At 71.8% G+C, this 54,248-nt stretch carries 54 protein-coding genes (1 of these 54 running past the window's edge); 25 read left to right on the top strand and 29 right to left on the bottom strand.

Annotated elements, in window-relative coordinates; genetic code table 11:
* From ACWEVS_RS18145 to ACWEVS_RS18130, 4 genes are all read right to left on the bottom strand, one after another.
* Positions 1–198, bottom strand: the 5' portion of a protein-coding gene (locus ACWEVS_RS18145; protein WP_449921876.1) for a hypothetical protein. Its footprint begins 150 nt before the window's first position; 198 of the gene's 348 nt are visible here — the first part of the coding sequence; its start codon is at positions 196–198; the stop codon falls past the left edge of the window.
* Positions 195–599: a YbaB/EbfC family nucleoid-associated protein gene (locus tag ACWEVS_RS18140; protein WP_452552428.1), complete on the bottom strand. Its 405-nt coding sequence runs from the start codon at positions 597–599 to the stop codon at positions 195–197. Before ACWEVS_RS18140 ends, ACWEVS_RS18145 begins: the two co-directional genes overlap by 4 nt.
* A gap of 115 nt (positions 600–714) precedes the next feature.
* The gene (locus tag ACWEVS_RS18135; RefSeq protein WP_449921873.1) at positions 715–1,104 is read right to left on the bottom strand and encodes a hypothetical protein; all 390 of its coding nucleotides are present in this window, start codon (positions 1,102–1,104) and stop codon (positions 715–717) included.
* Positions 1,101–1,985, bottom strand: coding sequence for an SseB family protein (locus tag ACWEVS_RS18130; RefSeq protein ID WP_452552562.1), 885 nt, complete (start codon positions 1,983–1,985; stop codon positions 1,101–1,103). Before ACWEVS_RS18130 ends, ACWEVS_RS18135 begins: the two co-directional genes overlap by 4 nt.
* A 93-nt stretch (positions 1,986–2,078) precedes the next feature.
* Between ACWEVS_RS18130 and ACWEVS_RS18125 the strand changes: the two genes are divergently transcribed.
* The gene (locus ACWEVS_RS18125) at positions 2,079–2,486 is read left to right on the top strand and encodes a DUF7144 family membrane protein (RefSeq protein WP_354915655.1); all 408 of its coding nucleotides are present in this window, start codon (positions 2,079–2,081) and stop codon (positions 2,484–2,486) included.
* Positions 2,487–2,648: 162 nt separating this feature from the next.
* Complete coding sequence (locus ACWEVS_RS18120; protein WP_354915658.1) at positions 2,649–3,149, top strand: DUF1269 domain-containing protein; 501 nt, start codon at positions 2,649–2,651, stop codon at positions 3,147–3,149.
* 288 nt (positions 3,150–3,437) lie between these two features.
* Here ACWEVS_RS18120 and ACWEVS_RS18115 read toward each other — a convergent pair whose 3' ends face one another.
* Complete coding sequence (locus ACWEVS_RS18115; protein ID WP_452552426.1) at positions 3,438–3,992, bottom strand: CGNR zinc finger domain-containing protein; 555 nt, start codon at positions 3,990–3,992, stop codon at positions 3,438–3,440.
* A gap of 87 nt (positions 3,993–4,079) precedes the next feature.
* Here ACWEVS_RS18115 and ACWEVS_RS18110 point away from each other — a divergent pair, with 87 nt between their 5' ends.
* The gene (locus tag ACWEVS_RS18110) at positions 4,080–4,553 is read left to right on the top strand and encodes a carboxymuconolactone decarboxylase family protein (protein ID WP_354915664.1); all 474 of its coding nucleotides are present in this window, start codon (positions 4,080–4,082) and stop codon (positions 4,551–4,553) included.
* On the opposite strand, the gene ACWEVS_RS18105 is transcribed toward ACWEVS_RS18110, so the two are convergent.
* Positions 4,505–4,939: a hypothetical protein gene (locus ACWEVS_RS18105; RefSeq protein WP_452552424.1), complete on the bottom strand. Its 435-nt coding sequence runs from the start codon at positions 4,937–4,939 to the stop codon at positions 4,505–4,507. The genes ACWEVS_RS18110 and ACWEVS_RS18105 overlap by 49 nt on opposite strands.
* Before the next feature lie 108 nt (positions 4,940–5,047).
* Here ACWEVS_RS18105 and ACWEVS_RS18100 point away from each other — a divergent pair, with 108 nt between their 5' ends.
* From ACWEVS_RS18100 to ACWEVS_RS18090, 3 genes are all read left to right on the top strand, one after another.
* Positions 5,048–5,467 carry an HPP family protein gene (locus tag ACWEVS_RS18100; protein ID WP_452552422.1) on the top strand — a complete coding sequence of 140 codons (420 nt, stop codon included), beginning with the start codon at positions 5,048–5,050 and terminating at the stop codon, positions 5,465–5,467.
* A gap of 274 nt (positions 5,468–5,741) precedes the next feature.
* Positions 5,742–7,052 carry an MFS transporter gene (locus ACWEVS_RS18095; RefSeq protein WP_452552420.1) on the top strand — a complete coding sequence of 437 codons (1,311 nt, stop codon included), beginning with the start codon at positions 5,742–5,744 and terminating at the stop codon, positions 7,050–7,052.
* Between the two features lie 26 nt (positions 7,053–7,078).
* Positions 7,079–7,759 carry a TetR/AcrR family transcriptional regulator gene (locus ACWEVS_RS18090; protein ID WP_452413580.1) on the top strand — a complete coding sequence of 227 codons (681 nt, stop codon included), beginning with the start codon at positions 7,079–7,081 and terminating at the stop codon, positions 7,757–7,759.
* A 216-nt stretch (positions 7,760–7,975) separates the two neighbouring features.
* Here ACWEVS_RS18090 and ACWEVS_RS18085 read toward each other — a convergent pair whose 3' ends face one another.
* A complete protein-coding gene (locus ACWEVS_RS18085; protein WP_452552418.1) occupies positions 7,976–8,791 on the bottom strand; it encodes a MurR/RpiR family transcriptional regulator in 816 nt (271 codons plus the stop codon).
* A gap of 65 nt (positions 8,792–8,856) precedes the next feature.
* Between ACWEVS_RS18085 and thrC the strand changes: the two genes are divergently transcribed.
* Positions 8,857–9,921 carry a threonine synthase gene (thrC, locus tag ACWEVS_RS18080; RefSeq protein WP_449921860.1) on the top strand — a complete coding sequence of 355 codons (1,065 nt, stop codon included), beginning with the start codon at positions 8,857–8,859 and terminating at the stop codon, positions 9,919–9,921.
* Here the strand turns inward: thrC and ACWEVS_RS18075 are convergent.
* Positions 9,855–10,883, bottom strand: a complete 1,029-nt coding sequence (locus tag ACWEVS_RS18075; RefSeq protein ID WP_452552416.1) for a GlxA family transcriptional regulator — start codon at positions 10,881–10,883, stop codon at positions 9,855–9,857. The genes thrC and ACWEVS_RS18075 overlap by 67 nt on opposite strands.
* Positions 10,884–10,954: 71 nt before the next feature.
* On the opposite strand from ACWEVS_RS18075, the gene ACWEVS_RS18070 reads away from it, so the two are divergent.
* Positions 10,955–12,406 carry a pyridoxal phosphate-dependent decarboxylase family protein gene (locus ACWEVS_RS18070; protein ID WP_449921856.1) on the top strand — a complete coding sequence of 484 codons (1,452 nt, stop codon included), beginning with the start codon at positions 10,955–10,957 and terminating at the stop codon, positions 12,404–12,406.
* Between the two features lie 8 nt (positions 12,407–12,414).
* Here the strand turns inward: ACWEVS_RS18070 and ACWEVS_RS18065 are convergent, their stop codons facing one another.
* Positions 12,415–13,707 carry a DUF5994 family protein gene (locus ACWEVS_RS18065; RefSeq protein WP_452552414.1) on the bottom strand — a complete coding sequence of 431 codons (1,293 nt, stop codon included), beginning with the start codon at positions 13,705–13,707 and terminating at the stop codon, positions 12,415–12,417.
* 400 nt (positions 13,708–14,107) lie between these two features.
* Here ACWEVS_RS18065 and ACWEVS_RS18060 point away from each other — a divergent pair, with 400 nt between their 5' ends.
* From ACWEVS_RS18060 to ACWEVS_RS18025, 8 genes are all read left to right on the top strand, one after another.
* On the top strand, positions 14,108–14,314 hold the full coding sequence (locus ACWEVS_RS18060) for a cold-shock protein (protein ID WP_449921852.1): 207 nt from the start codon (positions 14,108–14,110) through the stop codon (positions 14,312–14,314).
* 312 nt (positions 14,315–14,626) lie between these two features.
* Positions 14,627–14,716 (top strand): K(+)-transporting ATPase subunit F, encoded by a 90-nt coding sequence (gene kdpF / locus ACWEVS_RS18055; protein WP_354915691.1) that lies wholly within the window; start codon positions 14,627–14,629, stop codon positions 14,714–14,716.
* Positions 14,716–16,362 carry a potassium-transporting ATPase subunit KdpA gene (gene kdpA, locus ACWEVS_RS18050; RefSeq protein WP_452552413.1) on the top strand — a complete coding sequence of 549 codons (1,647 nt, stop codon included), beginning with the start codon at positions 14,716–14,718 and terminating at the stop codon, positions 16,360–16,362. The genes kdpF and kdpA overlap by 1 nt, the downstream gene beginning before the upstream one ends.
* Positions 16,362–18,485, top strand: a complete 2,124-nt coding sequence (gene kdpB / locus ACWEVS_RS18045; protein WP_452552411.1) for a potassium-transporting ATPase subunit KdpB — start codon at positions 16,362–16,364, stop codon at positions 18,483–18,485. The genes kdpA and kdpB overlap by 1 nt, the downstream gene beginning before the upstream one ends.
* Positions 18,485–19,360, top strand: a complete 876-nt coding sequence (locus ACWEVS_RS18040; protein ID WP_452552409.1) for a potassium-transporting ATPase subunit C — start codon at positions 18,485–18,487, stop codon at positions 19,358–19,360. Before kdpB ends, ACWEVS_RS18040 begins: the two co-directional genes overlap by 1 nt.
* 4 nt (positions 19,361–19,364) lie before the next feature.
* A complete protein-coding gene (locus ACWEVS_RS18035) occupies positions 19,365–21,911 on the top strand; it encodes a DUF4118 domain-containing protein (RefSeq protein WP_449921845.1) in 2,547 nt (848 codons plus the stop codon).
* Positions 21,908–22,576: a response regulator gene (locus ACWEVS_RS18030; RefSeq protein ID WP_449921844.1), complete on the top strand. Its 669-nt coding sequence runs from the start codon at positions 21,908–21,910 to the stop codon at positions 22,574–22,576. The genes ACWEVS_RS18035 and ACWEVS_RS18030 overlap by 4 nt, the downstream gene beginning before the upstream one ends.
* 511 nt (positions 22,577–23,087) lie before the next feature.
* Positions 23,088–23,498 (top strand): hypothetical protein, encoded by a 411-nt coding sequence (locus ACWEVS_RS18025; protein ID WP_452552407.1) that lies wholly within the window; start codon positions 23,088–23,090, stop codon positions 23,496–23,498.
* Between the two features lie 86 nt (positions 23,499–23,584).
* Here ACWEVS_RS18025 and ACWEVS_RS18020 read toward each other — a convergent pair whose 3' ends face one another.
* A complete protein-coding gene (locus ACWEVS_RS18020) occupies positions 23,585–25,534 on the bottom strand; it encodes an amino acid transporter (protein WP_452552406.1) in 1,950 nt (649 codons plus the stop codon).
* 103 nt (positions 25,535–25,637) lie between these two features.
* Here ACWEVS_RS18020 and ACWEVS_RS18015 point away from each other — a divergent pair, with 103 nt between their 5' ends.
* The 3 genes from ACWEVS_RS18015 to ACWEVS_RS18005 all read left to right on the top strand — a co-directional run bounded on the left by ACWEVS_RS18015 (position 25,638) and on the right by ACWEVS_RS18005 (position 27,655).
* Positions 25,638–26,807 (top strand): MFS transporter, encoded by a 1,170-nt coding sequence (locus ACWEVS_RS18015; protein WP_449921838.1) that lies wholly within the window; start codon positions 25,638–25,640, stop codon positions 26,805–26,807.
* 11 nt (positions 26,808–26,818) lie between these two features.
* A complete protein-coding gene (locus ACWEVS_RS18010) occupies positions 26,819–27,214 on the top strand; it encodes a RidA family protein (RefSeq protein ID WP_452413600.1) in 396 nt (131 codons plus the stop codon).
* 195 nt (positions 27,215–27,409) lie between these two features.
* Positions 27,410–27,655 carry a hypothetical protein gene (locus ACWEVS_RS18005; RefSeq protein WP_452552405.1) on the top strand — a complete coding sequence of 82 codons (246 nt, stop codon included), beginning with the start codon at positions 27,410–27,412 and terminating at the stop codon, positions 27,653–27,655.
* A gap of 257 nt (positions 27,656–27,912) precedes the next feature.
* On the opposite strand, the gene ACWEVS_RS18000 is transcribed toward ACWEVS_RS18005, so the two are convergent.
* On the bottom strand, positions 27,913–29,883 hold the full coding sequence (locus ACWEVS_RS18000; protein ID WP_452552403.1) for a glycosyl hydrolase family 18 protein: 1,971 nt from the start codon (positions 29,881–29,883) through the stop codon (positions 27,913–27,915).
* Positions 29,884–30,065: 182 nt separating this feature from the next.
* Here ACWEVS_RS18000 and ACWEVS_RS17995 point away from each other — a divergent pair, with 182 nt between their 5' ends.
* Positions 30,066–30,797: a DUF427 domain-containing protein gene (locus tag ACWEVS_RS17995; protein WP_452552401.1), complete on the top strand. Its 732-nt coding sequence runs from the start codon at positions 30,066–30,068 to the stop codon at positions 30,795–30,797.
* A 46-nt stretch (positions 30,798–30,843) separates the two neighbouring features.
* Complete coding sequence (locus tag ACWEVS_RS17990; protein ID WP_452552400.1) at positions 30,844–32,244, top strand: hypothetical protein; 1,401 nt, start codon at positions 30,844–30,846, stop codon at positions 32,242–32,244.
* 3 nt (positions 32,245–32,247) lie between these two features.
* On the opposite strand, the gene ACWEVS_RS17985 is transcribed toward ACWEVS_RS17990, so the two are convergent.
* From ACWEVS_RS17985 to ACWEVS_RS17955, 7 genes are all read right to left on the bottom strand, one after another.
* Complete coding sequence (locus ACWEVS_RS17985; RefSeq protein ID WP_452552398.1) at positions 32,248–32,889, bottom strand: response regulator; 642 nt, start codon at positions 32,887–32,889, stop codon at positions 32,248–32,250.
* Positions 32,882–34,132 carry a sensor histidine kinase gene (locus ACWEVS_RS17980; protein ID WP_452552397.1) on the bottom strand — a complete coding sequence of 417 codons (1,251 nt, stop codon included), beginning with the start codon at positions 34,130–34,132 and terminating at the stop codon, positions 32,882–32,884. The genes ACWEVS_RS17985 and ACWEVS_RS17980 overlap by 8 nt, the downstream gene beginning before the upstream one ends.
* Before the next feature lie 5 nt (positions 34,133–34,137).
* Positions 34,138–34,842, bottom strand: a complete 705-nt coding sequence (locus tag ACWEVS_RS17975) for an ABC transporter permease (protein WP_452552395.1) — start codon at positions 34,840–34,842, stop codon at positions 34,138–34,140.
* Positions 34,843–34,868: 26 nt separating this feature from the next.
* The gene (locus tag ACWEVS_RS17970; protein WP_452552393.1) at positions 34,869–35,786 is read right to left on the bottom strand and encodes an ABC transporter ATP-binding protein; all 918 of its coding nucleotides are present in this window, start codon (positions 35,784–35,786) and stop codon (positions 34,869–34,871) included.
* A 166-nt stretch (positions 35,787–35,952) separates the two neighbouring features.
* Positions 35,953–39,450 (bottom strand): carboxypeptidase regulatory-like domain-containing protein, encoded by a 3,498-nt coding sequence (locus ACWEVS_RS17965; protein ID WP_452552391.1) that lies wholly within the window; start codon positions 39,448–39,450, stop codon positions 35,953–35,955.
* A 119-nt stretch (positions 39,451–39,569) separates the two neighbouring features.
* On the bottom strand, positions 39,570–40,292 hold the full coding sequence (locus ACWEVS_RS17960) for a response regulator (protein WP_452552389.1): 723 nt from the start codon (positions 40,290–40,292) through the stop codon (positions 39,570–39,572).
* A complete protein-coding gene (locus ACWEVS_RS17955) occupies positions 40,289–41,509 on the bottom strand; it encodes a sensor histidine kinase (protein WP_449921819.1) in 1,221 nt (406 codons plus the stop codon). Before ACWEVS_RS17955 ends, ACWEVS_RS17960 begins: the two co-directional genes overlap by 4 nt.
* 461 nt (positions 41,510–41,970) lie before the next feature.
* On the opposite strand from ACWEVS_RS17955, the gene ACWEVS_RS17950 reads away from it, so the two are divergent.
* On the top strand, positions 41,971–43,131 hold the full coding sequence (locus ACWEVS_RS17950) for a serine hydrolase domain-containing protein (RefSeq protein ID WP_452552388.1): 1,161 nt from the start codon (positions 41,971–41,973) through the stop codon (positions 43,129–43,131).
* 482 nt (positions 43,132–43,613) lie between these two features.
* On the opposite strand, the gene ACWEVS_RS17945 is transcribed toward ACWEVS_RS17950, so the two are convergent.
* From ACWEVS_RS17945 to ACWEVS_RS17910, 8 genes are all read right to left on the bottom strand, one after another.
* The gene (locus tag ACWEVS_RS17945; protein ID WP_449921815.1) at positions 43,614–44,036 is read right to left on the bottom strand and encodes a hypothetical protein; all 423 of its coding nucleotides are present in this window, start codon (positions 44,034–44,036) and stop codon (positions 43,614–43,616) included.
* 40 nt (positions 44,037–44,076) lie between these two features.
* Complete coding sequence (locus ACWEVS_RS17940; protein ID WP_452413616.1) at positions 44,077–44,601, bottom strand: DoxX family protein; 525 nt, start codon at positions 44,599–44,601, stop codon at positions 44,077–44,079.
* 52 nt (positions 44,602–44,653) lie between these two features.
* On the bottom strand, positions 44,654–45,826 hold the full coding sequence (locus tag ACWEVS_RS17935) for a nitroreductase family deazaflavin-dependent oxidoreductase (protein ID WP_452552386.1): 1,173 nt from the start codon (positions 45,824–45,826) through the stop codon (positions 44,654–44,656).
* A 95-nt stretch (positions 45,827–45,921) separates the two neighbouring features.
* Positions 45,922–47,004, bottom strand: coding sequence for a CU044_5270 family protein (locus tag ACWEVS_RS17930; RefSeq protein ID WP_452552384.1), 1,083 nt, complete (start codon positions 47,002–47,004; stop codon positions 45,922–45,924).
* Positions 47,001–47,573 (bottom strand): RNA polymerase sigma factor, encoded by a 573-nt coding sequence (locus ACWEVS_RS17925; protein ID WP_452552382.1) that lies wholly within the window; start codon positions 47,571–47,573, stop codon positions 47,001–47,003. The genes ACWEVS_RS17930 and ACWEVS_RS17925 overlap by 4 nt, the downstream gene beginning before the upstream one ends.
* Before the next feature lie 121 nt (positions 47,574–47,694).
* Complete coding sequence (locus tag ACWEVS_RS17920; RefSeq protein ID WP_449921807.1) at positions 47,695–48,849, bottom strand: serine hydrolase domain-containing protein; 1,155 nt, start codon at positions 48,847–48,849, stop codon at positions 47,695–47,697.
* A gap of 563 nt (positions 48,850–49,412) precedes the next feature.
* On the bottom strand, positions 49,413–49,892 hold the full coding sequence (locus ACWEVS_RS17915) for a Clp protease N-terminal domain-containing protein (protein ID WP_354915765.1): 480 nt from the start codon (positions 49,890–49,892) through the stop codon (positions 49,413–49,415).
* A 2-nt stretch (positions 49,893–49,894) separates the two neighbouring features.
* Positions 49,895–50,125, bottom strand: a complete 231-nt coding sequence (locus tag ACWEVS_RS17910; protein ID WP_354915768.1) for a hypothetical protein — start codon at positions 50,123–50,125, stop codon at positions 49,895–49,897.
* 180 nt (positions 50,126–50,305) lie between these two features.
* On the opposite strand from ACWEVS_RS17910, the gene ACWEVS_RS17905 reads away from it, so the two are divergent.
* A complete protein-coding gene (locus tag ACWEVS_RS17905) occupies positions 50,306–50,989 on the top strand; it encodes a haloacid dehalogenase type II (RefSeq protein WP_452552380.1) in 684 nt (227 codons plus the stop codon).
* Here ACWEVS_RS17905 and ACWEVS_RS17900 read toward each other — a convergent pair.
* A complete protein-coding gene (locus ACWEVS_RS17900; protein ID WP_452552379.1) occupies positions 50,955–51,611 on the bottom strand; it encodes a TetR/AcrR family transcriptional regulator in 657 nt (218 codons plus the stop codon). The two genes, ACWEVS_RS17905 and ACWEVS_RS17900, sit on opposite strands and share 35 nt — an antisense overlap.
* A 71-nt stretch (positions 51,612–51,682) precedes the next feature.
* Here ACWEVS_RS17900 and ACWEVS_RS17895 point away from each other — a divergent pair, with 71 nt between their 5' ends.
* On the top strand, positions 51,683–52,117 hold the full coding sequence (locus ACWEVS_RS17895) for a hypothetical protein (protein ID WP_452552378.1): 435 nt from the start codon (positions 51,683–51,685) through the stop codon (positions 52,115–52,117).
* A gap of 9 nt (positions 52,118–52,126) precedes the next feature.
* Here the strand turns inward: ACWEVS_RS17895 and ACWEVS_RS17890 are convergent, their stop codons facing one another.
* Both ACWEVS_RS17890 and ACWEVS_RS17885 read right to left on the bottom strand, forming a co-directional pair.
* Positions 52,127–52,624, bottom strand: coding sequence for a hypothetical protein (locus tag ACWEVS_RS17890; RefSeq protein ID WP_449921796.1), 498 nt, complete (start codon positions 52,622–52,624; stop codon positions 52,127–52,129).
* A 90-nt stretch (positions 52,625–52,714) separates the two neighbouring features.
* Complete coding sequence (locus ACWEVS_RS17885) at positions 52,715–53,200, bottom strand: MarR family winged helix-turn-helix transcriptional regulator (RefSeq protein WP_449921794.1); 486 nt, start codon at positions 53,198–53,200, stop codon at positions 52,715–52,717.
* Positions 53,201–53,291: 91 nt separating this feature from the next.
* On the opposite strand from ACWEVS_RS17885, the gene ACWEVS_RS17880 reads away from it, so the two are divergent.
* Positions 53,292–54,137, top strand: coding sequence for a haloalkane dehalogenase (locus ACWEVS_RS17880; protein ID WP_452413630.1), 846 nt, complete (start codon positions 53,292–53,294; stop codon positions 54,135–54,137).
* The last annotated feature ends 111 nt before the right edge of the window (positions 54,138–54,248 follow it).

Genomic DNA, 54,248 nt, shown 5'->3' with positions numbered 1-54,248 from the left:
CCCGTCACCCTGGTAGTGGTTGGCGTAGAAGGCCTTGCCCTCGGCGCCGGACCCCCATGGCTCGGTGGCCAGGGCCTGCCGCAGCTCGTCCACCAGGCGCGGCAGGTCCTTCTCCATCTCGCCGGCCATGTCGGACCACTGCGTGATCCCCTCGTAGGTGATGGGCCTGACGAGGTCCACGCCGTACGGGTAGCTCATCGTCTCCCGCCCATCTGGTCGGCCAGCTGGGCCAGCACGGTCTCGAGGTCGCCCTCGAGATGCGCCTCCATCTGATCGACCGGGATCAGCGGGGAGAACACCTCGATGATCTGCTCGCGCGCCTTGGCGGCCGCCTGGTGCACCGTCTCGGTGATCGTGTCGGCCAGCCCTCTGGCGTCGGGATGCCGGTAGATGCGCGGGTCGATGTCGAGCCGGATCAGCTCGCCCCGCGAGCCGACCGTGACCGACACCAGACCGTCGCGTGACTTCGCGCTCACCTGGACGGCTTTGGCCTTGGCGTGCAGCTCCGCGCCGTCCTCCTGGAGCCGCATGAAGGTCGCGCGCAGTTCGTCCGCGTAGGCCTGCAGGCCCGCGGGGTCTCGTTCGCCGAAGGACTCCATGTCACCCCCCTCGCCCCACCACGCGCGCCAGCAGCGTACGTGTTACACGCTAGTTTCCGGCACATGAACATCATCCGACAAGATGTCCCGTAAATTGCTCATGTGTCACACAGCCTCACAGCTGGAGGGGGACCGCACGCTCCTGGAGTTCTCCCACGTCATCACGGGTGACCCAGCGCCGGTAGACCCCGCGCTCGACCCGCTCCATGCCGAGCGCCACCGCCTCCGGCGCCGAGCCGCCCAGGTACTCCAGCAGCACCTCGCCGTCACGCTCGGCGAGCACCATGAACTCCGTGCCGCGCCACGTGCAGACCGTGGTGACGAACCAGACGCCCTCGCACTCGGCGGCGGGAACCGTCATGACATGGCAGCCCTGCTCGACCTCGGTGAAGCCTTCGGCCGGATCCTCGCGGCGCAGCCGTAGCCAGACCTCCAGGGCGGACGCCTCCGGGCTGGCCGGGTAGTCGGCGCCCCGCCATCTGGCGCGGTAGGGGGATGGCGTCATGCGCGCCGCCCGACCAGGAACCAGCGCCGCAGGTCGCCGTGGTAGACGGCGCGCCTGCGCTCGATCCCGTCGTGCTTCAGCTCCCAGATCTCCGCGCCGTGGGTGAGGCCGACGCCGTACACCTTGTACTCGCGGATGACCTGGTCGGGGTTGGGCACCAGGCCGAGCCCCACGAAGGGCGGCTCCTCCACCACCCATCCGGCGACCGCGTCGCGGCGCTCCTCGTCGATCCCGCCGTACGGCGTGCGGTAGAGGTCGAGCCCCACGGGACGCCAGCGCAGCAGGTTGAGCGCGCCCTCGGGGGTGACGAGGTCGGGCTGCCCGAGCGCCTCGGCGAGCACGGCGGGCGTGGCGATGTGCGAGACGTCGAGCGCGTGGTGGCAGTACCCGGAGACCCTCGGCTCGCCGCCGGACAGCAGGTCGTGGATGTCGGAGGGGCGCAACAGCTTCTGCATCACCGGCACGCCCGACCGGGGGGCGAGCGCGAGGTCCTGGACAAGGGTGGGGACGGCGAGCCTGGCGACCGTACCCGACTCCAGGAGGAAACTCACGGGCAGGCCGGGATTGACGGCCAGGCCCCAGCGGGAGTCGGGCCAGCCCGCCGCCAGCTCGAGCATCGAGACGACCCGGTGATGCTCGGTGAAGGTGGCACTGGCGGCGACCATCGCCTCGACCGAGGTGTAGGCCAGCATCCAGGTACGGTCACCGTCGCGGGCGGTCGGCCAGGCGACCGGTTCGGTTCCCTCGAAGGCGGCCACGGAGATGGGCAGCGCCAGGTCGGCGTCCTTCAGCAGGCTCAGGCACAGGGCCGTCGCACCCGCCTCGAACGCGGCCCAGAGCGCTTCCTCGAAAGGACTGGACGGGTTCCGCACGACGATCACCCTAGCCAAGGCGTGCTCCCAACTCGCATGCCCCAGGCCTTACCTGGGAACACACGCCAATAGGGGCTCGAAACGTCGGGGGAGGTTCGACCAATGGCCATCCATACGGAACGGGTAACCGGTTGGGTCGGCTGGATCTGGTTCGGCGGCATGCTGATGATCATGTCGGGGATCTTCAACATCGTCAGCGGCCTGTCCGCCATCATCAACGACCAGGTCTACGTCCAGACCTTCACCAAACTCCTGCTGTTCGACCTGACCGGGTGGGGCTGGCTCCACCTGATCTGGGGTGTTCTGCTCACCGTCACCGGCGTCGCGGTGAGCTTCGGCAAGGGCTGGGCCCGCATCGCGGCGGTCGTTCTGCTGATGATCAACGCGATCACGCAGCTTACCTGGATCGCGGTCAACCCCTGGTGGTCGCTGGCGGTCATCGCCATCGACGTGCTGGTGCTGTACGCGCTCATCGTGCACGGCCGGGAGGCCAAGACGCTCGCGGAGTGAGGCTCCGCATCTGTCGGATACATGCGCTTTTGGGGGTTTTGCGGACTTCGTTATAACCCGCATCGGGAAAGAACGCATATGGCCGACCTCGCGAGGGCCGGGCGCGGTCGCTCGTGCCGGGAAGAAGGCCGTCCCACAACGCGACAGGAAGCAGGACCATCCATGAGCAACCTCATCGTCATCTCCTACCCGGACGTCAACACCGCCGCCATGGTCCGCGACCGGCTGTTCGAGATGCAGAAGCAGAACCTCATCACGCTGGCCGACGTGGCCGTCGTGGAGCGCCGGCTGGACGGGAAGATCAAGCTGCACCAGTCCACCAGCATGACCGGGCTGGGCGCCACCAGCGGCGCCCTGTGGGGCGGCCTGATCGGGCTGCTGTTCTTCATGCCGCTGTTCGGCATGGCGATCGGCGCGGCGGCCGGCGCGGCCGGCGGGGCGCTCACCGACGTAGGCGTCAACGACAAGTTCATGAAGGACCTCGGCGCCAAGATGGAACCGGGCAAGGCCGCGCTGTTCGTCCTGGTCGTGAAGAGCACGCCGGACAAGGTCATCCCGGAGATCGCCCAGTACGGCGGCGACATCCTGCAGACCTCGCTCAGCCAGGACCAGGAGGACCATCTGCGCGAGGCAGTCAAGGCGGCACAGGGCGTCAACGCCTGACCAACCAACCCCGGGCGGCCAGGCGTCCGTCGCCGCCTGGCCGGCCCCGGGCCGCCGGGCGTCCCCTGGCCTGTCCCGGATCGCCACACGCCCGACCCGGCCCCAGGTTCGCCGGGCGTCCACGCCTGACCTGCCCTGGGTCGCCGGGCGTTCATGACTGACCGGCCCTGGATCGCGAGGTGTCCACGCCTGACCGGCCCCTAGGTCGCCGGGCGCCCACGAGCCGGGGCGGCGCGCGACCATCACTCGATTCCTGATCGCCTACGAGCCGCCATCGGAACCACCCGTCTAACGGTCGCGGTGGTAGTGGCGTGCGGCGCGGCCGCGGTTGCCGCACGCGACCGAGCACCACTCCTGGCGGGGATGGCGCTTGACGAAATACAGCACGCACCTCGGGGCGGGACACACCTTGACCCGCGAAAGATCGGGGCCGGCGAAGAAGTCGATCGCGGCGTTGGCCAGGGCCGACGACAGGTGGTCGCCGTGCACCTCGAGATGCTCCTCCGGCGCGTGCGACCACTCGAGGCGGCGGCGCGTGGGGGCGGCGGCGCTGTTGACCAGCGCGAGCGCCTCGGGGAGCGAGGGCAGGGCTCCGGCATCCGCCGGGCTGGGCGGGTGAGGGGAGACGGCCTTGGCGAAGAGGGCGCGTACGGCCTGGCGGAGAGCGACCGTGCCGACCCTGATCCGCTCGTCGGCAGTGAAGGCCGCGGTGTCGAGGTAGGGGGACAGGTCCTGGTCGCGCACCCAGGCGGTCAGGCCGTCGACGGTCGCGAAGGCGTCGGTGAGGCCGCTGCGGCGGGCTCGGATGGTGCCGGCCAGCCGGAGTGCCAACGGGTCGTCCATACCCTTCATTCTAACGGGAATTCCTCTCAAAGTCCGTGATAACGTAACGGGCTTGTCGGGGTTATCCCGTTAGAAGGAGTGCTGAAGATGATCAAGCCGGTGCAGGGGGATCCCAAGCTGGACAAGGTGCCGAACATGGTGCGCGTCATGGCGAACTCGCCTGCCGTACTGGAGGGCTACCAGGGGCTGGCGCGGGCGCTGAAGAAGAGCACGCTGCCGCAGACCACCTTCGAGCGCATCGCGCTGACCGTGGGCGCGGCCAACGCCTGCTCGTACTGCGTCGCCGCGCACACCTACAGCGGCAAGACGGCTGCCGGGCTCAGTGACGCCGACGTCGAGCTGGCCAAGCAGGGCACCGCTGAGGACGCCAAGGAGGCCGCGGCCGTCGAGTTCGCCCGGGCGCTGACGGAGACGCGCGGCAACGCCGACCCGTCCCAGGCGCGCGCCGCGGGGTGGAACGACGAGCAGATCCTGGAGATCATCGCGCTGGTGGCCCTGCAGACGATGACGAACTACGTCAACAAGGTGGCGGAGACCGAGAACGACTGGCCGACGGCATGACGATCGCGCGCCTGGGCGCCGGCCGTGCCGAGGGTCCCGGTCGGGTCGAGGGCGCCACTCCGGCCGGGGATGCTGGTCGGGCCAGGGGCGCCCGTCGCGCAGAGGCTGCTGGTCACACCAGGGGCGGCGGTCGTGTGGAGAGTCCCGGTCAGGCTGAAGGCGCCGGTCGGGCCGAAGGCGCCGGTCGTGTGGAGGGTCCCGGTCGGGCCGGGGGCGCCGATCGGGCAGAGGCTGCTGGTCGTGTCAGGGGTGCCGGTCGCGTGGAGGGTCTCGGTCGGGTCGGGGGCCCCGGTCGGGCAGAGGCTGCTGGTCATGTCAGGGGTGCCGGTCGCGTGGAGGGTCTCGGCCGGGCCGGGGGCCCCGGTCGGGCAGAGGCTGCTGGTCACGCCAGGGGTGCCGACCGGGAAGGGGGCGCCGGCCCGGCGGAGGGCGCCGGTCCGGTGGAGGGTGCCGGTCGGGGGGAGGGCGCCGGGTGGGCGGCCAGGGTCGGGCGGATGCGGCCTGTGGCGGTGACGCTGGTGCTGCTCGCGCCGCTGGCGGTGGTGCAGGCGGTGGCCGGGGAGCCCACGCTCGCACCTCCGCTCGCCGCCTCGGCCGCGCTCATCGCCGTCGCCCCCGGCACCCCGGCGGCCCGCCCGCTCACCGTTCTGCTCGCCCACCTCATGGCGGCGGCGGCAGGGCTCGGCGCGGCGTTCGTCGCCGGGCCCGGCACAACGGCCGCGATGCTGGCGGTGGGGGCGGGGGTCGTGGCGATGCTGGTCACCGGCACCTTCCACGCCCCCGCCGCGGCGTCGGCCGCGCTGCTGGGCGTGGCCGGTCAGCCGGTCCCCGCCCTCGCCCTGGTGGCCGGTGCGGCCATCCTCGCCATCCTGGCCGCCGCCCCGCGCGTGGCCCGTTTCCGCCGTACGGGTTGACCTCCGGCCGCCCCGCGCGGGGCCCGCTTTCGCCGTACGGGTTGACTCCCGCGCGATCGAATGGAGCCTGTGCCGCACAGGGGCGATGGCGCTCCGGTTGAGAGTTTCCGATCGGTGACGCGGACCGTGGCTCGGCCGGGATGGCGAGCAGTCGACCTCTTCCCACGAAAGGACGCCCGCGTGTCGCGGGCGTCCTTTCGTGCTGCCGTCTTGACCCCGTTGGGTGACAGTCACATACTCTGGTTATAACTTTTAACCAAAGAGAGAGGCTGTCATGCCGACGTCGACCGGGACCAGGGGTGCCGTCCTGGCGCTGCTGGCCGCCTCCCAGTTCCTCGTGGTGCTCAACACCTCGATCGTCAACGTCGCCCTCCCCGTGATCGGCGACGACCTGGGGCTGACGCCCGCGGGCCTGTCGTGGGTCGTCAACGCCTACCTGATCGCCTTCGGCGCCCTCCTCCTGGTGGGCGGCAGGCTGGCCGACCTGTACGGCAGGCGGCGCGTCCTCCTCGCCGGTCTCGCGCTGTTCACCGCGGGCTCGCTCGCCGCCGCCGTACCCGCCGGGGCGGGGTGGCTGATCGCGGCGCGCGCGGTCCAGGGCGTCGGCGCCGCCGTCCTGTCGCCGGCCGCACTGGCCGTCCTGCTGGCTCTCTACGCGCCGGGCGCGGAACGGGCCAGGGCGCTCGGGGTCTGGGGATCGGTGTCGGCGGCGGGCGGCGCGGCGGGCGTGCTGCTGAGCGGTCTGCTGACCGACGCGTTCGGCTGGTGGTCGATCTTCGCGGTGAGCGTCCCCGTCGGCGTGTTCGCGCTGGCCGCCGTGGCGCGGCTGGTCGCGGGCGACGCGCGGACGGCCGGCGGCCGGCTCGACCTCGCCGGCGCGGTCACGGTGACCGCGGGCCTGAGCGGTGTCGTCCACGGGCTGGGCGGCGGCGGTGCGGTGACGGTCGGGGTCGGGGTGCTGCTGCTGGCGGGGTTCGTGCTGGTCGAACGGCGGGCGGCCGATCCGCTGGTCCCGGCGGGGCTGCTGCGTACCGCCTCCGTCGGGGTCGGCAACCTGGTCATGCTCCTGCTGGGCATGGTGTGGGTCGGCACGTTCTTCTTCCTGCCGCTCTACCAGCAGCGCGTGCTCGGCTACTCGCCGCTGGCGGCCGGCCTCACCCAGGTGCCGCTCGCGCTGGCGCTCATGCTGGCGCCGCTGGCGGCCGGCCGGTTGCGCGCCCCTCTCGTGCCGGGGCTGGTGACGTTGGCGGCGGGGCTGGCCTGGCTGGCGAGCGCGCCGGAGAACGGCACCTTCCTGGCGGACCTGCTCGGCCCGTCCCTGCTGGTCGGCGCCGGGCTGGGGCTCGCGTTCGTGCCGCTGACCGCGCTCGGCGTGGCCGGGGTGCCCGGCGAGCGGTCCGGGGTGGCGGGCGGTCTGATCAACACCACCCGGCAGGTCGGCGGCGCGCTGGGTCTTGCCGTGCTCGCCTCGGTCGCGGGTCTCGCGCCCAGTGAGCTGTCCGGCTATCACCGCGCCTTCGCGGGGGCGGCGGTCATCTCCCTGCTGGCGGCGGTCATCGCCTTCACGAAGGGGCGGACATCGTGATGAGACGCGCTCACTACGATGAGAGGGTGTCATCGCCGCGACAGCGCTACCGGGACCAGGTCCGTGCCGAGATCAAGGAGGCCGCGCTGGCCCAGATCGGCCAGGGTGGGGCCGCGGCGCTGAGCCTGAACGCCGTGGCCAAGCAACTCGGTGTCACGGGGCCGGCGATCTACAAGTACTTCGGCAGTCGCGACGACCTGCTGACCGAGCTCATCCTTGACGGTTTCGACCAGGTCGCGGCGGCCGTACGGGCCGCGGTCGGCGAGGGGACGCCGCGGGCGCGCCTGCACGCGCTGGCCGGGGCCTTCCACGGGTGGGCGCTGGCGCACCCGCACGTCTACCAGCTGCTGGCAGGCACGCCGTCACCCGGCTACCAGGCTCCGCCGGAGAGCGTCCAGCGGGCCCGCGAGGTGCTCGGGCCTTTCCTGCCGGTGTTCGCGGGGGGCCGGTGCGGTCCGGCCGCCGAGACGCTGCGCGAGGAGATGCGGCGATGGGTCGAGGAGGTGCCCGCGGTGGCCGAATGGGTCAGGGCCTTCGCGCCCGACGGCGATCCCGCCACCGCCCTCACCGGGACGATCATGGTCTGGTCGCGGCTGCACGGGCTGACGAGCCTGGAGGTGCAGGGCCAGTTCGCCGGGATGGGGCACCGCTCGGCCACGCTGCTGACCGTCGAGATGGAGACGCTGGCCGACACCATGGGGTTGTGAGGTCACCGCGACCCCTGTGGCGCTGCTCGTCGGGTGCCGGGGCGGCCGTGCGGGCCGGTCGAGGGCGACGACGGAGCGGGATGGCCGTGCGGGCCGGTCGAGGGCGACGACGGAGCGGGATGGCCGTGCGGGCTGGTCGAGGGCGACGACGGAGCGGGATGGCCATGCGGGCTGGTCGAGGCCGGAGACGGGGCGGGATGGACGGGCTCGTCGTGGTCACTGCAGCGACTGGGTGAGCTCGTCGAGTTCGGCCAGCCGTACGGCGGGGGCGAGGCGGGAGGCGGTGGCCACCAGCACGAGCTCGGTGACGGCGATCTCGTGGGTCAGCGGCGCGATCGGCCCGGCCGCCTCGCGTGGCAGCCGGATCAGGATCTCGGCGTGCGGCCCCAGCGGTGACTCCCACGCGTCGGTGACGAGCACCAGGCGGGCCTGCCGGGACCGGGCGGCCCGCACGAACGCTGCGGTGTCGGGGGAGTAGCGGCGGAAGTCGTAGGCCACGACGACGTCGGAGGGCCCGAGGTCGAGCAGGACGCGCGCTCTGGCGGCGGGGGAGCCGGGCACGCGGTGCGCTCCCGGGCGCAGGCCGGCGAGCTGGCGGACGAGGTATTCGGCGGCCAGCTCGCTCAGCGGCCCGCCGACGGTCCACACGCCGCCCGCCTCGGCGAGGAGGGCGGCGACGGCGGCGAGCTGGGATTCGCTCACGGCGGCGAGGGTGCCGTCGAGGCCGGCGCGAAGGTCTTCGGCGGCCCCGCGGGTGCCGGGCGAGCGGGCCACGAACTCCTGCAGGCGCGACCTGTCGTGCTCGCGGGCGCCGGCCCTGACGGCGGACTGGAAGGCGGCGAAGCCGGCGTAGCCGAGCCGGTCGAACAGGCGCGAGGCCGTCGGCGGGCTGACGCCGGCGCGGTCGGCCAGCGCGCGCAGCGATCCGAGCGCGGCGAAGGGGTAGTCGTCGAGCAGCACCCTGACGATCGCCCGCTCGCCGCGCGGCAGCTCGGAGTAGACCTCGCTCAGCCGGGTCACGATGGGATCCACGCTGACGAATGTTACATCAATCCCGACTGCCGCAGAAGAATGAAACGAGTGTTACGGTGGGCGCCATGAGTACCTGGCATGGGCTGCTGGACAGCGGCTACCGGCGCTGGCTGCCCGTCACCGGCGACACCCCGTCCGTCACCCTGAACGAGGGCAACACCCCGCTGCTGCGCTCGGCGCACCTGTCGGCCGTCACGGGCTGCGACGTCTGGCTGAAGGTCGAGGGCGCCAACCCCACGGGCTCGTTCAAGGACCGCGGCATGACCGTGGCGATCAGCAGGGCCGCCGAAGCCGGCGCCGAGCTGGTCATCTGCGCCTCCACCGGCAACACCAGCGCCTCCGCGGCCGCCTACGCCGCTCGCGCGGGGATGGCGGCGGCCGTGCTGGTGCCCCGCGGGCGGATCGCGCTCGGCAAGCTCGGCCAGGCCGTACGGCACGGCGCGCGGATCGTCGAGATCGCCGGCGGGTTCGACGACTGCCTGCGCGTCGCCCGCGAGCTGGCCGCCGACCACCCGGTCGCGCTGGTCAACTCCGTGGGCAACGAGTGGCGCCTGGCGGGGCAGCGGACCGTCGCCTACGAGATCGTCGACGCCCTGGGTGACGCGCCCGACATCCACTGCCTGCCGGTGGGCAACGGCGGCAACATCACCGCCACCTGGGGCGGCTACCGGACCTACCGGGACGCGGGCCTGGCCACCCGGCTGCCGCGCATGTGGGGTTTCCAGGCGGCGGGGGCCGCGCCGCTCGTGAGCGGCACGCCCGTCGCGGAGCCCGTGACCGAGGCGAGCGCCATCCGCGTCGGCAGCCCGGCGACCTGGGACGGTGCCGTCACCGCCCGCGACGAGTCCGGCGGTCTGATCGCCGCCGTGACCGACGAGCAGATCTTCGCGGCCTACCGGGAGGTGGCCCGCCGCGACGGCGTCTTCGCCGAGCCCGCCTCGGCGGCGGGGATCGCCGGCCTGCTCGACCAGCACGCCAGGGGCAGGCTCGACCCGGGCCAGCGGATCGTGATCACGCTCAGCGGCAACGGCCTCAAGGACGTGGACGCCTCCCTGCGCGGCGGCTACACCTCGATCGAGACCTCCTCGTCGGCGGCCGAGGTGGCTCGCGCCCTCCTGCCGGCCGCCTGAGCGCCGCCCGCCCCCTGGAAGGTGCGCCGGTAGGCGGAGGGCGTGGTGCCGAGCAGCTTGGTGAAGTGCTGGCGCAGGCCGTTGCCGGTGCTGAAGCCGGAGCGCTCGGCCACCACGTCGACGGGCAGCCGCGTGGTCTCCAGCAGTTCCCTGGCCCTGACGACGCGCTGCTGGGTGAGCCACCTGATCGGGGTGAGGCCGGTCTCCTGGTGGAAGCGGCGGATGAAGGTCCTGGTGCTCATCGCGCCCCGCTCGGCCATGCGCGGGACGGTGAGCGGCTCGTGCAGCCGTTCCAGCGCCCACGTCAGCACCGGCGCCAGGCCCTTGTCGGGAGCGGGGACGGGCGCGGCCGGCGAGACGTACTGCGTCTGGTCGCCCTCCCGCTGGGGCGCGATCACCATGCGGCGCCCCACCTCCGCCGCCACGGCGGCGCCGAAGTCGCGCCTGACGATGTGCAGGCACAGGTCGATGCCCGCCGCGGTGCCGGCGCTGGTGAGGATGTCGCCGTCGTCGAGGTAGAGGGCGCGCTCGTTGACGCGCACCCGTGGATGGCGGCGCCGCAGGTCCGCGGCGTGCATCCAGTGGGTGGCGGCCTCGCGGCCGTCGAGCAGGCCCGCCGCGGCGAGCACGAACGCCCCCGAGCACAGCGCGGCGACCCGCGCGCCTCTCTCGTGCGCCGCGACGAGCGCTTCGAGCAGCGTGTCCGGCGGCCGGTAGGAGCCGTCGGCGCAGGCGGGCACCACGACGAGGTCGGCCGTGCGCATCGCCTCCAGCCCGTGCGGGGCGCGCAGCCACAGGCCGCTGAGCGACTCCTGCTCGCCGTCCGCGGTCCGGCACAGGCGCAGGTCGTACCAGTCGGGGCTGAGGTCGAGCCGGTCCCTGCCGAAGACCTCGCAGGGGACGGCGAGCTCGAAGAGCGGGCAGTTGTCCAGCACCGGGACGACGACTCTGATCCGGCCCATGGCGCAAATATAGTGGAACACGACATCTTTGCCACTAGTGACCGGATTCGGCACTCGCGACAGTGGTGTCCATGGACGAAAAGGGACCGCTGGACATCGGTGAGGACGAAGGCGCCCGGCTGCTGACCGCCGCCGTGGACCTGGTCGTACGGCACGCGAAGGACGTGGCAGGCGGCCCCGTCGCGCCACCGGAGACGGGCACCGCGTGGCTGCGCGACTGGCTGGCCGGCCAGGACTTCGAGACGGCGGGGCGGCCCGAGCACACGCTGCGGGAGGTGATGGCGGCCCTGCGCCGCTGGGGCGTGCACACGACGCACCCCCGCTACTTCGGGCTGTTCAACCCCACCCCCACCTGGTGGGGCGTGGCCGGCGAGCTGCTCGCGGCAGGGGTCAACCCGCAGCTGGCCGCCTACAGCCACGCCCCCGCGGCCGTCGAGATGGAACGGCACGTGCTGCGCTTCATGGCGGCCCGCCTCGGCCTGCCCGCCACCACGGAGGGCAGTTTCACGGTGGGCGGCGCCGAGGCCAACCTGACCGCGGTGATCGTCGCCCTGACCCGCCGGTTCCCCTCCTACCCCGGCACCGGCACGTACGGCCTGCCGCGGCGGCCGGTGTTCTACGCCTCAGCCGAGAGCCACCTGGCGTGGCTCAAGATCGCCCACATGACGGGCATCGGGCGCGAGGCCGTCCGCCTGGTGCCGGTCGACGCGGCGCACCGCATGGACACCGGCAGGCTGCGCGAGATGGTCGAGGCCGACCGTGCCGCGGACCGCGACCCGTTCCTGCTGGCCGCGACCGCCGGCACGACGGCGGGAGGCGCGGTGGACCCGTTGCCGGAGCTGGCCGGCCTGGCCGCGGAGTGGGGGCTGCACTTCCACGTCGACGCCGCGTGGGCGGGCGCGATCGCGCTGTCCGACTCCCTGCGCCCGCTGCTGGCCGGGGTGGAGCGGGCCGACAGCGTCACGGTGGACGCGCACAAGTGGATGTCGGCGCCCATGGGCGCGGGCATGCTGCTCACCCCGCACGGGACCGTGCTGGCCGAGAGCTTCCGCGCGACCACCTCCTACATGCCGGCGGAGACCGACGGCGCCCCCGACCCCTACGCCACCAGCGTGCAGTGGTCGCGCCGTTTCGCGGGTTTGAAGGTGTTCCTCGCGCTGGCGATGGCGGGCAGGCCCGCCTACGCCGCCCAGATCGAGCGGGACGTGCGGCTCGGCGAGCTGCTCGCGCGCCGCCTGCGGGAGGAGGGGTGGCGGCGGGTCAACGACACGGTGCTGCCCGTCGTCTGCGTGGCCGCCCCCGAGGCGGAGGCGGGCGGTGCCGAGAGCAGCGCGGCGTGGCACGACGCGGTCGCCGACGAGGTGGTCCGCGGCGGGCAGGCGTGGATCAGCACCGTTCGCCTGGCCGGACGGCCCGCCATCCGGCTGTGCCTGACCAGCCACCGCACCCGGGTGGAGGACGTCGAGGCCGTGGTGAGCGCGCTGGGCGACGCCCGCAAGAGGAACCCCGTCGGGGGCGCGTGACCCACTCGTCAGGTGCCGCGAGGGGCGCCGCCCCGCCTGGTGTACGAGACGAGACGGTCGATCTCCGTGAACCCCGCGTCGGTGAACACCGACCATGTGGGGTGTCCGTCGGTCTGCTTGTCGTCGGCGTACAGGATCGTCTCGGACGCGCCGTGCCGGTGGAGGAGCGTGACGGCCTCCCACAGCATCGCCCGCTCGAACGATCCTTCCGCGTGGAGGGCGTCCGCGCCGAACCACCAGAGGATTCCCACGTCGTCAACGGGCACCTGGGCCACGGCTTCGGCGGCGAGGTCGTCGTCGCGGCTTCGCAGCCACCAGCCGAGCGGGGCATTGCTGAGGATCACCTCGACGGGCGGGCCGGCCGCCTCAGGACGGTGGTCCCCTGTTGTGGCGCGATGCAGATATCGCCACGAGTTCCGGCCGGCGAACCCGGCGTGCTCCAGCACCTTGCGCGTGACCGGCCGGCGCCCCGAAGGAAGTGCCGAGGGGCAGAGGCCCAGCGTGGCGACGAAGGCGTGCACGGTTCCGCTGTCCTTCAGCTCATGCAGGGCGTGTGAGACGAGCGCCTCGACGACGAGCAGGATCTCGCGGCCGTGCAGCCACAGGACCACTCCCTCACCGTTGTCGCGGCGTACCGCGTAGGAGACCGCACCCAGCACCTTGCCGTCACCGTCCACGATCACCTCGGTGCTGGGCCGGTGCAGCCGGGCCCAGGGCGCGGGATCGCGACGGCATGTTCCGTCGATGGCCTCGGCGAGCCTCTCCGCCGAGCACACGGGCTGGCCAGGCAGGTGGTCGGCCTCGACCAGCGCGAGGACGGCTGCCTGATCGGACGGCTGGTAGGGACGTATTGCCTGGTCGAACGCCGGTCTCGACTCGCATGGGCGGCAATGGGCGAGGATCTCCTCCGCCGACAGGCTGTTGCCGCTACGCGCGGCGGTCCTCATCGCGGCCGCGGCCGTCGACGATGCGGTGTCCGGTGGGATCACCAGCAGGTGGAACCCGTCCTGGTCGCCACGGATCAGACTGACCGTGCCGGGTGTTCCCGGCCAGCCGCTGACCCTGAGGAAACGGCCGTCGATCACGAGATGGGCGGGAACGTCGTCCCAGGCGCCCGGGTCGAGCCTGACCCGCACGATGGGACCGAGTAGCGCATCCAGCGCGTTGAGGAGGGAGGGGAGCTCGCTGTGCAGGTCGGTCGAGCGTGGCCACCACGCGCCGTCGAGGCTTCCCTCGCGGGTGAGGGTCGGCTCCAGACGGATCCGGGCGCTCGGCTGGGGGAGGGGCTGGACGAGATGCATGTCGTGGTTCGGCATCAGATGTGCCGCCTGTCTCCGGCCCGCCAGAGCCGATGTCATCTCTGAGGCGACGCCGACGCGGCTGTCGACATGCGAAATGTCCCAGATAGCCGACTATACACTCATATGTGAGGATCATTTTGGTATGGATATACCTGTGGAGGGCTGGATCGGTCCTGGTGGCAGCGAGAACCAAGCCGCCCGTACGGGTCACAGCGGCCGCGACGCGTGCTAGCTTTGAGGGTGTTGCAGTTCTGGTACCCATGAACGTTGTGTGCGCCTGACGGGATGTAACCCCCCAGGCGCATTTTGTTTTTGCCGGTCATGTCCGGATGGGTCATTGCGGCGACATGGGCCACGCAAGGTGCGTGTCCCATTACTGCGCCTATCGAAGGAGATCGACATGGCGACTGGCATTGTCAAGTGGTTCAACGCGGAGAAGGGCTTCGGCTTCATCGCCCAGGACGGCGGCGGCGCGGACGTCTTCGCCCACTACTCCAACATCGCCACCCAGGGCTACCGTGAGCTTCACGAGGGCCAGAAGGTGAGCTTCGACGTCACGCAGGGTCAGAAGGGCCCGCAGGCGGAGAACATCGTTCCCGTCATCTGACGGATACTCACGCCAGGAGCCGGGACCCGGTCATCATGACCGGGCCCCGGCTTCTGCGTCTGTGAAGGACGGGCGATCGACGGCGTCGCCCACCGGGTGGCGGCGCGCATGACGTACGGATCGCATCAATAGTCCGCCTTGAGCCGTAGGGAACCCGTCAAGAACGGCAAAGCTCCCTGAATCTCCAAGTTTGCTGGTCATGAAAGCTATGTCCGAAAACTGAGGAGTGGGGATGGCCGACGTCATCTTCGTCGCCCTGACGATCGCGATCTTCGTGATCTTCGGGCTTGTCGTCAAGGCGGTGGAGCGCCTGTGAGCGCCGTCAACGCCGCCGGCCTCGTCGTGGCCATCGGCCTGGTGATCTTCATGGTCGCGGCCCTGCTCTTCCCGGAGCGGTTCTGATGGGCTGGATCTTCCTCGCCTCCCTGGTCATCGCGCTGGCCGTGGTGCACAAGCCGTTCGGCGACTACATGCACCGGGTCTACAGCGGCACCAAGGACACCGCCGTCGAGCGGATCGTCTACCGCCTGCTCGGCGTCCGCGCCGACGCGGAGCAGCGCTGGCCCGTCTACGCGCGCAGCCTGCTGGCCTTCTCGATCATCTCCATCCTGGTCGTGTACGGCATGCAGCGCCTGCAGGACAAGCTGTGGCTCTCGCTCGGCTTCCCGCCCGTCACCGACCACGTCGCGTGGAACACCGCGATCAGCTTCGTCACCAACACCAACTGGCAGGCCTACTCCGGTGAGAGCACCATGGGCCACCTGGTCCAGATGGCCGCGCTCGCCGTGCAGAACTTCGTGTCGGCCGCCGTCGGCATGGCCGTGGCGATCGCGCTGGTGCGCGGCTTCGCCCGCAAGAACGCCGACACCATCGGCAACTTCTGGGTGGACCTGGTGCGCGGCACGCTCCGCATCCTGCTGCCGATCGCCTTCGTCGGCGCGCTCGTCCTGGTGGCGGGCGGCCTGGTGCAGAACTTCGTCGGCCCGCACGAGATCACCACCCTCGCCGGCAACACGCAGAACATGACCGGCGGCCCCGTGGCCAGCCAGGAGGTCATCAAGGAACTCGGCACCAACGGCGGCGGCTTCTACAACGCCAACTCGGCCCACCCGTTCGAGAACGCCGCCTCCTGGACGAACTGGTTCGAGATCTTCCTGATCCTCATCATCCCCTTCAGCCTGACCCGCACCTTCGGCCGGATGGTCGGCCAGGTCCGGCAGGGCTACGCGATCCTCGCCGTGATGGCCACGATCGCCGTCGTCAGCGTCGTGCTCACCAACGTCTTCGAGCTGTCGGGCGACGCCACCGTCCCGCAGGCGGTCGGCGCGGCCATGGAGGGCAAGGAGGTGCGGTTCGGCGTCGCCAACTCCGCGACGTTCGCCGCCGCCACCACGCTCACCAGCACCGGTGCCGTGAACTCCTTCCACGACTCCTACACCCCGTTCGGCGGCATGATGACGCTGTTCAACATGATGCTGGGCGAGGTCGCCCCCGGCGGTGTCGGCGCCGGCCTGTACGGCATGCTCGTCCTGGCCGTGATCACCGTGTTCGTCGCGGGGCTCATGGTCGGCAGGACGCCCGAGTACCTCGGCAAGAAGATCGGCTCCCGCGAGATCAAGCTGGCCTCGCTCTACTTCCTGGTCACCCCGGTCCTGGTGCTGGTCGGCACGGCCGTGGCCATGGGCAACAAGGCGGGCCTGGCGGCCATGCTGAACAGCGGCCCGCACGGCTTCTCCGAGATCCTCTACGCCTTCACCAGCGCGTCGAACAACAACGGCTCGGCCTTCGCCGGCGTCACCGTGAACACCCCCTGGTACGACGTGGCGCTCGGCCTGTGCATGGTCTTGGGCCGGTTCCTGCCGATCATCTTCGTGCTCGCCCTGGCGGGCTCCCTGGCCAGGCAGACGCCGGTGCCCGAATCCGCGGGCACGCTGCCGACCCACCGGCCGCAGTTCGTCGGCATGGTCGTCGGCGTGACGATCGTCCTGGTCGCGCTGACCTTCCTCCCCGCCCTGGCGCTCGGCCCGCTCGCAGAAGGACTCATGTGATGACGACCCACCTGGTCGAGGCGCCGGGGAAGGAACCGGCGCCCAAGAAGAACGGCAGGATCGGCGGCGGCCTGCTCGACCCGAAACAGCTCGTCAGGTCGCTGCCCGACGCGCTCGTCAAGCTGAACCCCGTCACGCTCTGGCGCAACCCCGTGATGCTGATCGTGGAGATCGGCGCGGTGTTCACCACGGTCCTGGCCGTCCTCGACCCGTCGTTCTTCGCCTGGGCGATCGTGGTCTGGCTCTGGCTGACGGTCATCTTCGCCAACCTGGCGGAGGCGGTCGCGGAGGGCAGGGGCAAGGCGCAGGCGGCCACGCTGCGCGCGACCAAGCGCGACACCATGGCCCGCAGGCTCAGGAGCCGCACCTCCACGGAGTGGGACACCGTGGGCGCTGCCGAGCTCAGGCAGGGCGACTTCGTGGTCGTCGAGGCCGGAGAGATCATCCCCGGCGACGGCGACGTGATCGAGGGCATCGCGAGCGTCGACGAGTCCGCGATCACCGGCGAGTCCGCGCCGGTCATCCGGGAGTCCGGCGGTGACAGGTCCGCGGTGACGGGCGGCACCAAGGTGCTGTCCGACAAGATCATCGTGCAGATCACCCAGAAGCCGGGCGAGAGCTTCATCGACCGGATGATCTCCCTGGTCGAGGGCGCCGACCGGCAGAAGACCCCCAACGAGATCGCCCTCAACATCCTGCTGGCCGCGCTGACCGTCATCTTCCTGGTCGCCACCGTGACCATGCAGCCGCTGGCCATCTACGCCAAGGACACCAACCCTGGCATCCCCGACTCGCTCGCCCTGACAGGCGACGGCGTCACGGGCATCGTGCTCGTCTCGCTGCTGGTCTGCCTCATCCCGACGACGATCGGCGCGCTGCTGTCGGCCATCGGCATCGCCGGCATGGACCGGCTCGTGCAGCGCAACGTCCTGGCCATGTCGGGCCGCGCGGTCGAGGCCGCCGGCGACGTCAGCACGCTGCTGCTGGACAAGACCGGCACCATCACGCTGGGCAACCGCCAGGCGTCCGAGTTCGTGCCGGTGGCCGGCGTGCCCGAGATGGAGCTGGCGCGGGCGGCGCAGCTGTCCAGCCTCGCCGACGAGACGCCCGAGGGCCGCTCGATCGTGGTGTACGCCAAGACCGCGTACGGCCTGCGCGAGCGGGAGCCCGGCGAGCTGGCCCACGCCGAGTGGGTGCAGTTCACCGCGCAGACCCGCATGTCGGGCGTGAACCTGGACGGCAAGGAGGTCCGCAAGGGCGCGGCGACGGCCGTCATGAAATGGGTCAGGGACCACGGCGGTCACCCGACCGACGAGGTCGGCCACATCGTGGACGGGATCTCCGGCACCGGCGGCACCCCGCTGGTCGTGGCCGAGAAGGGCCGCGTGCTCGGCGTCATCCACCTGAAGGACGTCGTCAAGCAGGGCATGCGCGAGCGGTTCGACGAGATGCGCCGCATGGGCATCCGCACCGTCATGATCACCGGTGACAACCCGCTGACCGCCAGGGCCATCGCCGACGAGGCCGGCGTGGACGACTTCCTCGCCGAGGCCACCCCCGAGGACAAGCTCGCCCTCATCAAGAAGGAGCAGGAAGGCGGCCGACTGGTCGCCATGACCGGTGACGGCACCAACGACGCCCCCGCGCTCGCGCAGTCGGACGTCGGCGTGGCGATGAACACCGGCACCAGCGCCGCCAAAGAGGCGGGCAACATGGTGGACCTCGACTCCAACCCGACCAAGCTCATCGAGATCGTCGAGATCGGCAAGCAGCTGCTGATCACGCGCGGCGCCCTGACCACGTTCTCGATCGCCAACGACATCGCCAAGTACTTCGCGATCATCCCGGCGATGTTCGCGGCGGTCTACCCGGGCCTGGACGCGCTCAACATCATGCGCCTGGCCAGCCCGCAGTCGGCGATCCTGTCCGCGGTCGTCTTCAACGCGATCATCATCGTCGCGCTCATCCCGCTCGCCCTCCGCGGCGTGCGCTACCGGCCGTCCAGCGCCTCCAAGCTGCTCAACCGGAACCTGTCCGTCTACGGTCTGGGCGGCATCGTCGCGCCCTTCGTCGGCATCAAGCTGATCGACCTTCTCATCCAGCTCCTTCCGGGGATGTCGTAATGGAACGCCTGCCCAGCTGGATCCGCCAGCACCTCGCCGCCGTCCGCGCGGTCATCGTCCTGACCCTGATCCTCGGCGGGATCTACCCGCTGGCGGTCACCGGCATCGCCCAGGCCGCCTTCCACCACAAGGCCAACGGCTCCCCGGTCGAGCGCGACGGCAAGACCGTCGGCAGCGCCGTCGTGGGCCAGCTCTTCACCGACAAGGACGGCGACCCCATCAGGAAGTACTTCCAGAGCCGGCCGTCGGCCGCCGGTGACGGGTACGACATGCTGTCCACCGCGGCCAGCAACCTCGGCCCCGAGGACGTCGTCGACACCCTGCCCGTGCCGGGCGCCAAGGACGACGAGGGCAACCCCGACGAGGGCAGGCAGTCGCTGCTCACCCAGGTCTGCGCCCGCTCCAAGGCGGTCGGCGAGCTGGAGGGCGTCAGCGGCGCCCGGCCGTACTGCACGCCGGACGGCGTGGGCGCGGTGCTGAAGGTGTTCCCCGCCGTCGGCACCCCGACCAGGGCGGTCAGCGTCAACCAGGCCTGCCCCGCCCAGCCGTTCGTCGCCACCTACGAGGGCGTCAAGGTCGAGTGCGGCAAGCCCGGCGAGGACTACGCGGCCGGCCGTACCGTGCCGGTGCGCGGGACCGTCACCGACGTGAAGGTTCCCGCGGACGCGGTCACCGCCAGCGGCTCGGGCCTGGACCCGCACATCTCGGTCGCCTACGCCGAGCTGCAGGCGCCCCGCGTCGCCAAGGAGCGCGGCCTGCCCCTGGAGAGGGTGACCGGGCTCGTCAAGGAGCACACCACCGGCAGGGCGCTCGGGTTCATGGGCGAGCCCGCGGTCAACGTGCTCGAGCTCAACCTGGCACTCGACAAGGGATAGGGCGATGCCACGCGGTCGGCTGAGGGTCTACCTGGGCGCGGCGCCCGGGGTGGGCAAGACCTTCGCGATGCTCGGCGAGGGCCGCAGGGGGATGGAGCGGGGCAGGGACGTCGTCGTGGGTTTCGTCGAGACCCACGGGCGTCCCCGCACCGCCGCCCTCCTCGAGGGCATGGAGATCATCCCGCGCAGGCAGCTCCGCTACCGCGGGTCGACCTTCACCGAGCTCGACGTGGACGCCGTCATCGAGCGCGCGCCGAAGATCGCGCTGATCGACGAGCTGGCCCACACGAACGTGCCCGGGTCGAGGAACGTCAAGCGCTGGCAGGACATCGAGGAGATCCTCGACGCCGGCGTCGACGTCATCTCGACGGTCAACATCCAGCACCTGGAGTCGCTCAACGACGTCGTCCAGCAGATCACCGGCATCCCCCAGCGGGAGACCGTGCCGGACGAGGTGGTGCGCAGGGCCGACCAGATCGAGCTGGTCGACATGTCGCCCGAGGCGCTGCGGCGGCGGATGGCGCACGGCAACGTCTACGCTCCGGAGAAGGTGGACGCCGCCTTGTCCAACTACTTCAGGGTCGGCAACCTGACCGCGCTGCGCGAGCTCGCCCTGCTGTGGGTCGCGGGCAAGGTCGACGAGCAGCTCGACCGCTACCGCGCCGACCACGGCATCGAAGGCACCTGGGAGACGCGCGAGCGCGTCGTCGTGGCCCTCACCGGCGGGCCCGAAGGCGACACCCTGGTACGGCGGGCCGCCCGCGTCGCGGCCAGGACCAAGGGCGCCGACCTGCTGGCCGTCCACGTCACCAGCGCCGACGGCCTGGCCGGCGGCGACCCCGCCAACCTGGCCAGGCAGCGCACGCTGGTGGAGAGCCTCGGCGGCACCTACCACCAGGTGGTCGGTGACGACATCCCCCGTGCCCTGCTCGACTTCGCCCGCGGCGTCAACGCCACCCAGCTGGTGCTCGGCGCCTCCCGGCGCGGCAGGTTCGCGCAGATCTTCTCCCGCGGCGTCGGCGTGGAGACCACCGCGCTGTCCGGCAGCATCGACGTGCACATGATCACGCACGACGAGGCGAAGAAGGGCCGCCGGCGCCCCGAACACAGCCGCGCGGCGCTGACCAGGAAGCGGCGGCTGGCCGGATGGGCGGTCGCCCTCGCGGGCATGCTCGCGCTGACGGCGGCGCTGATCCCGTTCAGGGACGACCTGTCGCTGCCGACCGAGATCCTCTTCTACCTGGTGACGGTGGTGGGCGTCGCGCTGATCGGCGGCATGTGGCCGGCCATCACCGCGGCCGTCGTGGGCTCGCTGCTGCTGAACTACTTCTTCACCCCGCCGGTCGGCGAGTTCACGATCGCCGATCCCGAGAACCTGTTCGCGCTCATCGTGTTCGTCGTGGTCGCCGCCATGGTGAGCACGATCGTCGATGTCGCGGCCCGCCGTACCAGGGAGGCCGCCAGAGCCGGCGCGGACGCCGAGATCCTCGCCACCCTGGCGGGGCACGTGCTGCGCGGCGAGGCGGCGGTGCCCTCGCTGCTCGCGCGGCTGCGGGAGACGTTCGGGCTGACCTCGGTCACGCTGCTGGAGCGGCGGCCCGACACCGGCAGCATGCCGGACGACCAGACGGATCCGGACGCCTGGCGGATCATCGCCACCACCGGCGGCACGCCGTGCACGTCCCCGTCGGCCGCCGACACCGACGTGGTCATCGACGAGAACCTGGTCCTCACCGCCCGCGGACGGCTCCTCGACGCCGCCGACCGCAGGGTGCTCGAGGCGTTCGCCGCCGAGTCGGCCGTGGCGCTGCGCCAGCAGCGCCTCGAGGAGGCGGCGGACCAGGCCAAGCCGCTGGCCGAGGCCGACAGGATGCGCACAGCGCTGCTGGCCGCCGTCAGCCACGACCTGCGCACCCCGCTCGCCTCCGCCAAGGCCGCCGTGGAGAGCCTGAGCAACACCGCGATCGCCTGGACCGAGGAGGACCGCCAGGAGCTGCTGGCCACGGCCGACGAGTCGCTGGCCAAGCTGGACCGCCTGGTCGCGAACCTGCTCGACATGAGCCGCCTGCAGGCGGGCGTCCTGGGGGTCGACCACCAGCCGGTGGCTCTGGAGGAGGTCGTGCCCCGCGCGATCGACGACCTGGGCCCGGTGCGGGACAGGGTGGAGGGCGACATCTCCGTCGAGCTGCCCGAGATCGTCGCCGACCCGACGCTGCTCGAACGGGTGCTGGTCAACCTGATGACCAACGCGGTGCGCTACAGCCCGCAGGACGCCAAGGTGCTCATCACCGCGAGCGGGCACGGCGCCCACGTCGAGATCCGGGTGATCGACAGGGGGCCGGGCGTCCCCGCCGACGCCCACGACCGCATCTTCCTGCCGTTCCAGCGCCTCGGCGACCGTGACAACGACACGGGCGTCGGCCTCGGCCTCGCGCTCTCGCGCGGGCTGACCGAGGCGATGGGCGGCACGCTGGTCCCTGACGAGACACCAGGGGGAGGTCTCACGATGATCCTCACGTTTCCCATCTCCTCGCGGGCGGTGGTCGCATGACCCGCGTCCTCGTCGTCGACGACGAACCGCAGCTCCTGCGGGCGCTGCGCATCAACCTGGTCGCGCGCCACTACGAGGTCACGGTGGCCGCCGACGGGGGGTCGGCGCTCAGGGAGGCCGCCGAACGGCAGCCCGACCTCGTCCTGCTCGATCTCGGGCTGCCCGACCTCGACGGGGTCGACGTCATCCACGGCCTGCGCGGGTGGACGTCGGTGCCGATCCTCGTGCTGTCCGGCAGGACCGGCAACCAGGACAAGATCGAGGCGCTGGACGCGGGCGCGGACGACTACGTCACCAAGCCGTTCAACATCGAGGAGCTGCTGGCCCGCATGCGGGCCGTCACCCGCAGGACCGGCCTGCAGGAGGCGGAGCTGGCCCGCATCCAGATCGGGGACCGGGTGATCGACCTGACCGACAAGACGGTCTCCGACGGTGTACGGCTGACGCCCACCGAGTGGCACATCCTCGAGATCCTGCTGCGCAACCCGGGCAAGCTGGTCAGCCAGCGGTACCTGCTGAGCGAGGTGTGGGGGGAGAAGTACCTGAAGGAGTCGCACTACCTGCGCCAGTACATGGCCCAGCTGCGCCGCAAGCTGGAACGCGACCCCGCACGACCCGTCCACCTGATCACCGAGCCGGGCATGGGCTACCGCTTCACCCCCTGAGCTCCTGCCCGCCACGACGCACCCGCTCATGGGGCCCGCTCGGCGAACGTTCGTCGCTGACCCGCCTCGCCGCTCACGACGAAGCCGGGCCGGCGTGATCCGTCACGCCGGCCCGGCCCCGTGCCGGACGCCGGTCAGGGGAGCAGCTCGATCGCCAGCGTGACCACGGCCACGACGGCGATGAGCACGAGCAGCCCGAAGGCTTCCGGCCGTATTTTCGGGGCTTTCATCGTGCTCCTTCCGATACGGGTGGGCAGGAAGGGCGGGCCACCTGAGTGCATCACATTCCTCCTCGGTACGCACCGCAGAAATTTATAGAAAATGATGCTATGGCCGGATATTCGGTCCGGGCGTATTCCAGAGGGGATCCGAACGGCGACCGCCGAAACCCTGACGCCCGCTTGACGTCGGCCTCCCGGGCGGCTCGACCGGCATCAATAACGCGTCATGAACGCGAAGGAATGGCGTATGGACACTCCCCGCGCGGCTGGAAATGCGATGTGATGAATTCATGACATTCAGTCGGGAAAGGTCGCCGCTGGAGTTCATGATCAGCGGAGGATTCGTGGTCAGCGTCGCCGCGTGCGCCGCCGTCGCGGCACTGCTCCCTCCGGGCACGCCACGTGTCGTCGCCATGGCGCTCGCGGTGGGAGCGTACGCGGCATGGTCACGGAGCCTGCTCGCGGCGTCGGCCACGGCGCTCATGGGGTGGCTCTTCACGACCGGCTTCCTGGTGAACGGCCTGGGCGAGCTGAGCCTCACCGCGCCGGACCTGCTCAGGCTCGGGATGTTCGGCGGCGTGGCGCTCGCCGGGTACGGCGTGGCCGCCGTGGCCGGGCCGGCGCGCGGCGACATCGGGGCGTCGCTCGGGCACGGGCTCGCCATCCGCGTCCGCGAATACCGCGCGGTTCCGCGAACCTGACCGATCGGCTGATCGGCCGGGCATCCGCGGCTCGACGTGACCGGTTGCGGCTGGTCGGCCGGGCGGGCACCGGCGGTTCGGCCTGATCAGCCGACGTGCACCTGCGGTCGCTTGGCCGGGTCGGGCTCGGCCTGGCGGAGCACCTCGCGCGTCAGCGGCGGCACGTCACCGCCGCCGAACAGCAGGTAGCGCAGCATCGCCTTGACCGGATCGCCCTCCATCCAGTGGAAGTAGACGTGCGGCTTCTTGCCCGTGACGTCCCGCAGGTGGAGCAGGATCGCCGCGATCGTGTTGGGCACGTTGGAACCGCACACCCGCAGAACGCGGTAGCCGTGACGCTCCTCGCCGACCACCTTCAGGTCCGACGAGAACTCGGACGCGTCACCGACGGTCACCTCGAGGAAGAGCACCGGCTCGTCCGGCGGCAGGTGGTGGTGCTCCCTGGCCTCCCGCTCCTTCTCGGCGTACTCCAGAGGGTCGCGCTCGTCGGGTTCGTTGGCGATCACGCGCAGCGGGCCGTCGATCTCCCGGACCAGGCGCAGCGCGGTGGGGTCGAACTCGATATGGCCGACCCGCAGCTCGGTCGAGCGGGTGGCGCGGGAGATGATCGAGGTGACGACGATGGCCAGGACGAACAGCAGCGCGATCTTCAGGCCGTCGGGGCGTTCGACGATGTTGACCACGGTCGCGTAGCCGAGGACGAGGGCGATCACCCCGAACCCGTAGGCGGCCGCGCGCCTGCCCTGGCGGTAGCGGGAGATCGTGACGGCCACGGCCGCCGACAGGATCAGCGCCAGGACGCCCGTGGCGTACGCGCCGCCCTGGGACTCGACCTCGGCGTCGAACGCGATGGTGATCACGACGGCGATCGCGGTGAACACCAGCACCAGCGGCCTGATGGCGCGGGCCCAGTCCGGCGCCATGCCGTACCTGGGCAGGTAGCGGGGGACGATGTTGAGCAGGCCGGTCATGGCGGAGGCGCCCGCGAACCACAGGATGGCGATGGTGCTGAGGTCGTAGACCGTGCCGAACCAGTCGCCGAGGTACTCGTGGGCGAGGAAGGCCAGCGCCCGCCCGCTCGCCTTGCCGCCCTCCTCGAACTCCTCGTGCGGGATGAGGATGGCAGTGGCGAAGCTGCTGGCGATCAGGAACCCGCTCATGATCAGCGCGGCGGTGGTGAGCAGCCGGCGGGCGCCTCTGATGCGTTCCTCCAGGTCGCCCCGGATCTGCGGCATCACGGCGACGCCCGTCTCGAAGCCCGACAGGCCCAGGGCGAGCCTGGGCAGGACGAGGAGGGAGACGCCGATCATCGCGAGCGGGCCCGAATAGCCCGTCGTCAGCGCCTCCTGCCAGCCGTCCACCAGGGCCGGGTGCTCGATCACCTGGAGCAGGCCCATGCCCACGACCACGAGGTTGAGCGAGAGGTAGACGGCCACGAGGACCACCGCGAGGCCGATCGCCTCGCTGAAGCCGCGCAGGAAGATCGCGCCCAGCGCGAGGATCAGCAGGATCGTGACGAGGACCTCCTGGCCGTGCAGGGCGGCGGGGAAGAACGGGTTCTCCACGACGTGCGCGGTCGCGTCGGAGGCGGACAGCGTGATCGTGAAGATGAACGCCGTCGCCACGAAGCCCAGCAGGACCAGCACCAGGAGCTTGCCCCACCAGCTGGGCAGCAGGTTCTCCAGCATCGCGATCGAGCCGAGGCCCCTGGGGCTCTCCGCGGCCACCGCCCGGTAGGTGGGCAGCGCGCCGAACAGCGTCAGGAGCACCAGGAACGAGGTCGCGACGGGGGAGAGGGCCCCGGCCGCCAGGGCCGCGATGCCCGGCTGGTAGCCCAGCGTGGAAAAGTAGTCCACGCCGGTCAGGCACATCGTCTGCCACCACGGGTACTGCTTGTCGGGATGTTCCTCGTGCATCCCGGTCGAGTGGCGGTCCTCCGGTCTCAGGCCGTCCAGCAGCCAGGCCCTGACCGGGTTCCTGCCGGCGGCGTGCGGTGCGGCGGGTGTGTCCTCGTCCAGCGATCCGTGGCGAACCATGTCCTCCGCCCTACCCGCTCAGAGTTGCGGGGAGCATTCTAGACATCTAATATCCAGAAATATCCGCGCCCTTCTCCTGGGTCGTCGTGGAAGGTGATTCTGGATGTCTGATGTCTTGAATGAGGCGCTGAGCCGATCGGCGACCAGAGGATGGCTCGCCGTCGCGGCCGTGGCGTTGGGGATCTTCTCCCTGATGACCTCCGAGCTGCTGCCGGTCGGCCTGCTCACCCCCATCAGTGCCGACCTGCGCGTCTCCGAAGGCGCGGCGGGCCTGATGGTGACCGTCCCCGGCCTGGTGGCCGCGATCGCCGCGCCGCTGCTCACCGTCGCGGCCGGGCGGATCGACCGACGCGTCATGCTGGTCACGCTCACCGGACTCATGGGCCTGGCCAACCTCGCCGGCGCCGTGGCACCGGACTTCGCCGTCGTGCTCGCCGCCCGGCTGGCCGTCGGCGTGAGCGTCGGCGGGTTCTGGGCCGTCGCGGGCGGGCTCGCCCTCCGGCTGGTACCCGAGCGGCACGTCGCCCGCGCCACCGCGGTGATCTTCGGTGGGGTGTCCACCGCCTCCGTCGCCGGCGTCCCCGCGGGAACGCTCGCCGGGGAGCTCGGCGGCTGGCGCCTCGCCTTCGGCGCGGTGGGGATCCTGGGGCTGGTCGCGCTGGCGTGCCTGGTCCTGCTGGTGCCCGCGCTGCCCGCCACCCGGACGATCACCTTCGGCGAGCTGCCCCGGCTGCTGCGCGTGCGTGCCGTACGGGTCGGCGTGGCCCTGACACTCCTGCTGATCACCGGCCACTTCGCCGCCTACACCTTCGTCCGCCCGGTCCTGCAGGAGATCTCCGGGATCGACCCCGACCTCATCAGCCTGCTGCTCCTCGGCTACGGCGTGGCGGGCATCGCCGGCAACTTCCTCGCCGGCGCCCGCGCCGCCCGCCGTCCCCGGGGCACGCTCCTGGTGATCACGCTCGCGTTGACCGCCACCACGGCCCTGCTGGCCGCGTACGGCGGGACGCCCGCCGCCGGCATCGCCCTGCTGGTCGTCTGGGGCCTGGCCTACGGAGGCGTGTCGGTGAGCCTGCAGAGCTGGATGCTGAAGGCCGCGCCCCAGGCGACCGAGGCGGCCTCGTCGCTCCTCGTCGCCACCTTCAACCTGTCGATCGCCCTCGGCGCGCTGCTCGGCGGCCTGGCCGTCGACCGGCTCGGCACGGTCGCCGCCCTGTGGCTCGCCGCCGCCGTCCTGCTGTCCGCCTTCGCCGTCACCACCCGCGACAAGTAAAGGAACCCCGCATGTCCGTCACCATCGTCAACCCGGCCACCCTGCACGACCCGGTCTCCTTCGGCTACAGCCACGTCGCCCAGGTCACCGGCGAGCTCGTCATCATCGCCGGGCAGTACGCCTCCGACCACGAAGGGCACGTCACCTCTCCCGACTTCGCCGAGCAGGTCGCGCAGTCACTCGACAACCTGCGCGCGGCGCTGGCGGCGGCCGGACTGTCCGTCCAGGACGTGGCGCAGATCCGCACGTTCGTCGTGGACCACGACCTCGACAAGCTGGCCGTGATCGCCGCGGCGATCGGCGAGATCTGGGGCGACCGGCCGCCCGCCCAGACGTTGATCGGGGTGGCGGCGCTCGCGCTGCCCGGCATGCTCTTCGAGATCGACGCCGTCGCGGCCCGCCCCTGACCGCCCGCTCCTGACGGCCCGCCCCTGCTGGCGGCCCGCTCCTGCTGGCGGCCCGCCCCCGATGGCCCGGCGCTTCGGGCCTGCCTGCCCGCTTCGGCCGCTTCGGGTGTGCCTGGGGGTGCTTCGGGTGTGCCTGGGGCATCCCGGCCTGCCGGGGTCGCTCCGGCCTGGTGTCTGTCCCTCCGGAAGTGGCCTGTGGCCGCCGCGACCCGGCCGGGCGGGCGGGTGCTGGTCCTCGAGACGGTCGCCGAGCACCGGGCGGGAGCGGCGGAGGGCGCCTTCACCGCCGGCTTCGGCCTCAACCTGTGGCACACCCAGGGCGGCGGCGTGCCCAGCACGCGCACGGTGGCCGGTTGGCTGGCCGATGCCGGGCTCGGCCAGGTCGAACGGCACGACCTGAGCCGCTCGGCCACCCACACGCTGTTCGTCGCCTCCCGCTGAACGCGTTCCACTCCTGCGCCCGCCTGGGCGGTCCCGGCGACCCCGTGGCGTCCGGAGAGACAGGCCCCCTGGCGTCCGGAGAGACAGGCCCGTGGCGTCCGGAGAGACAGGCCCGTGGCGTCCGGAGAGACAGGCCCTGTGGTGTTCGGAGAGACAGGCCCCCTGGTGTCTGGCGAGACAGGCCCCGTGGTGTCCGGCGGGACTGAGGGAGGGCCGGTCCCCTGAGCGGAGACCGGCCCTGACGGGTCAGCCCGAGGTCACCCCAGGCCGTTCTTCATCGCGGTGATCAGCTCGCCGTTGGTGGTGTCACCGCTGAGCTCCCAGAAGAACGCGCCGCCCAGGCCCTGGTCCTTCGAGTAGCTCATCTTGCCGCCGATCGTGCTCGGCGTGTCGTAGCTCCACCACTGGTTGCCGCAGTAGGCGTAGGCCGTGCCCGCGACCGTCCCGGTGGCGGGGCAGCGGGTCTTGAGGACCTTGTAGTCCTCGATGCCCTGCTCGTAGGTGCCGGGCGCGGGGCCCGTCGCCGTGCCGCCGGGCGCGGCCTGGGAGACGCCGGTCCAGCCGCGGCCGTAGAAGCCGATGCCGAGCAGGAGCTTGCTGGCCGGGACGCCCTTGCTCTTCAGCTTCTGGATGGCGTTGTCGGAGTGGAAGCCCGCGATCGGGATGCCGTTGTAGCTGGTGAGCGGCGAGTGCGGGGCAGTCGGGCCCTGGGCCGCCCACGCGCCGAAGAAGTCGTAGGTCATGACGTTGTACCAGTCGACGTACTGCGCGGCGCCGCCGTAGTCGGCCGCGTCGATCTTGCCGCCGCTGGTGCCGTCGGCGGTGATGGCCGCGGTGACCAGGTTGCCCGAGCCGAAGCGGGTGCGCAGGGCGGACATCAGGTTCCTGAACGCGGCGGGCCCGCTGGTGTCGCAGGTGAGGCCGCAGGCGTTCGGGTACTCCCAGTCGATGTCGATGCCGTCGAAGACGTCGGCCCAGCGCGGGTCCTCCACCAGGCGGTAGCAGGACTCGGCGAAGGCGGTGGGGTTCTGCGCGGCCTGGCCGAAGCCGCCGGACCAGGTCCAGCCGCCGAAGGAGAACAGCACCTTGAGGTTCGGGTACTTCTTCTTGAGCTTGCGCAGCTGGTTGAAGTTGCCGCGCAGGGCGCCGGCGTCCCACGTGTCGGCGACGCCGTCCACGCTCTCGCCCGCCTGGTAGAAGCGGTCGTAGTCGGCGTAGCTGTCGCCGATCGTGCACTGGCCGTTCTGGACGTTGCCGAAGGCGTAGTTGATGTGGGTCAGCTTGGCCGCCGAGCCGCTGGTGTCGATGTTCTTGACGTGGTAGGCGCGCTGGTAGACGCCCCACTGGACGAAGTAGCCGAGGACCTTGTTGCCGCCGCCTCCGCCGCCGCCCGTGGTGGTGGCGGTGACGGCGGTGCTGTGGGCGGACTGGTTGCCGGCGGCGTCGCGGGCGCGGACGGTGTAGGTGTAGGCGGTGTTGGCGGTCAGGCCGGTGTCGGTGTGGGTGGTGCCGGTGACGGTGGTGACGAGGGTGCCGCCGCGGTAGATCTCGTAGCCGGTGACGCCGACGTTGTCGGTGGAGGCGTTCCAGGCCAGGGAGACGCTGTTGGAGGTGACGCCGGTGGAGCGCACGTTGGCGGGGACGGACGGCGCGGTGGTGTCGCCTCCGCCGCCGCCCGTGGTGGTGGCGGTGACGGCGGTGCTGTGGGCGGACTGGTTGCCGGCGGCGTCGCGGGCGCGGACGGTGTAGGTGTAGGCGGTGTTGGCGGTCAGGCCGGTGTCGGTGTGGGTGGTGCCGGTGACGGTGGTGATCAGGGTGCCGCCGCGGTAGATCTCGTAGCCGGTGACGCCGACGTTGTCGGTGGAGGCGTTCCAGGCCAGGGAGACGCTGTTGGAGGTGACGCCGGTGGAGCGCACGTTGCCGGGGACGGACGGCGCGGTGGTGTCGCCTCCGCCGCCGCCCGCGACCTTCCACAGGGCGGGGACGTTGGGCGGCTCCCAGCCGGGCTGGGAGGTGTGGCTCTGCAGGCACTCGTACTCGACGCCGTTGTAGGTGACGCGGGTGCCGGCCGTGTAGGCGGTCCACGGTGCCCAGGCGGCGAAGGCGGCCGCCGAGCTGGTGGAGGTGGCGGCGCCGTACGCGCTGGCGGGGGCGACGGCGGCCGCGGTGAGCGGCATGAGTAACGCCGCCGCGCCTGCGAGGACCTTGCTGAGGACGGTGTGTCTCATCGATGCTCCGACATCCTGTTGGGGGGTGAACGGGGTGTGGGATGGGAGGCCTGATCAGGAAACTATTAGTAAGGTTTCCTTTTAATTTTGAGATGACGTTAACCTCTACCTGCGGCAGCGTCAATACACTCGCGCACACTCGCCTGAGGAATAGGCCGGGCGCCGGCGGGGTTGGCGAAGGAATGAAGAGCCGATTGAAGGTCGAGCCGACGGCGAAGCGCGTGCGCACCTACCTCGGCGGACGCAAGATCGTCGACACGACGCGGGCGCTCCTGGTCTGGGAGAGCCCCCACTACCCGACCTACTACCTGCCCCTCGCCGACCTCGAGCGGGCGGAGCTCAAGCCGACCGGCGCCACCACCCACTCGCCCAGCCGCGGCGAGGGCGTCATCCACACCGTCGTCGTGGACGGCAAGGAGGCGGCCGGCGCGGCCCTCACCCACCCCGACTCCCCGATCGAGGAGCTACGGGAGTACGTCCGGCTGGAGTGGTCGGCGATGGACGCCTGGTTCGAGGAGGACGAGGAGGTCTACGTCCACCCTCGCGACCCCTACACGCGCGTCGACATCCTGCCCAGCTCCCGCCGGGTCAGGGTCGAGGTCGACGGCGTGACCGTGGCCGACTCGACGCGCCCGGTGATCCTGTTCGAGACGGGGCTGCCGCCGCGGTACTACCTGCCGAAGACGGACGTCCGCTTCGACCTGCTGGAGCCGACCGACACCGCCACCCAGTGCCCGTACAAGGGGACGGCGGAGTACTGGACGGTCAACGGCCGCAGGGATCTGGCCTGGTCGTACCGCACGCCGCTGCCCGAGAGCCAGCGGATCGGCGGGCTGATCGCCTTCTACAACGAGAAGGTGGACATCTACGTCGACGAGCAGCCGCAGGACCGCCCGAGGACCCCGTTCAGCTAGGTCGTTTCCGGCGGCCTGTCGGAGCCGGGCGGTAGGGTGGCGGCCCATGTTACGGCGATCATCCATCGTCCTGTGGGCGGTCGCCCTGGCGCTGATCGTGGTGCGCGAAGGGGCCGCCTTCCTCGCGGAGCCCGGTCTCGCGATCATCGCGGGGCAGCCGTGTCCGGGCTTCGATCTCCACGGCGAGGTCGGCGTGGCGCTCCTGCCGCTGGCCGTGGTGCCGCAACCGGTGATCGTCCTGGTCGGGTTCGGCCTCTGGCTGCTTCTGGTGCGCACGGGGTCGCCGCGCTGGGGCCGTGCCGTGGGCTGGCTGACCGGGTTCGGGCTGACCTGGGGTTCCCTCATGACGCTCGGGTTCGCGGCGGTCGATCTGGCGGTAGAGGCGGAGTGCGCGCGGTCATGGGCGCCGTTCTTCGCCCTGGACGGGTTCGCCCTCTGGAACGCGTGCGACGTGCTCGCCGGCGTGCTGATCCTGGTCGCGGTGCGGGTGCCCCGAACGCGCCCGCGAGGCAGGATCGCGCGTGCGGCGGTCGCCGCCGTCTCCGGCCTGCTGCTGCTGGCCCTGCACAACGGCGACGGGGTCGTGGGGAAGGTGACGCAGGCCGACGCGGAGGGCTGCGGGCGCTGGCGCCTGAGCTACGGCGATCAGCCGGTCAGCCGCGCCGACAGGGAACGGGCCTTCGTCTGCGTGGCGCGGCGGGAGGAGTACGTCGTGCCGCGGACGTTCGCCGAGCGGCCCGACGCCGAACTGGTCGCCTTCGGCAGGAGCCTGTGCCGGGCGAGCATGCGCGCCGACCCCGGAGAGATCGAGCGGCTCCGCGCCCGGACCGGCGTGGACGTCGCCGGCTTCGGCACCACGCAGGCACTGGCGCTGCTCTGCCCCGAGGTGGACGCCAGGGAACAGGCCGAGCGGCGACGGCAGGACGCGGAGAACGACGCGTTCAACGCGACCGCGAAGGAACGCTGCGCGACCGGCCCGCCGCACCGGCCGCGGATCAGGCCGGCGGTGCGGGGCACGGCGCCGGTGTGGTCGGACTTCGGCGCGGTGACCGCCGTCGAGAACGAGGACTGGAACGGCGGGTCGCTGGACAAGGCGTTCGGCAACGACCTCGTGGGGGCCGTCGACGGCGAGGTCGCCGTCCTCACCGCGGACGAGGCGATGCACGTCTGCCTCACGGTCGAGGGGTACGGCAGGCGTCCCCCGGTCGAGCGCGCTGGCTGGGAGAAGGTCGTCGAGATCGGCTACACCAGCCCCACGGGCGAGCTGTCCACCTGGGAGGACGAGACCTTCCCCGACCCGCTCGTGAAGGGGCCGGGCCGCTACCGGATCCGCGTGCACGTGCGCGGCAGCACGGCCGCGCTGGAGGAGGACGGCGACGCTCGCCAGCGGTTCCTCGTCATGGTCTATCCGGGTGAGTCCCGCAGGACGGTGGTGCTGAAGAAGTAGCGGTCAGCCGTCGTCGAGGGTGAGCAGCCCGCGCTGGTAGGCGACCGCGACGGCCGCCGCGCGGTCGTTGACGCCGAGCTTGGTGTAGATGTGCAGCACGTGGGTCTTGACCGTGGCCTCGCTGATGAACAGGCGCGCCGCCGCCTCGCGGTTGGTGGTGCCCTGGGCGATCAGCCGCAGGATCTCCAGCTCCCTGGCGCTCAGCGGGTCGACGGGCGCGCGCACCCGGCCGAGCAGGCGGGTGGCGACCGAGGGGGACAGGACGGCCTCGCCGCGGGCCGCCGCGTGGACGGCCCGCATGAGCTCGTCGCGCGGCGCGTCCTTGAGGAGGTAGCCGGTGGCTCCTGCCTCGATGGCGGGCAGCACGTCGCTGTCGGTGTCGTAGGTGGTGAGCACGAGGACGCGGGCCGTGCTGCCGATCTCGGCGAGCTTCTTGATGGCCGTCACGCCGTCCATCCTCGGCATCCGCAGGTCCATGAGGACGACGTCGGGGCCCAGGGCGCGGGCGAGCTCGACGGCCTGCGCGCCGTCGCCCGCCTCGCCGACCACCTCGAAGCGCGGGTCCGCGGTGAACATCCCGCGGATGCCGTCGCGGACGATGGGGTGGTCGTCGGCGATCAGCAGCCTGACGGGGGTCTCAGACATGCGGGGCCTCCCTCGTGACGGCGGGGACACTCGCGGAGATCGCGGTGCCGCCGCCGGGCTCTGACTCGATCTCCAGCGTGCCCGCCAGGCGGCTCACCCGCCGGCGCATGGACGTCAGGCCGAAACCGCCGCCGTCCGCGACGCGCTCGGGGTCGAAGCCCGCGCCGTCGTCGCGCACGTCCAGCGTGACCAGGTCCTCCATGTACGACAGGGTGATCCCGACGCGGGTGGCGCGTGCGTGCTTGGCCACGTTCGCGAGGGCTTCCTGGGCTGTCCGCAGCAGGGTCGTCTCCAGTTCGGGATGCAGGGGGCGGGCCGTACCGGTCGTGGTGACGTCGGCGCGCACGCCGTTGAGCTCCGACCAGGCACCGGCCACCTCGGCCAGCGCGTCGGGGAGCGGGGCCGATTCCAGCTGGCCGGGCCCGACGGCGTGGACGGACCGGCGCGCCTCGGCGAGGCTCTCGCGGGCCAGGCGGGTGGCGTTGTCGACGTGGCGCCGCCACTCGGCGTGGTCCTCGCCCGACTCCTTGGCGTGCGCCGCGGCCTGGAGCTGGGTGATGATGCCGGTCAGCCCCTGGGCGATGGTGTCGTGGATCTCGCCCGCCATGCGCTGCCGTTCGTCGAGCACGCCTGCCTCCCGCGCCTGGATCAGCAGCTGGGTGTGCAGCCCCGCGTTCTCCCGCATCGTCTCCTCGAGCTGGGCCACCATCCGCTTCCGTTCGGCGCTGCGCTCGGCCGTGACCTCGCCGACGAAGCTGAACAGGCTCACGACGGCCACGATCGCGGCGATGAAGAAGAGATGGGTCAGGACGGCGGACGCGGTGGGCGCGGGCAGCCCGCCGGTGTAGGCGGTGATGCAGATCGCCGCGGTGGCGGTCACTCCCGCGAACCTCCACTTCCCCTGGAGGTAGTGCCAGGAGTGGAGGTAGCCGGTGAAGGCGAAGAAGCCGGCGAACCACACCCCGCGGGTGCTCAGCACCGCGATCAGGACCACCAGGCCGGTGAGGTAGACGGCTCCCGCGGTGCCGTTCGACCGCCACGAGGGGCGGCGGGCGGTCATCACCCAGATCCAGGCGGCGGCGAGGGCGGCCAGGCCGAGGGTGACCAGGCGGTGGTCCCACGCGGAGTCACCGGTGAGCCAGGCGAGCGTCGTGGAGATCACCAGGAGCAGGTAGGGCGTGGCGGACATGAAGCCGTCCAGGCGCCTCTCCCACCGGTCGAGGCGCTCACCCGCCACCGACATCGTGATCACTCCCAGCGGAAGAACGTGGCCGCGGCCAGGCTGACGATCACCGCGTACGCGGCCATGACGCCCAGCAGCAGGAGGCTCGGCGTACCGCCCGCCCAGACGTCCTGCAGCGCCTGCCTGAAGGCGCCCAGGGGAGTGTACGCGCCGACGCGGGCCAGGAAAACGGGCATCTGACTCGTCGGCTGGATAAGTCCCGCGAGGTAGGCCATCGGGAAGTACAGCAGGACACCCACACCGTTGGCGGCGCGGCCGTTGGCGGCCACGGCCGCGATGAGCAGGCCGATCGCGAACATCGCGGCCGTGCCCAGCGCGAAGGCGGCGGCCAGCGGCAGGACGCGGTCGGGCAGGTCGGCGCCGAGGATCGTCCCCGCGACGGCGACCAGCAGGCCGCAGGCGACCACCACGAGGACCAGCTGCAGGATCAGCTGGACCGCCAGCATGCTCCCCGGCCGGACCGGAGTGGTGGAAAGCCTGCGCAGGATGCCGCGCTCCCGGTAGGTGGCCAGGGTGGTGGGCAGCATGTACAGGGCCACGAGCCCCACGGCGATCGCCAGCGACATGGGCAGCAGCACGGTGTCGCCCGGCGTGATCGAGCTGCCGAAGATCACCAGGATGAAGAGGGGGATGAGGACGGTGAACATCGAGCCGGGCTCGCGGACGAGCAGCTTCAGCTCGACGGTGGTGAGCTTGGTGATCGCGGTCATGGCGGGTCTCCCTGGGGAACGGGTGGTCAGGGGTGGAAGGAGCGGCCGGTCAGGGCCACGAACGCGTCGTCGAGGGTGCGCTTGTCGATGCGCAGGTCGGCGACCAGGACGTGGTTGCGCGCCAGGGTGGCGGTGACGGCCGTGGCGAAGTCGCCCCGTCCGGTGACGACCACCTGACCGCCGTTCCTGGACACGCCCGAGACGCCGGGCAGGCCGTCCAGCAGGACCGCCGGGTCGGTGGCCTCGCCCGCCATGAGCGTGAAGCGCATCTGGTGCTCGGCGTCGGTCGCGTCGATCAGGCCGGCGGGGGTGTCGAGCGCGACGACGGAGCCGCGGTCGACGACCGCCACCCTGTCGCACAGCTCCTCCACCTCGTCCATGAAGTGGCTGACCAGCACCACGGTCACGCCCGACGCCCTGACCTGCTTGATCAGCTCCCAGGTGGCGCGGCGGGCCTGCGGGTCGAGCCCCGTGGTGAGCTCGTCGAGGAAGGCCACCCGGGGGTTGCCCACCAGCGCCAGCGCGATGAACAGCCGCTGCTTCTGGCCGCCCGACAGCTTCCCGAAGCGGGTGTCGCGCTTGTCGGCCAGGCCCCACTCCTCCAGCAACCGCCGCCAGTCGCGGGGCTCGGCGTAGAAGGCGGCGTAGAGGTCGAGCGCCTCCCACACCTTGATGTTCTCCGGCAGCTGGGTGTGCTGCAGCTGGACGCCGATGCGCTCCCGCAGCCGGCGGCCGTCCTTGACCGGGTCGAGCCCGAGCACTCTGATCGACCCGCCGTCGGGCCGCCGCAGGCCCTCCACGCACTCCACCGTCGTGGTCTTGCCGGCTCCGTTGGGGCCGAGGATGCCGAAGATCTCGCCCTCCTCCACGGAGAACGACATCCTGTCCAGGACCGTCAGGTCCGCGTACTGCTTGGTCAGGTCGTTGACCTCGATGACTGCCATGCGAGAAGCATGATCCGCCGCGCCCGGCGGCGAATCGGCCGCGCGGCCACGATCACCGGCCGATCCTGCTGATCCGCGAATCCACCGAACGGTGGATGGCGGACCGCGCGACCGGCCCGGTAAGCGGCCGCGGCCCCCTCCGGGCGGAGGAGGCCGCGGCGTCATGTCACGGCTTGTCGGGCCGCTCCGAGATGCGGACGAAGCTGACGATCGGCGCCCCCTTGCGTGCCGCGAAGCGCACGTTGAGCTGGCCGTCGGTCACCTTCACCGTGTGCTGCCTGGTCACCGCGGTGTACGTGCCGGCCTCCAGCGCCAGGTCGAGCGCCGGGATGGCCAGCTGGCCCTCGACGATCACGTCGAAGACGCGCTTGCCCATCGCCATCGACCTGGTCTCCGCGAAGCCCAGCTCCACGGTGTACGTGCCGGACGGGACGTTGTCGAAGCGGTACTCCAGCATGTTCTCCCTGACCCGGCGGAACAGCTCCTGCTCGGTCGTGCCCTGGATGGTCCTGGTCGTGGAGTGCGTCGAGGAGGAGGTGGCGACGTAGCCGTGGGCGCCCTGGGCGTACTTCCGGTCGGCCGTCCAGGAGTCGCCCTCGCCGTCCACCAGCGCCTTGGCGCCACCCGCGTCCACGGCCACCTGGAGCTTCGGCACCGCGACCGTCACCTTGATCTCGATGACCGGCTGCCGGCCGCTGGCCGAGCGGACGGTCAGCGTGCCGGTCCTGACGCTGCCCGGCTGGAGCCCGGCGCCGGAGGCGGTGATCTTCAGGGCCGCCGACTGCCCCTTGGCCAGCTCGCCCGCGGCCGGGGTGACGGAGAGCCATGCCCCGTCGGCCGTCGTGGCCGTGTAGGCGGTGGGCGAGCCCAGGTTGGTCAGCTCCACCGTGCGGGTCCTGCTCGCCCCCGCGGGCATCACCACGGTCACCTCGGCCACCGAGGCGCTCACCCGCCCGGTGACCAGCGCGGTGTCGATCCTGGTGAGCGTGCCGGGCGCGATGGTGACCTGCTTGGAGAAGGTGCCGTAGTGCTCCCTGGAGACCTCCACCGTGTAGTCGCCGGCAGGGACCTGCCCGTAGAAGGTGCCGTCCGCGCCGGTGGTGAAGGTCGCCACGTCGCCGATCCTCACCTGCGCCCCGGCGAGCGGGTCGCCGTCGTTGGCGTCGGTGACGGTGCCGATCGCCAGGCCGTGCCTGCTCGGCGTCACCGTGAGGCTCTGCCCGTTGACGAGCGCCGCGGCGTTGTAGGAGTACAGCAGGGCGTCGGTGCCGCCCGCGTTCTCGATGCCGACGGTGGCGCTCGACCCCTGCGCCCGCTCGCTGTCCACGTCCTTGTAGCGGTAGCCGATCGAGCCGTCCTCGCCCAGCACGACGGAGAACGACATCCGCTGGGTGGTGTCGGAGTAGAAGGTGACGTTCCGCCACTCGATGACGAAGCTCCTGCGGGGAGCGGTGCCGCTCGTCGCGGTGTGGACGCCCGCCTGGGCGTCCACCACCAGGTCGTCCCAGAACGGGTAGACCGCCAGGTTGGGCGCCGTGGTCGTCGGGAGGGTGCCGTTGCTGCCCGAGGTGGCCCGGTCGGTGGCGAAGGTGGCGAAGCCGTTGGTGGTCACCCACGCGCGCGACTGGCCCGTGCCGTAGTAGGGGACGGTGAACGGCAGCGTCACCTGCGTCGCCTCGTCGTCGCCGGTGAGCGCGAGCTTCTCGGTGCCGGCCACGTAGGCGTCGGAGCCGCTCCTGCAGGTGTAGCCGAAGTTGTCGCCGCGCAGCGGCAGCTCGATGTCCTTGGTCACGTCGCCCGCGACGGTGACCTCGGCGGTGGCGCCGCTGGAGCAGCGCGAGGCAGGGGTGACGGTGAGCTCGTAGCTGCCGTGCGGCAGCGTCAGCCGGTATCTGCCCGACGCGTCGGTGACCGCGCTGACCGGCGTGCCCCGGGCGGCGACCGTGGCGCCCGGCTCGGGAGTGCCGGCGGTGGTGACCGTACCGGAGACGACGGCCGAGGCGGTCGGCGTCAGCGTCACGTCCGTGGTCGTGCTCTGCTCGGCGACGACCGTGGCGGTCGCGGTGGCCTCGCCGTAACCGAACTTGGTGACCGTGATCCGGTACTCGCCGGGCACCAGGCGCGGCAGGGTGTAGGCGCCGTCCTGCCCGGTGGTGACCGTACGGCTCAGCGGCCCCGTGACGGCGACCGTGGCGCCCGCGACCGGCGCGCCCTCCGCGGTGATCGTGCCCTTGAGCCCGCCGAGCCCTTCGCGTGGCGCGGCGCTGACCGCGGCGAAGGCGTCGAGCCGGCCCTCGCCCCACACGTTGTTGTCGGCCGCGGTGCCGCCGCAGGTGGTGTCGTTGACGTCGATCGCGGTGCTGTCCAGCAACGGCCGTGTCGCCGCGACGTCGCCCTGCAGGCGCGGCGAGGCCGACCAGATCAGCGCGACCGTGGCCGCCACGTGCGGCGAGGCCATCGAGGTGCCGGTGAAGGCGCTGTAGCCGCCGCCGGGCACCGACGAGCGGACGTTCACGGCGGGCGCCGAGATGTTCGGCTTGATCTCGCCGTTCTCGCCCTCGCCCCTGCTGGAGCGGTTGTAGACGACGTTGTTCACGTCGAAGCCGCCGGTGCTGTAACCGGCCACGTACTGGCCGGGCGAGCCACTGGTACGGCAGGCGGGCCCCTCGTTGCCGTTGGCGAACATGGGGAAGATCCCGGCCGCGATCCACGCGTCGACCGTCGCCTTGTACCAGGGGTCGAAGCCGGGCCCGCCCCAGGAGTTGTTGACGATGTCCGGGGCCAGGTCGGGGCGCGGGTTGGCGCCGGTCAGGTCCGTCGGCGCGAGCACCCACTGGCCGGCCGCCAGCAGCGAGGCGTCCGTGCAGGTCTGGCCCTCGCAGCCCTTGGCCGCGATCCACGTGGCGCCGGGCGCGACCCCGATGCCCGAGGCGCCCACCATGGTGCCCATGACGTGGGTGCCGTGGCCGTTGTTGTCACACGGGGCCGGGCTGGGGCAGACCCGCGCGGGGTCGAACCAGTTGTAGTTGTGGTCGTAGCCGCCGCCCGGGATCCTGCCCCGGTACTGCGTGGCGATCTCCGGGTGGTCGAACTGGGCGCCGGTGTCGATGTGCGCGACGACGACGCCCTCGCCCCTGGTGCCCAGCTCGTTCCAGACGCGGGGGGCGTTGACGCGGTCGACGTTCCACTCGACGGCGTTGACCTTCGCCTCCGCCGTACCGGGGACGGGCTTGGGCAGGGAGAGCGTCCTGACCGGCTCGATGGCCGTGACCTCGGGCAGCTCGGCGATCTCGGCGGCGAGCTTGGCGTCGGCGGTGACGACGACCGCGTTGACGATCCAGAAGGGGGTGAACTCGGCGTCGCGGGCCTCGAGCAACTTGCGGAGGTTCGCCTGGGAGGCCCTGGCGTGCTGCGTCTTGGCGGCGAAGACCTGCCTGGCCTTGTCGACCTTGGTGGTGGCCCGGTGCGCGGCGCTGAGGCCGGCCTCGCCCTTCAACCGCACCCAGAACCTGGCCTTGTCGTCCTGGGACAGGTCGGCGCGGACGGCTTCGCTGATCTTCTGTGGCTCCGGTGCGGCGTGCGCGACGCCGAAGGGGAGAAGGAGGGCGAGCATCGCGAGGATCCCTAACAGGATCGCTCGCCGGTGCCGGGGGGACTGGGTCACGGGCGCTCCTAGGCGATCTTTACCTCCATGTGCACGAAGCGTGACCCCCGTCAGTCAGCTTTTCAAGAGGTCAGTGCGGCATATGTGGGAAATGTGACCTATCGGATGTGGGGGTCCGCTCAGCCGCCGTCGAGGAGGCCGCACTCGTGCGCCAGGATGGCCGCCTGGACGCGGTTGTCCAGGCCGAGCCGGGTGAGGATGCGGTTGACCCTGCTCTTCACCCCGGCCTCCGACAGCTTGAGGCTCTCGGCGATCCGGGCGTTGGACAGGCCCCTGGCGACCAGCACGAGCACCTCCAGCTCCCGCCGGGTGAGGCTGTCCAGCCGTCCCGCGCCCTCGGCCGGCGCCGGCCGGGCCAGCAGGGCGGGCGGGATCGCGGCGAAGGCGCCGATCAGCCGCTGGGTGACGGCGGGCGCCAGCATGGCCTCCCCGGCGGCCACCACCCTGATGGCGTGGGCGAGCTGGTCGGGCGAGGAGTTCTTCAGCAGGAAACCGCTGGCCCCGGCGCGCAGCGCGGCGTGGACGTACTCGTCGAGGTCGAAGGTGGTCAGCACCAGCACCCTCGGGGCCGGACCCGGGTGCGGCCAGGCGCCCACGATGCGTCCCGTGGCCTCGATCCCCGTCATGCCGGGCATGCGCACGTCCATGAGCACCACGTCAGGCCGCAGCTCGACGGCGGCGGCCACCACCTGCTCGCCGTCGGCCACGTCGCCGACCACCTCCAGACCCGGCCGCCGGTCCAGCATGGCGCGCAGGGCCGCCCGGACCAGATCCTGGTCGTCGGCGATCAGCACCCGGACCGTCGTCACACCGCCCGCGGCCGCGTCTCCCGCGGTCGTCACGCCGCTCCCTCCCATCGGAAGGTCGCCAGGATCTGCCAGCCGCCGTCCGGGCGAGGACCGGCGCCGAGCGTGCCGCCGAACAGCGCGACGCGCTCCCGCATGCCGATCAGTCCCAGCCCCGAGCCCGTCATGGGCACGTGCCCCGGCGGACCGGGGGCGTTGGCGACCATCACGACGAGCTCCTCTCCCACCTGCCGCACCTCGACGCGGGCCGAGGTGGGGCCCGCGTGCTTGAGGACGTTCGTCAGCGCCTCCTGCACCACCCGGCAGGCCGACACCTGGACGGCGGGCGGCACCCCGCCCTCCCCGTCGGGACCGATCTCGACGCTCACCTCGACCTCGCCGCCGGCCGCCCGCGCCGCCGACGCGAGCCGGTGGAGGTGCCGCAGCGACGGCTCCGGGCTGAGCGGCCCCGCCGCTCCCGCCTCGTCGTCCGCCAGGAGCTTGAGCATTCTGCGCATCTCCAGCAGCGCCGTGTCGGCGGCCGTCCCGATCCCCGCCATGCCGCGGCCCGCCAGCTCGGGATCGTCGGTCAGCACCTCGGCCGTGACCCGCGCCTGCATGGCGATGGCGCTGACGTGGTGGGCCACCAGGTCGTGCAGGTCCCTGGCGATGCGGGAGCGCTCGGCGGTCACCGCCCGCGCGGCGCTCACCTCCTGCTCGGCGCGCAACCGCGCGGTCAGCTCCAGCAGCGTGGCCGCGTCGGCGCGGATGTGGCGCTGGGAGCTGCCCAGCAGCCACACCCCCCACAGCAGCCCGATGACCAGCAGACCCTCCACGAACCCGGGGCGCAGGTCGGGCGGCAGCGGCATGCCCGCCAGCGGTCTGAGCACCACATCGGGCGCGAGCACCACGACCACCCCCGCGCCGACCGCCGCCAGGCTCGCCGGCGGGGACGTGTAGCGGGCGACGGCGTAGACGGCGAACCCCACGGACAGGCCGTCGCGGAACCCGATCATGGGATCGGCCATCTCGAACGCCATGTAGGCGACACTCACCACGGCCATCACGAGCCACGCCCGCGACCTGCGCCACAGCAGCGGGACAGCCTGCGCGAGCAGCAACGCCCCTACCACGGCCGTCCTGCCGGGATCGTCGGGAATCCCGACGCTCACTCTGACCAGCAGCACCTCCGTGGTCAGCGCGGCGGCGAGCATGACGTCGGCCACGCGCGGGTGCTCGGCGAACCACCGCCGCGCGGCCGGGATCCTCCCCATCACCACGCCACCTTAGAGCGGGGGAGGGCGTGTTCCCGCCATACGCATCCAAAGTTGCCCGTACGGCCCGCAGATCCTCCCTCCGGTCGACGCCGGAACCCCGCTCACGGCCGATCACCTGGCCGTTTCCCTTTTCTAGGGTCGTATCGCGAACCCCCGACGGAGGGCCTTCCCCGGCTCTCCCCGGCGTCCAGCGCCTTCACGGCACCGGCCGTCCCGGGCCTCCACGCGATCCCGGGGCTGCCGCGGGCAGTCCCCGGCTTCCGCGGACGGTCCCGGGGCCTCCTCGGGTTGTCCCCGGACTTCCGCGGATCGTCCCGGGGCTTCCGTGGGCGGTCCCTGGACTTCCGTGGATCGTCCCGGGGCTTCCGTGGGCGGTCCCGGGCTTCCTCGGGTCGTCCCGGGGGCCTCGCCGGGGCTTCGCGGAAGTGAACCACAGATCCGAACACCCAGGAGAACACATGCGTCACACACCCCGCGCCGCGCTGCTGACCGCCGTGGCCGCGGCCGTGCTCGCCACCGCCCTCCCCGCCGGCGCCACCGCCACGCCACGGTACGGCCAGGCCGACCTCCAACGCGACGTCGACGCGCTCAAGAAGATCGGCACCATCGGCGTGCAGGCCCGGGTGGTCACCCCGACCGGCGCGAACCTGGTGGCCACCAGCGGCACCGCCGTCCACGGGACCCGGCGCCCCGTCCCCGCCAACGGCTACCTGAGGATCGCCAGCACCACCAAGACGTTCGTGGCCGCCGTGGTCCTGCAGCTCGCGGCCGAGGGCAAGCTCTCCCTCGACGACACGGTGGAGGAACTGCTGCCCGGAGTCGTCCAGGGCAACGGCAACGACGGCAGCAAGATCACCGTCCGCCAGCTCCTCCAGCACACCAGCGGCATCTACGACGCCTACCCCGCCTACGCCTCGGTCGAGGAGCTCCTGGAGCACCGGTACGACCGGTTCACCGAGGAGGAGATCGTCGCCAAGGCCGTGAAGCACAAGCCGGACTTCGCGCCCGGCACCGCCTGGCGCTACTCCAACACCGGCTACCTGCTGATCAGCATGATCATCAAGAAGGTCACCGGGCGGGCGTGGCACCAGGAGGTCGCCGACCGGATCAGCCGGCCGCTCGGGCTGCGCCGTACCGTGTGGTCGGGCACCTCGAACGACGTCCCGCACCCGCATGCCAGGGGCTACTTGATCATTCCGCCGGCCGCCCCGCTGGACGTCACCAAGCACTTCGACGGCGACGCCGCCGGCGGCCTCATCTCCACCACCGCCGACACCAACCGGTTCCTGCGCGCCCTGCTGGGCGGCACGCTGGTGCCCGCCGAGCAGCTCGCCGAGATGAAGAAGACCGTCAGGGCCCCCGCCCACGAGGCGGTCTGGCCCGGAGCCCGCTACGGCCTGGGGCTCAGCTCGCGGCCGCTGTCGTGCGGGGGCGTCTACTGGCACCATGGGGGCGACGACTACGGGTACAAGACGCGGACCGGGGTCACGGCGGACGGCCGCCGCAGCGTCGTGGTGTCCATGAGCACGCAGCTGGGCGACCAGCGGTCCATGGCGCAGGAGAAGGCCGCGGGCGACCTGATCGACCGGGCCCTCTGCGACCGCTCGACGGCCTCCTGAGCCCCACCCACCCTTCGCCCGGCCCCTGCACCCGACCTCCACCGGAGGCCACCGGCCCTCCCGGGGGTCGCCGGCCCTTCAGCGGGGGTCGCCGGTCCTCCGCGGGAGGTCGCCGGCTCCCCACAGGAGGTTGCTCGATCTGCGCGGTAGTTCACCGGTCCTCCCCGGGGGTCGCCGGTCCTCTCAACCGGTGCTCGCCGGCTCCCCGCGGGAGGGCTGGTCCTCCACGGGAGGTCGCTCGCGCAGGACGCCGAGATCGCCGACGTGTCTGTCCGCTGGGCGCCCAGCGATCCGGACGGCCGGCGCGCCCACGACGACTTCACCCGGCGGGACGGCCGGATCGTCAGGGTGGAGCTCCAATACGTCCCTGACCTGCCGTCCAGCGGAGAACCTGCCGTCCAGCGGAGAACCTGCCGTCCAGCGGAGAACCTGCCGTCCAGCGGAGAAGCTGCGCGCAGGTGGGGCGGTCGGAGGGCCGTGCCTCAGTCCGGCGCCCAGTACCTCTCGAGGAGCTGCTCCAGGTTCCGCACGACCGGGCTCCAGCTGGTGGTCAGCGTGTAGCGGCTGGCGCGGTGACCCTTGTAGCTGATCGTGTACTTGATGAAGTCGGCCCCCTGCGGCTGCGCCTCGGAGCGGCCCAGGCGCAGGCGCTTCAGGTGGCCGCGAAGTGCGGCGACCTCCTTCTTGGTCAGGCACTTGTCGACGGTCGGCCCGGTCCTGCGGCTCAGCCGTACGCACCCGTTGGTGTAGACGGTCACCCGGTCGTCGAAGCCCGCGAAACCGCCCTGCTTGCGGAGCGCGACGAGCACCTTCGTCTCGACGTCCGCCGCCTGGGCGGGCTGCGCGGAGGAGAGTCCCAGGGACAGCAGGAGCGCCGGGAGAAGCGCGATTCGCCAGATCCTCATGACCGTTTGACGTATGAGATCGGCGAACGGCTCACCCGATCTACGGATTCTCCGCCTCGCCGGCCTGGTTCTGCCGGCGCAACGAGAGGACGACCGCCGCGCTGCTGACGCCGAGAACCAGCGCCACCATCCCCCAGGTGAGCCCCTTGCGCTCGACGCCGAGTATCGCGTCGACCGACAGGCTGCCAGGGCCGTGCACCGCCAGCGCCGTCGCGGCCGTGCCGAGCACGAGCGGGTACTCGAACCCGCCGTGCTGCGCCCACAGCCCCTGCGGCAGGTGGGCGGCGACGATCGCGTTGGTCATCGTGGCGATGAGTCCGGCGGCCGACACCGGTGTGGCCGCGCCCAGGGCGATCCCCGCGCCGGAGCCGAGCTCGCCGAGCCCCGCGACCGTGCCGACGAGCTTGCCGTGCGGGTATCCGAGCGCGGTCATCACCTCGCCGGTCTTATCGGGGCCGCCGCCGTCGAACCAGCCGAACAGCTTCTGCGCGCCGTGCCCCATGAGCAGCAGTCCGGCGGGCACGCGCAGCAGCAGCACTCCAATGTCCTCGGCCTTCACCTTCATACGACGTTCTTACCCGGCTGGAGCAGGCATTATGAGTGGATCGAATTCTGGATCAGCTCTTCTTGCCGTCAAGGCGCTCGAGGATCACCAGCGGGATGTCGCGAGCGGATTTCTCCTGGTAGCTGTCATAGAGCGGAAAGATCTCCGTCATCCGCTCCCACAGCGGCCCCTTCTCCTCGGCGGTGGCGAGACGGGCGCGGGCGGTGAACTTCTCCGCGGCGACCTGGACGTCGACCTCGGGATCCGCGATCAGGTTGAGATACCAGGCGGGGTGCTGGGCCGACCCGGCGTTCGAGGCCACCAGCAGGTAGCGGTCGCCGTCCTGGCCGTAGATCAGCGCGGTACGGCGCCGCTTGCCCGACCGGCGGCCCCGGGTGGTGAGCAGCAGCGTCGGCCAGCCCTGGTACAGGTGGCCACGGGCGCCGTCGGACTCGACGTAGGCCTGGATGTGCGCGGCGACCCAGCCGGTCGGGTTGTCCACGACCTCGTCCTGCGCCCCGACCTCATCCTGTGCCCCGACCTCGTCCCGGGTTCCCGTCTCGTCCTGGGTCCCCGGTGCGGGCGTGGACAGGCTGCGCAGCAGGCGGTAGCGGGTGAAGCCGCCGCTCGTCACCCCCGGGAACTCCCTGACCAGCCGCCACCCGGGCGACGACCCCACCGTGCCCTGACCGGAGCCCTCGACGGCGTCGCGGTGCGCCTGCTCGTCGGTCCACTCCGCATAGGCGAGCGCGCGGGTGCCGTCGGTGCTGACGTGGAAGTAGCCCGAGATCCCGCCCGGCGCGGGTGCCGTCTCGCCGTCCAGCGCGGCCAGCACGGTGTCGACCCAGCGCCACTGCCGTTCCGGGTCAGGGCCGTCGAACCCGACACCGGCCGCCACGAGAATCCCGGGGGACGGCGGGCCGTCCTGCGGGGGAGACGGCACGCCGTTCTTCGGGACGGCGCGGTAGAGCCGGTACTCGACCGGCTCGGCACCGGTGGCGCCGGCCGTGAACTCCCGGTCGGCGCCGCCGTCCGCCCACTGGGTGTAGGTGAGCACCTTCTCCCCGTCGGTGCTCGCGAAGGCGCTGAAGGAGAGGAGCCCCTCCGGCCAGGGCCCGCGCTCCAGGCCGGCGACGGCCTGCTCCACCGTGGCGCGGTGCTGAGCGGGCGACTCCGTCACCAGGACGGTGCCGGCGTCGGGGCGGGCGATGTCGGGCCACTGGTCGGCGGTCGGCTGTTCCGGCATGGCGATTCCTCCGCGAGTCAGGTTCAGTACGGCGTCGCGAGCGGCGACGGCCACGCCGGAAGTCTGAAACCTGAAGCGGGGTTCAAGTCAAGCGGTCACGAGCGGTTCGCGGGAAGCTCGGGCGACTCGTCCGTCCAGCCGGTCTCCAGGACGGCGCTCCACCCGGCGGGCCGGAGGTCCGAGCAGCCCTGCGAGCCGGCCGACCTGTTCACCGACAGCAGGCGACCGGCGTCCTTGTCGAACAGGAGCTGCAGGTCGGTGCCGTAGCCGGGCTCGCAGGTCCGCAGGGCGACCCCGTCCGCGGCGCGGCCGAGCGGGTCCCGCACACCGCCGAGCGAACGCACTCCGGGAAGATCGGCCATCATCCGGAACAGCCCCGCCCTGACACCGGCGGGTGCGGGCAGTTCGAGCAGCAGTTCGGCCGCCTGCTCGACGAGAAGCTGGGTGCGTCGCGGCTCGCTGACCCCGTCGCCCTGCCACTGGATCAGCACCCGCTTCAGCTCCTCCGGATCGGTGGGCAGGCGCTCGATCTCGGCGACGCTCACCGCCTTGCCGTTGATGTTCGGCCAGCTCGACCCCGGCTCGGCGAAGGAGTTGAGCCGGCTGGCGTAGGGGGTCTCGCCCGTCGGGTCGGACAGCTCGCGGTTGCCGCGGGCACAGACGAAGTGCTCCTGCGTCGAGCTCCACACGCCGTCCTGGGGCGGCGGGGCCCCGTCGACGGCCGCCACGCGGGTCCAGGAGTGGACGATCCACCAGCTCGGGTCCTCGGGAGACCGCGCCACCCACGTCTCGTCGCGGCAGACCCCCTGCGTCCGCCTTTCAGAGAAGCGGGCACCGGAGTTCACCCCGCGGGTGTGCCAGTACCGTCCCGCGGTCTGGGGCGTCTTCATGGTCTGCTCCGCCGCGGTGAGCAACATCCCCCGCACGGCGGGATCCACGCCCTGGTCGCCGGCCGTTCCAGGGGTCAGGACCACGACCGCCGTGAGGCCCGCGGCCAGCGCCCCGGCCGTCAGCCCCCACCCCATCGTGGTACGGCGCCGCCTGGGCGCGGCCACCTTCGCGGGCGGCCGTACGGCCGCGGCGGCGATGATCCGCTCGAGACGCGCGGGGTCGTCCGGCGGCGTGAGAGCGGCGGGACGGGCCTTCGAGAGCCCCTTCATCACATCGGTCCTGCTCATCGGGTTGCCTCCTTCGTGACTGCGAGCGGCTCGGGGGAGAGGGGGAGGGCGGTGCCGGCGGTCGAGCCGGACCTCGGGGCGAGCGCGCGCTCCAGGCGGCGCCGGGCCCGGTGCAGCCGGACGAAGAACGTGGCGGTGGAGCAGCCGACGACCTTCGCCGCGTCCGCGGCCCGCAGGCCGTGCCAGGCGACCAGGGTGAGCACTTCGCGGTCGTCGTCGGAGAGCGCAGCCAGCCCCCGCAGGTGTGCTGCCCTCTCGGTCACCGACTCCCCGATGTCGCCCGCCGTCAGCTCCTCGGCCGAGACCCACGCCGACAGCTCGGCCTCGAGCGACTGGCGGCGCGCCTCCGCCCGGTACGACTCGCGCAGGACGTTGCGGGCGACGCCGAGCAGCCAGGGGAGCGCCTGGGCCGGCACGTCGTCGATTCGCTGCCACGCGACGCAGAACGTCTCGCTCGCCACCTCCTCGGCGAGCTGCCGCCCCGCACGACTGACCGCGTACGCGTACACGCTCGCGTAGCAGGAGTCGTACAGGGAGGTGAACCGATCCCGAGGATCAGGTTCGGTCATGTGTCGTTCCTTCCCTTCGGTGGGCCGTCACTAGGGAAGTGGTCGAAACCCGCTCCTTCTTACAGCCCCGCACCGAGCAGAACGGCGGGACCGGGTCGCGTCCCCGGTCCCGCCGCGGTGCCTACGACCGCCGGGAGGCGCCGCCGGGGCAGAACTCCGCCTCCAGCACGTCGGTGAAGATGCCGAGCGGGTCCTTCCACGGGCCGCGGGCCCAGTCGCCGTTGACGTTGGTCGCGAGCACGCGGCTGCCGTCGCGGGTGCCGTACGTGTACGACCACGAGCCGAAGATGGCGCCGCCCATGCCCCAGACAGTCGTGCCGCACGGCAGTTTCATCGAGGAGACGCCGAGGCCGTAGGCGGTGCCGGGGATCCAGTCCTTGGTCGGGACCGTGGTGAACATCTCGCGCTGCTGGGCCGGCGGCAGGAGCCGGCCGCCCAGCAGCGCGCGGAAGAACCGGTTGAGGTCTCCGGCCGTGGAGATCATGCCGCCGGCCGCCCAGAACGGGGAGGTGTTCAACTCGGTCACGTCGTAGATCTTGGCGTCGGGTTCGGGCGAGTTGAGCCTGGTGTAGTGCAGGGAGTGCGGCCCGCGGATCGTCAGGTCGTCGGCGCGCGGCAGGTACGTCCCTGACAGTCCGAGCGGGCCGGTGATCCGCTGGGCGATCTCGTCGGCCAGCGTCCTGCCGGTCGCCCGCTCGACGACCATGCCGGCGAGCACGTAGTTGGTCTGGGAGTACCCCCAGCTCGTGCCGGGCCGGAAGACGGGCGGGTGGGTCATCGCGATGCGGACGAGCTGCTCAGGGGTGGGGTACTCGTGCTGGTTCACCGCCGCCTGATCCTGCAGGTAGTCGTGGATCCCGCTGGTGTTGCCGAGCAACTGCCTGAGGGTGACCGCCGCGCCGTCGTGGCCGTTGCCGCGGACCAGGCCGGGCAGCCACTTCTCCACGGTGTCGTCGAGATCGAGCCTGCCCTCGGCGGCGAGCCGAAGGACCACGGTGGCCACGAACGCCTTGGTGGTGCTGCCGATGCGGAAGCGGTCCTGCGGACGGCGCTCCCTGCCGGTCGCGGTGTCGGCCACGCCCGCCGTGCCGTACCAGCGCTGCCGGCCGTCGCGGATCTCGGCGAGGATGCCGGGAACGCCGCCCTCGGTCACGGCGCGGTCGAGCACGCGCTGGACTCCGGCGTGGCCGGGCTCGGCGGACGCGGCGTGGGGCATGGCACCTGCGGCGACCATGGCCCCGGTGATGAGCAGCAGGCCGGTGGTGCGTGTGAGCATGAGGGTGTCCTTCGGGGTCGCGCGGGCCGTGCCAGGGCGGCACGGACCCGCTCGTGGATGAGTGTTTTCGAGATGCCGCGCCACGGAACGCGCGGCGGCACTACTCCGGGGGTACGGCCCGGCGTACGGCCTTGCGCACCGGCCGATGGGCGCGGGGGAGCGAGGCCCGGCGTAGGGCCTCGCCCGCTGGGCGATGGGCGCGGAGGAGTGCGGTGGCCCGGTGTCCGGGTGGGCCGCCCGCGAGGTGGGCGTGCCGGGACCGATCGGGAACACCGGCGATGCCGAGGTTCCCGAGTCCCGAGGTTCCGAGGTTTCGGGCGACGCGGATAGCCGGGATGCCGGATGCCGGGTGTTGCGCGCGTGCGGGATGCCGGATGCGGCGTGATGCGCGCGTGCGGGATACCAGGGATGCGGTTGCGGAGATGCGGTTGCCGGGATGCAGGGGATGCCGAGAATGCGAAAGCGCCGAGGGTGTGTGGGGGCCGGTTCGGCCCGTGGCGCGTCAGGCGGTGTGGCGGAAGGGCCCGCCGGAGCGGCCGTTCGGCCTCAGCCGCGCCCGCCGGTCAGGTGGTCTCGGTGGTGAGCGTCTGCAGGACGCGGTCTTGCAGGCCGGCGCGGTCGACGCCGGCCATGGCCAGCGCCCTCGGCACGATGCCGACCTCGGCCCGCAGGATCGCGAGCAGCAGGTGCGCCGGTCGCAGGTCCTTCTTGCGGTGCGAGCGGGCGATCCGCTCGAGCGCGAGCTTGGCCGAGGCCCCCAGCTGTGTCGGGCGTTTGGCGGCGGGGCTCGGCCGGGGAAGGTCGAACGACGCCAGGGACACTCCCGCCCCGCCCAGGCTGTGCTCGAACTCCCGGTCGAGCGCGTCGCGGATGGCCTGCCGGTCAAGGCCGGCCTCGGTCAGCGCCTGCCGGGTGGCGCTCTCCGGCTCGCCGGCGATGGCCAGCAGGAGGTGGTGGGCCTCGATGGTGGCCGACCTGTCGGCGTGGGCTTCGGCCGCGCCGTTCTCGATGATGGTTTGAAGGTACTTGTCGAAGGTGGACATCGTCAGCGTCTCCTGAGCGTGACGCCCGCGGCGATGAGCCGCTTGGCGTGCTTCTTGTGGACGGCCTGGCGTGTGACGCCGAGCGCCTCGGCGACCTGCGGCCAGCTCCAGCCGGCGCGCATGGCCTGCTCGACGGCGGCGTCCTCGATCTGGTCGGCCAGGCGCCGCAACGCCGCCACGGCCGCCAGCGCGTCGGCGGGGTCCTGGGATGAGGGGATCTCGGCACCGGACATGTAAGCAACTCTAGTTGACAAAGGTGGGCTAGTCAACGCGAGTTGCTTATCTCGGGTGGGGTCGCGCCCGCCGCTTCGTGACGCCGCGCGCCGTACCGGGAATGGACTGACGTGGGCCTGCGCTCGCCCGCGCGCCGCCGCGATGACGGCGGCCCGCTCGCTTCGCCCGGAGGAGGAGCCATGACCGACGGACCGCGGACGAGACCGCATGTCGTGATCTTCGACGTGAACGAGACGCTCACCGACATGGACCCGCTGCGCGCCCGCTTCGAGGACGTCGGGCTGCCGGGGCACCTCGTGGCCACCTGGTTCGCGAGCGTGCTGCGCGACGGGTTCGCGCTCACCGCGGCCGGCGGGTACGCCGAGTTCGCCGCGATCGCCGCCGACGTGCTCAGGGGCCTGCTCGCCGGCCGGGACATCGACGCCGACGCGGCGATCGAGCGGATCCTTCGCGCCTTCACCGAGTTGCGGCTGCATCCGGACGTCCCCGACGGCATGCGGATGCTGCGGGACGGCGGCATCCGGCTGCTCACCATGACCAACGGCGCCGCCGCGACGATCGAAGGGATCCTGGCGCGCGAGGGGGTGCTGGACCTGGTGGAGGCCAGGCTGGACGTGAGCGGCCCCCGGGTCTGGAAGCCGGCGCGCGCCGCCTACGAGTACGCGGTCGACCGGGCGGGGGTGCGGCCCGAACAGGCGGCCCTGGTCGCGGTGCATCCCTGGGACGTCGACGGCGCCATGCGGGCCGGCCTGGGCGGTGCCTGGCTGGACCGGCGCGGCATGCCGTACCCGAGCGTGATGACCGCCCCCAGCGTGTCGGCCCGCGACCTCATGGCGCTGGCGGCGATGTGGACGGGCGGGTGACCGTTCCGGTCTCCGGCCTGGCGGTGCGGGCGCCGTTCAGCAGATGCCGGATCGCCCGCGAGTACTCGTCCCTGACGCGAGGCTTGTCCGCGTCGGAGGCCTCGGCCAGGGCCATCCCCGCGGCGCCGAGAATGTGGAAGCTGATGCGGGTCATCGGCTCCAGCGGCAGCGGCGGGACCTCGCCGCTGTCCATGAGGCCCCGGATGAGCTGCCCGATCAGCCCGTAGGCGTACTTCTCCTCGTACTCCTTCCATCGCTGCAGTCCCAGCGCGCGGGGCGCCTCCTGCCAGACCACGCGCCCGTAGTCGGGGTCGCAGCAGTGGTCGAGGAACGCCTCAACGGCCGCCATCGCCGCCTGCCAGGGGTCGTCGGCCCGCGCGCTCGACTCGATCACGCGGTGGATCATCTCGGTCTCCAGCCTGTCGAGCACCGCCTCGAACAGCGCCATCTTGTTCGCGAAGTGGTGATAGACCGCGCCGCGGGTGGCCTGGATGTCGGCCGCGACGTCCTCAAGTGCCGTCCCGGCGAAGCCCTGCTCGGCGAAGCGGCGCCGGGCCGCTTCGAGAAGAGCGGACCGGGTCTCCTGCGCGTACTGCTCCCGCCGGCCCTTGACAGATGACATGCGCCGAGCATACGACATACACTGTGTATGTCACCGACACAGAGTAGGTCGAGGCCATGTCATGGGATCGGGTGCGCCGTCGTCATCAGCTGGTCCATGCCGTACTGGCCGAGGTCGCGGCGACGGGGCAGCCGGTCGTGCCCGCCGCGCTGGCGGCGGAGGTGACCGCCGAGTTCGGTGAGGTCGAGGAGTTCCTGCGCGAGGTGCAGCGCCGCTGGTACCGGGCCTTCGACGCCCGCCTCGACGCCGTCCTGGAGGAGTGGCCGCGCGACATGCGCGCCGCTCTGTTACAGCTCTGGCGCGAGATCGCCGCCGCCATGCCGGAGGCGAGATTCCTGCTGGACGCGCACGCGGGGCATCCGGCGCTCGCCGTCCTGGACGCCCAGCACCGCCGCCGGCTGCGCGCCGCGACCGGCGTCGACCTGGACCTGGCCCTGGACCTGGCCCGGCCCGCACCGCCAGCCCGGCGGTGCGCGCGGTGGTCCCCCTTCGCCGCCAGCTGGTGAGCCCCGTCTCTAGAGGCACCACCAGCAGTAGATGAGCTGCCCGTCCGCCTGCGCTCGCCGGGCGAGCTCCCGCAGCTCCCCGATCAGCGTGACCAGGTAACCGGTGTCGGGCGGCGTGAAGAACTCCTCGATCCGCCCCCACCGCTCGGCGAGGTCCGCCAGGCGGGCGTCGGGAACGCCGGCCAGCGTGTCACGCACGTCGGCGGCAAGCTCCTCGATGCCAGGCCCCTCCATGTACGGCGAGTCCTCCGGCAGCGCTTCCCACTCCTCAAGACTCTGGGGCCCGGCCTCCGGCGGCGGATGGAGGGTGGTCGTCCGTACGAGATCCACGCTGAACGGGACGTCCCTGATGAGCGCGACGAGCTGTCCGAGGACGGTCGCCGGCTCGATCCCCTTGGCCTCGACCGCGTCGAAGGCGGGGCTCCCGGCCATGGCGCGGCCCCTGTCCGGGTCGGCCACGGCGGCCTGCCTGCCGGCCGCCCGGTAGTAGTCGTACAAGATCCCCAAAGCGATCCTCCGGCTGCTGTCGCCTCGCCTTCTCTGGCAGACGGCAGCCTAGTGGATTCGCTCATGTGTGCGAAAGTCGCTTCGTTGGGATCAGGTGTCGTCGGTGGTCCGGGAGTGGTGGGCGATCAGGCGGGTGAGGAGGTCGGCCAGTTGCTCGCGCTCGGCGGCGTCCAGGGGGGCGAGCAGGTCGTCCTGGAGGGTGGCGAGCAGGGTGTCGAGGTGGTTCAGCTGGTCGCGGCCCTTGTCGGTCAGGGTGATGACGTTGCGGCGCCGGTCGTTCGCGTCGGGGGCGCGGTCGACCTGGCCCCGCTCGGCGAGTTCGTTGATGACGGCGACCAGGTCGCTGCGGTAGATGCCGGTGCGGCGGCTCAGCGTGGCCTGGCTGGCCGGGCCTGACTCCTGGAGGGCGGCCAGGACGGCGTAGTGCCACTTGCGGGCGTCCGCGGTGGCCAGCCCGGCGCCCACCAGCCGGTCGGCGTGCGCAGCCGCGAGTGACAGCAGCCGGCTCGGTGTCCGCCGCAGCCGGGCGGGGGTGGCCGGGTCGTCGCCGTGATGCCGCATGTCGCTGGTGGTCATGCCGACGATCGTAGCCCCTTGCGTTAGTCGCCCTAACGATATAAATTCGTTCGTGTCATAAACGTTTGCCACACTAACGATTGGTGCGATCATGCCTTCCATCGACGTCCTGGACTCGACCATCCACTACGAGGACACCGGCAGCGGCCCAGTAATCGTCTTCCTGCACGGCAACCCGTCCTCGTCCCACTCCTGGCGCAACGTCCTGCCGGCGATCGGCGGGCCCGCCCGCCTGCTGGCCCCCGACCTGATCGGCATGGGCCGGTCCGGCAAGCCCGACATCGCCTACACCTTCGACGACCACGCGCGGTACCTGGACGCCTGGTTCGACGCCCTCGACCTGCCGGACGTCGTGCTCGTCGGACACGACTGGGGCGGCGCCCTGGCCTTCGACCACGCCACACGCCATCCCGAGCGCGTGCGCGGCGTCGCCTTCTTCGAGACCATCGTCCGCCCCATGTCCTGGAGCGAACTGGCCGACGGCCCCCGCGACCGCGCCGAGGCCATGCGCTCACCCAAGGGCGAGGACCTGGTCCTCGACCGCAACTTCTTCATCGAGACCGCCTACACCGGCGGCGTCCTCACCCCGCTGAGCCCGGAGGAGCTGGCCCCCTACCTGGCCCCCTACCCCACCCGCGAGAGCCGCCGGCCGGTGCTGCGGTGGGCCCGCTCGCTCCCACTCGACGGCGAACCCGCCGACGTGGCGGAGCGCGTCACCGCCTACGACGCCTGGCTGGCCGCCAGCCCCGAGGTGCCCAAGCTGCTGCTCACCTTCGACTCCTCGCCCACCCTTCTCATCACCCCGGAGGTGGCCGCCTGGTGCGAGGACAACATCGCCGGCCTGGAGATCGAGCACATCGGGCCGTCCGGCCACCACGCCACAGAGGACCAGCCCGAGGCGATCGCGGCCGCGATCACCCGTTGGGCGCTCCGCTAGATGACTGATTCCAAGTCGTACGGCTGAGCGTCAATGGTCGTAGGCGGTGAGGGATCGGGCGGTGGGCCGGCCGGTCTTGTCGTTGTGCCAGATCGCGGTCGTCAGAGCCAG

The organism is Nonomuraea sp. NPDC003754 (assembly GCF_053605785.1).
Note: the sequence above shows the minus strand (reverse complement) of the source record. Positions and strands in the feature narration are given on the sequence as shown.

What these genes read in the sequence shown, in the direction of transcription:
- ACWEVS_RS18140 (WP_452552428.1), bottom strand. Translation starts at nt 599, where the DNA reads ATGGAGTCCTTCGGCGAACGAGACCCCGCGGGCCTGCAGGCCTACGCG.
- ACWEVS_RS18135 (WP_449921873.1), bottom strand. Translation starts at nt 1,104, where the DNA reads ATGACGCCATCCCCCTACCGCGCCAGATGGCGGGGCGCCGACTACCCG.
- ACWEVS_RS18125 (WP_354915655.1), top strand. Translation starts at nt 2,079, where the DNA reads ATGGCCATCCATACGGAACGGGTAACCGGTTGGGTCGGCTGGATCTGG.
- ACWEVS_RS18120 (WP_354915658.1), top strand. Translation starts at nt 2,649, where the DNA reads ATGAGCAACCTCATCGTCATCTCCTACCCGGACGTCAACACCGCCGCC.
- ACWEVS_RS18115 (WP_452552426.1), bottom strand. Translation starts at nt 3,992, where the DNA reads ATGGACGACCCGTTGGCACTCCGGCTGGCCGGCACCATCCGAGCCCGC.
- ACWEVS_RS18110 (WP_354915664.1), top strand. Translation starts at nt 4,080, where the DNA reads ATGATCAAGCCGGTGCAGGGGGATCCCAAGCTGGACAAGGTGCCGAAC.
- ACWEVS_RS18100 (WP_452552422.1), top strand. Translation starts at nt 5,048, where the DNA reads ATGCGGCCTGTGGCGGTGACGCTGGTGCTGCTCGCGCCGCTGGCGGTG.
- ACWEVS_RS18095 (WP_452552420.1), top strand. Translation starts at nt 5,742, where the DNA reads ATGCCGACGTCGACCGGGACCAGGGGTGCCGTCCTGGCGCTGCTGGCC.
- thrC (WP_449921860.1), top strand. Translation starts at nt 8,857, where the DNA reads ATGAGTACCTGGCATGGGCTGCTGGACAGCGGCTACCGGCGCTGGCTG.
- ACWEVS_RS18075 (WP_452552416.1), bottom strand. Translation starts at nt 10,883, where the DNA reads ATGGGCCGGATCAGAGTCGTCGTCCCGGTGCTGGACAACTGCCCGCTC.
- ACWEVS_RS18070 (WP_449921856.1), top strand. Translation starts at nt 10,955, where the DNA reads ATGGACGAAAAGGGACCGCTGGACATCGGTGAGGACGAAGGCGCCCGG.
- ACWEVS_RS18065 (WP_452552414.1), bottom strand. Translation starts at nt 13,707, where the DNA reads ATGCATCTCGTCCAGCCCCTCCCCCAGCCGAGCGCCCGGATCCGTCTG.
- ACWEVS_RS18060 (WP_449921852.1), top strand. Translation starts at nt 14,108, where the DNA reads ATGGCGACTGGCATTGTCAAGTGGTTCAACGCGGAGAAGGGCTTCGGC.
- kdpA (WP_452552413.1), top strand. Translation starts at nt 14,716, where the DNA reads ATGGGCTGGATCTTCCTCGCCTCCCTGGTCATCGCGCTGGCCGTGGTG.
- kdpB (WP_452552411.1), top strand. Translation starts at nt 16,362, where the DNA reads ATGACGACCCACCTGGTCGAGGCGCCGGGGAAGGAACCGGCGCCCAAG.
- ACWEVS_RS18040 (WP_452552409.1), top strand. Translation starts at nt 18,485, where the DNA reads ATGGAACGCCTGCCCAGCTGGATCCGCCAGCACCTCGCCGCCGTCCGC.
- ACWEVS_RS18035 (WP_449921845.1), top strand. Translation starts at nt 19,365, where the DNA reads ATGCCACGCGGTCGGCTGAGGGTCTACCTGGGCGCGGCGCCCGGGGTG.
- ACWEVS_RS18030 (WP_449921844.1), top strand. Translation starts at nt 21,908, where the DNA reads ATGACCCGCGTCCTCGTCGTCGACGACGAACCGCAGCTCCTGCGGGCG.
- ACWEVS_RS18025 (WP_452552407.1), top strand. Translation starts at nt 23,088, where the DNA reads ATGACATTCAGTCGGGAAAGGTCGCCGCTGGAGTTCATGATCAGCGGA.
- ACWEVS_RS18020 (WP_452552406.1), bottom strand. Translation starts at nt 25,534, where the DNA reads ATGGTTCGCCACGGATCGCTGGACGAGGACACACCCGCCGCACCGCAC.
- ACWEVS_RS18015 (WP_449921838.1), top strand. Translation starts at nt 25,638, where the DNA reads ATGTCTGATGTCTTGAATGAGGCGCTGAGCCGATCGGCGACCAGAGGA.
- ACWEVS_RS18010 (WP_452413600.1), top strand. Translation starts at nt 26,819, where the DNA reads ATGTCCGTCACCATCGTCAACCCGGCCACCCTGCACGACCCGGTCTCC.
- ACWEVS_RS18000 (WP_452552403.1), bottom strand. Translation starts at nt 29,883, where the DNA reads ATGAGACACACCGTCCTCAGCAAGGTCCTCGCAGGCGCGGCGGCGTTA.
- ACWEVS_RS17995 (WP_452552401.1), top strand. Translation starts at nt 30,066, where the DNA reads ATGAAGAGCCGATTGAAGGTCGAGCCGACGGCGAAGCGCGTGCGCACC.
- ACWEVS_RS17990 (WP_452552400.1), top strand. Translation starts at nt 30,844, where the DNA reads ATGTTACGGCGATCATCCATCGTCCTGTGGGCGGTCGCCCTGGCGCTG.
- ACWEVS_RS17985 (WP_452552398.1), bottom strand. Translation starts at nt 32,889, where the DNA reads ATGTCTGAGACCCCCGTCAGGCTGCTGATCGCCGACGACCACCCCATC.
- ACWEVS_RS17980 (WP_452552397.1), bottom strand. Translation starts at nt 34,132, where the DNA reads ATGTCGGTGGCGGGTGAGCGCCTCGACCGGTGGGAGAGGCGCCTGGAC.
- ACWEVS_RS17975 (WP_452552395.1), bottom strand. Translation starts at nt 34,842, where the DNA reads ATGACCGCGATCACCAAGCTCACCACCGTCGAGCTGAAGCTGCTCGTC.
- ACWEVS_RS17970 (WP_452552393.1), bottom strand. Translation starts at nt 35,786, where the DNA reads ATGGCAGTCATCGAGGTCAACGACCTGACCAAGCAGTACGCGGACCTG.
- ACWEVS_RS17955 (WP_449921819.1), bottom strand. Translation starts at nt 41,509, where the DNA reads ATGGGGAGGATCCCGGCCGCGCGGCGGTGGTTCGCCGAGCACCCGCGC.
- ACWEVS_RS17950 (WP_452552388.1), top strand. Translation starts at nt 41,971, where the DNA reads ATGCGTCACACACCCCGCGCCGCGCTGCTGACCGCCGTGGCCGCGGCC.
- ACWEVS_RS17945 (WP_449921815.1), bottom strand. Translation starts at nt 44,036, where the DNA reads ATGAGGATCTGGCGAATCGCGCTTCTCCCGGCGCTCCTGCTGTCCCTG.
- ACWEVS_RS17940 (WP_452413616.1), bottom strand. Translation starts at nt 44,601, where the DNA reads ATGAAGGTGAAGGCCGAGGACATTGGAGTGCTGCTGCTGCGCGTGCCC.
- ACWEVS_RS17935 (WP_452552386.1), bottom strand. Translation starts at nt 45,826, where the DNA reads ATGCCGGAACAGCCGACCGCCGACCAGTGGCCCGACATCGCCCGCCCC.
- ACWEVS_RS17930 (WP_452552384.1), bottom strand. Translation starts at nt 47,004, where the DNA reads ATGAGCAGGACCGATGTGATGAAGGGGCTCTCGAAGGCCCGTCCCGCC.
- ACWEVS_RS17925 (WP_452552382.1), bottom strand. Translation starts at nt 47,573, where the DNA reads ATGACCGAACCTGATCCTCGGGATCGGTTCACCTCCCTGTACGACTCC.
- ACWEVS_RS17920 (WP_449921807.1), bottom strand. Translation starts at nt 48,849, where the DNA reads ATGCTCACACGCACCACCGGCCTGCTGCTCATCACCGGGGCCATGGTC.
- ACWEVS_RS17915 (WP_354915765.1), bottom strand. Translation starts at nt 49,892, where the DNA reads ATGTCCACCTTCGACAAGTACCTTCAAACCATCATCGAGAACGGCGCG.
- ACWEVS_RS17910 (WP_354915768.1), bottom strand. Translation starts at nt 50,125, where the DNA reads ATGTCCGGTGCCGAGATCCCCTCATCCCAGGACCCCGCCGACGCGCTG.
- ACWEVS_RS17905 (WP_452552380.1), top strand. Translation starts at nt 50,306, where the DNA reads ATGACCGACGGACCGCGGACGAGACCGCATGTCGTGATCTTCGACGTG.
- ACWEVS_RS17900 (WP_452552379.1), bottom strand. Translation starts at nt 51,611, where the DNA reads ATGTCATCTGTCAAGGGCCGGCGGGAGCAGTACGCGCAGGAGACCCGG.
- ACWEVS_RS17885 (WP_449921794.1), bottom strand. Translation starts at nt 53,200, where the DNA reads ATGACCACCAGCGACATGCGGCATCACGGCGACGACCCGGCCACCCCC.
- ACWEVS_RS17880 (WP_452413630.1), top strand. Translation starts at nt 53,292, where the DNA reads ATGCCTTCCATCGACGTCCTGGACTCGACCATCCACTACGAGGACACC.